The following is a 57,250-nucleotide window of genomic DNA, read 5'->3' on the forward strand; positions in this document are numbered from 1 at the left end:
ACGTTCGATGGCTCCGAGGACTCGATCACCGTAACCGACGTCCAGATCACGCCGTCGGCGACGGACGACGGGAACAGCAGCCAGCCCGACGTGACGATCCGCGCGGAGGTCGACGGCGAACGCATCGAGGACGAAGATCGGGAGGAGGATCGGTTTCAGGTCGCCGGTAATCCGGTCATGCTCGGCAACGAGATTCAGCTCGATATGGGGACGTACACCACGACCGGGACGGTGTCCGATCTCGGACCGGACGGGGAGACGCTCTCGGACGCCGAAGAGACCTCGACCACGCGGGCGGCGGTCGAACTCGCGAACGTCCGCCCGTCCGTCGCGGACGGATTGGAAGAGGGCATGACCGAGACGATGCGCGGCGAGACCGTCGCGACCGTCGAGGACGTCGAGAGCGAGCCGGCCTCCGTCGTCCTGCAGAGTGAGGACGGCGACATTCACGAGCGCGAGCACCCACAGAACCGGGACGTGACGATCGTCGTCGAGTTGCAGACGGCGGAATCCGAGACCGGCATCGAGTTCCGGGGTGAGCGACTCGGCGTCGGCTCGTCCATCATCCTCACCTTCGACGGGCTGACCATCCAGGGCGAGGTGTCTGAGATTGAATAACGAGACGGCGGCGCTCGAGTCCGCGCGGGATCGTTCGGTCGTCTTGGGAGTGGTGAGGAGGGGGAGTAGTTGGGTTCGATCGGCGGTCGGGGGATCCGTGTTCGTACAGGTGGGTTCGGGTTGGGTCTCGAGTATTCGTCGATCCGACGGCGAGTCAATCGGTGGGGGCCGACTCGAGCGCGCGCGTGAGGACTCTCGAGTGCTTTCGGTGGTTGCGGGGAGCACGCTGGTCTCGAGCGGGGTCGCTTTCGGAGCTCGGATCAGGCAGTGGCAGGGTGAGTCGCGGCTCGTCGGTGTTGGTGCGAAGGGTCGAGACGTGGTGGAGTCGTCGTTCGCCTACCGGTGGCTTACGTCGGAACCCGAGCCGGAGGTGATCGTCATCGACCTCCGCGAGACGCGGGCCCTCGGGCCGCTGATTCGAGGGGTGGATCGCGGCGTGAGCGAACTCGAAGCGCGGAGTCGGACGTCGACCGTCGTCGATGGCTCGAGGCGGGTTGGGTCGGCTGTTCGGGCGCGACCGATTCGGGCGGTGAGTGCGGTCGTACTGGTTGCGACGGTCGTTTCGTCGGTGCTGGTCGTGAGTGTCGGCTCGATCTCGACACCGTTGCTTCTCGGCAAGTTGCTGGTCGCCGGGCTGGCCGCCATCGGGCTTCGGTCGCGGGCGAGTTTGGGGGAATTGCTCGAGACTCGAGTCGGACGAGGGATTGCGGCGGCGTTCGAGCCGCCGGAGCCGCCGGAGCGCGGTGAGGACGGGTCAGGGTGAGGGAGATAGTCGGCGACGATTTGGGAGTAGTCCAATCCTCGAGATGGAACTCTCGAAGAGACGCACACCTCGAAAGCCCCCGACACGCTCGAGTCGGGGGGCTTGCTGCGCTCCTCACTCCTTGCAGTCGTTCCGGTGCTTGCTGCGCCCGCCTTCCTCGAGCAACGGGAGAGCACGCTCTCCCGAGTATCGCGAACGCGTCGCGTTCGCTCAACGCGTCGGCCCTTTTCAGTCCCACCCAACCGCGCGGTGGCCGGGAGCGGGCCGTCTCCGTCGCCGAGACGGGTCGGGCGACGATCCCGGTGCGTTTCGACGAGGGACGCGAAATCCGGCTTCGGGACGGGTGGCAATCGACGAGAACGAAGACGATGCGCTACTCGTTTGGTTGGGTCAGTAAGAGCGCGTCATCGAACTCTTCGTATACCACGTCTCTTCGAGTTGCTGAATGCTCTAGTAGAGCTGAAGATGTGGTGGTGAAGGTGCGTAGAGGCGTTGTGTCTTCGAGACTGATCACGGGACGTTCGACAGTTGTTCTTCGAGTTCCTCGGTTGTCGTCCACGAGAAGCACTGGTTCAGTGATTCGAGGTGGACGAGAGAATCGGTTATTACGCCGCTATACGACGGCGTGTGACCGCCGAACTCGGTTTCCAGATACGATTCGAGATCCTGCGTCGAGATGTTCAATCCGTGGTCACGAGCGTGTTCAGCGATCGCAGCAAGTTCCTCGTCGAGGTCATCAGCATGGTATGCCAGTTCGACGACCCGAGCAAGTACCGTGTCTTCTGTTGTGAGCAGGGACTCGTCGCTGTAGTGTTCCTCCTGCGCCCGGGGGAACAGATACGTGCGTTCGAGTAGCCTCGGGCGTTCAACGCGTCCAAACTCGGCGACTGCTCCACCAGTGTCGTGTTCAAGAATTAGCGGGATCGAATCCGCGTAAAGGGCGTGGAGGAAGAATTTCACTTTGAGATCCGGGATGTCATCTGATACGTCGAGATCGGGCTGTGTAGCGAGTAGGTACGCGTAGGCGTCGTGCCGACGGTTCAGCACGTCAAGCGTTTCATCGAGACGGTACTTGAACGGTGAGTCGTAACTACCGAGAACGAAATACGTCGAGTGCGGTCCAAAGAGGTGTTCGTGCCGTTCTCGCATATACGAGAGGAGTCGTTCGCTATCGACTGGATCGAGTTCCAACCCGTAGAGGACATCGTCCAAGATGAAGTCCGTGAGCTCTTCAGCGTTCTCCGGTATCTTCTCCATACTAACCAATATGGATATACGGTCTGATAACCATACTGGTCAGACTTAGGGAAGTCAGTCCTATGTACTTATGTGATCCGACATCGTACATCCAGGTAACATGGCCGACATCTCCGCGCACTCCAAAGCCGATCGGGAGGAAAACCCCTTAGAGCGGCAGCGAGAGTTGATGGAGTTACTGTCGCAGGAAACCCGCCACAGCATCATTCAGGCGCTCTTGGGGCACCCCGAGGCTCTCGCGTCAGCGGGTGAAATCAACCATTTCGTTCCGAGTAAATCGAAAAAGACCGTGGAAGAGCAGCTGGGCGTGCTCGTTGAAGCGGGCATCCTCGAAGTCTACGAGTATCCTCCAAACAGGGACCGGCGCGGCTTGCCGTGGAAATTCTACGGCTTTACCGAGTACGGTGTCGGCATCCTCGGGGATTTCAACTATCTCGAGGGCGTCCCAATGGCGCGAGCCGTGCACCAGAAAACGCGAACGCCCGAGAAAATTGAGCGGCACGAAACGGCCCCTCGACCGCCCCTCCCAGAATCAGTCCGGACGGCGTTTCGGCTCGATGAAGAAGCGGAGTAACGGAGATTGCCTGCAGCGGGGAGGAATCTTTACGATCAGTTCGCGAACTTATTCACAAGATATTCTCCACCGTAATTTTGGTAGACGACTTCTCGAATGTCGCGGCTACCGAGACAGTACCGCTGTTCGAGGACGTGCAGCTGAAACAATCCATCTTGGACGAGATGTACAACAACCGGACAGGAGTCGAACGAACCAACGACAGGATTGCGGTCTCGGACACGTCCGCGCCCGAGGCTGCGTCCACGCACGAACAGAAACGTTCCTTGCGCTGTGTCTGCGGCTCGTCGTTGCAATCACCACTACGAGCGAGGAAAGAACCGGGCTGTGAGATGGATTCTATGACACGCTCTCAGTAAGGGAGCTCGAGGTGTGGGACGGCACAGAGGATCACCCGGCGACGAGCGCGGAGCGCTACTCACGCTGACCCATCGCGAAAGCGTTCGATTGACACCGTGGAGATCTCGTCGTAGTCGTCGTCACCGCCGACCAGAAGGGTTCCGTTCACGTGCTCTGCGGTTGCCAGCGCGAACGAATCGCCCAGCGCCGGATTGTATTGCAGGACGTGTTCGGATGCATCGGTCCAGACCGGTTCAACGTCGACCGGCTCGAGACCGAGCTCGAAGAGCCAATCGAGATAATCGCCGGCGACATCGCGGTCGTACGTGCGAGCGAGGATATACCGAGCCTCGGAACAATTAACCCAGTTAACGTATCCATCGATGTCGTCGACTCCGACTGCATCGAGATACTCCGCGACCGCCGATGCTCCCGGTTCGTCGGCAGCGTGTGCGACCAGCGGCTCGGCGTCGAACACGACGCGATCGGGGCCCGTCATTTCGACGGGAAGCGATCGTCTCGATCCGATCGGTCCCGTTCGCGCTTCTCCCGGAGCAGTTCGGTCGCAGGAACATCCGTAGACGCCTCGCTCCGAGCGGCGAATCCCTGCATCTCGCTCGCCGAGCGGACCCGTTCGACGATTACATCGCCGTCTTCGGTCTCGCGGAACAGCACCTTCCCCGGCGCGTCGATCTCGAGTTTCTCTCGAAACCGCTTCGGAATCGTCGCCTGCCCGTGCTTCGAGACCGCAACGACTTCCTTCTCAGAGTCTGACGATGATTCAGACTTACTCATCGTTCATAGCTACGGGTTGATCCTAGGTAAACGTTTTTCCGTCTTATAGGATCACGCTTCGCCAGCGCGCGAGATCGGTGTCCGGAGACAGCTGTCGTCTTCGGGAGCAGCACCAGACTGGTCCACGCTTTAGACTGTCGACCGACTGCTCGAGGAATAGACCGACGGCTACGCGACCCGGTTTTCGTCCGCTTCGCGAGGCGTTTCGGGGTCAGTATCGAGAGGGAAACCTCTCTCGAGGGTGGCTATGTGACTCCGTCCACGGTCACCCGAGGACGTCAGCCGTCTCCGGGGGCTGCTCGTTCGTGGCAGTCGTCTCGCCGGGGATCGCCGCATCGTCGGGCACGATTAGTCGGCGCTCGGTGTACTCGAGCCCGTTCTTTCGCTCGGTTCGCTTGCGGACCGCGAGTCGGTGCTTCGAGAGGTCGAGCACCGCGTCGATCGTGCGGGAGACCAGCTTCTTCGCGTAGCTCTCGCTGGTCCCCGGCTCCCGGCGTCGGATCCAGTGTTTGAGGTCGCTCGCCTTGACGTACTCCCGGACGCCCTTGCAGCCCGCGTTCCAGGGATCGTCGCCGACGCTCGAGTCGGTCCGCGCCTTCCACAGTTTCGCGGCTAGTCTGGTGGGGAGCGCGTTCGTGGTCGACTGCAGCATGTCGTCGTCCATCCGGGCGAGCTGCTGGATCGGGAGCAGGTCGCCGTAGGCCAGCGAGACGTCGCTTCGGTCGAGTGGGTCCGTGTGTTCGGGGAGTCTGACGTAGGTTCGGCCGTCGTCCTTCGTGATCCGCTCTATGTGCTCGGCTCGGACCTCGAGTTCGTGTTCGTCGACGGTGTCGGCCCGGAGGTGGGCTCCCTTCTCGAGTTCGCGCGCCTGGAGCTCGCGGAGGCGGCGCTTGTTGGCGTTCGCTTTCTTCAGGGCCGCTTTGGTTTGCTTGGTTGTGGTTTTGGTGTCTGTCTGGAGGTCCTCGAGCGCCGTTTGGTGGTCCTCGAGTCGGGTGTCAGTTTGCTCGAGGTGGTGGGCGTAGTTCTCGAGGCGTTTCTGCTGGTTGTCGAGGCGTTCGTCGTGATCGTCGATACGTGCCTCGAGCGTCGCGATCCGCTCGTCCTTTCGCCGGAGTTCGTCCTCGAGTTCCTCGATACGGTCGGTGAGGGTGGCAAGCCGGGACTCGAGCGACTCAGTCATCGTTCTCACCGTCGGTCTCCTCGGTGTCGGACTGATCTTCGGATACCCGTTCCCGGTCATCCTCGGATGGCCGTTCCTGCTCGTCGCGCTGGTCGGGTTCGAATTTGTTCGGCGGCGGTCCGGAGAACGTCGTCACGCCGCTGGCTGTATCGGCGTCGGTCTCGTCCGGATGATAATGGATCGCCGCGTCGGGTCCGAGCAGGAGCAAGCCGATCTGGCTCGCTTCCGCCCTGATCTCCCGGCACCGTCGACGGGCCTGGTGGCGCGTCTCGTCCGGTACTCGTTCGCCGTCTATCTCGGCTCGGTGGAGGCGCGCGTGTAGCGATCGGGTGAGCGTGTCGAGGGCCTCGAGATAGGTTTCGATAGGGTGGGTGGGGTCTTGTGGGAGCGATGCATCCTGTCGGTCGGGGCTTTCATTACCCCGCGAATCGTCGTTCGACATGGCTTCCGTAGGCTAGTTACGGGAGCTTCTCGCGGACTCGGTGTCTCCAGCACCGATCCGCTGCTTTCGAAACTCGTGAGAGTCAAATCCGCGTTTAGCTTCCCTGAACAGAGATGTGTATTCCAGTTACTTAATTGGCTAGTATATATGGATCAACTATGGGCCATATGTCTCAGATAGCATTTGATTCGGTGCAGTTAATCATTGAACAGGTAATCTCCAGGGTATGCGAGCCCGTGTATCGTGGATGAACGAGGTCGACGACGCAATTTTGGAGTATTTGCGAGAACTTGAAACCGATACGAGTCACCGAATTTCGCTTCCACCTACCGTCGTCTGGTACAATCTTGTCGATGAACTCGAGGTATTAGATCGAAGTCAGAATACGGTTTCTCGGCGCATGAACGTCCTTTCGGACGCCGAATTGCTCGAGAAAGTCGACGAGAAACGGGGCTACTACAGAATTACTGATCGGGGGTTTGCGTATCTTGAGGGTGAACTAGATACAAAGAAGCTTGAATTTGAGGATTAAGTGAGTTAGAATACTGATCAGAAGTTGCTGTGAGTATAACTGTACAGTTCGATAACGGTAAGTTCGCCGACTTACTCATTGAGGGCGATGAAGACAGTCCGGTTAAGTACCTTGCAACGAACAAGATCAACACGCCCTCAGCCCACACTATTAGGAGCGATTCTGCCAGTGGCGAATCGAGACGTTCTTCGGAGGACTCAAAGCAGGATCTCGGCCTTGGAGACAACAAGGTGCGTGACTCTGACGGTGCCAGTTGTCACCAACACATTCTGATGTTGACTTACAGCCTTCTTCGCTTTGGTCCCGAATCGTGCGTCTCGAAAGCTTGTCGCTTCGAGCACAGCTGAACACGGACATCTACCATATGTTTTCGTGTGTGAGGAGACCAGCCAGACCATGATCTCAATAGACTGATGGAGGAAATTGACCACTTACTTCTCCATTCTGAAGGGTATTTATGAATATGTAGAGCCGAGTTCGTTAGTCAGTGTTACAAGATCCACTCTACAATAATTTCCCAACAATATTTCTGATTTTATTCTTCTTGATTAGTGGGATGTAGTCAATGACCATCAACACCTCGTTGGCGCTGACTGCTCCAAATTTAATGAGCAGCATAAAATATATGATAGCACCTATAGGAGGAATTAAAATTAGGGAAAGGATGCCGTCTGTAATAGTCCAAGAAAGGTAGTAGATCACTATCCCTGAGATACAGGCACTCGCTCCGACCGGTATGAGTCGAATATCCTCGATTGGGTCAAATCCAATCCTCCGAGCAGTCAAGATGTGCAGTCCTAGCATTGACCCGTATCCAATACTCGTTGCTATTGCTGCACCAGTAATTCCATAAATTGGAATTAAAATACAATTCAACAAGACATTCAACACAGCGGCTGCCCCAGTTGCTAAAACGAGTAAATGTATCGTCCCCTTCCCTTGTCCAATGGCGAAGATCGGTCGAGCAATCGCAAAACCCAGTGTACCTGGAAGTAACAGAATCAGAGCCGTTACAGCTACCACAAATTCACTACCGAAATAGACTGTTATGAAATCTTCGGCAAGAAATGCCAATCCTATAGACATTATCAACGTGACTATCAGCGCGTATCGAACAACTTGAGATGCCAATGTCGAAATATCATCCTCACGATTTTGAGATGATATTCTTGATGTTGACTGAACGAGTATAGATTGCATAGCTATTGGAATAATCCACAGAATTTCCACAGTAAAAAGAGCAGATTTGTAATATCCCGTTTGTTGGCTATCAGTGAGGATACGAAGAAAGAGTATATCTACATGATATAAAGATGACGTCAGGAGTATTAATAGAATACTCATCATATTGAACGATACTAGTTCACGGACGGGTAGTTCTGTATATGTCCACTGAAATATCGTTTGAAGAGATAATTGAGTAGATAAGATCAATAAACCAATTAAAGATATTGTTATACTTGCTATGACATGGCCAATGAGAACACCTGTTACTCCCCAACCCAACCATAGGAGAAAAAGACTAACACAACCAAACAATATCTTATGAAGAACCAATAGCGGCTCGCTGTACCTCTCTAGTTCTAGTCCCCTGAGAGCGGACTGGCAGATCGAATGTACCTGTTTAAAGATTAATAAAACGCCAATGATTAGAAAATATAGTTCGAACTGATGCCCAAGCACACTATCTACAACACCACTACTAATCGCTAAAACGAAGATTAGCAGAGAAGAGATAGCAAGTCCGATAGCAACCTTGACATAATAACTGAAAACTTTTTCCGGCCAATTTGGTCCTCTATCGCGTTCAGCAATATATTTCCGTAACCCATCTGAGATACCCGCATTAATTAAGATCATTGAAATGCCAATTACCGAAAGAAGAAATGCGTAATCGCCGTATCCTCCACTCCCAAGATATCTAACAAGTAATGGTGTAATGATAAATGCCAGGATATTAATAAGAATCTTGGATGAGATTACCGATAGGAAAGCACTCAGGAGATTGCGGACCATTCTAAGAGTCTAAATACTTTCAGCTCTGAGGAATATATCTCCTTTCCGTTCTCCAATCTTCCGGATATCGTATCCTGAGTCTGTAAGAAAACTCAGAACACTTTCCTTCTCATCCCCAAATTCCGATATCTTATCAGGATGAATTTCGATATATATTAATCGGACCTGCTGATTCTTTAGTACTCTCTTTAACCCTCTGAGAACACGCATTTCTGCACCTTCAACATCAATCTTGAGCACTGTCGGTGGCTTTAGTTTTGTTTCTCCTATTAATTCATCGCCGGTGTAGGCAGGTACTGATATTGCAGATCGGCCCGATTCAGTGAGGGAATGCTGTCCTGCACCTGCTGCGTTTGAGTCAGATGTGAGTCCTATTTCGCCTGTTTTTTCGTCTAGTGCACATTCCCTGATTTCACCATCTATACTATTTTCCATCATATTCACTCTCAGGGGATTTATATTACGTGGATGGGGCTCGAAAGCAATCACTTTCCCTCTCTCTAATTTCTGCCCAACAAAGCATGAGTACGTTCCGACATTTGCACCAACATCGTAGAAAATATCGTCACTGTTTATTGATGATAATAAATCGACTATGATCTCTTCTTCTCCTGCAAGTGAATGGGCTCGTTTATATTCATTAGGTGACCTAACATGAAACTTAGCAGTAACCCCGTTGACTTCCCGGGTGACAACATCTGTTACCGTGAGCAGAACCATCCAATAAATACGCGAGAGAGTGTTGTGGAGTTTAGTTGACTTTAACTTTGATTTACAGATATCATCATATACCGATTTTCCCCTATGAAATATTCGAGTGAATCTGTCTCTAATGTTCATTGAAAGCCTATTCATGTCGTGAGACTATAATTGATGCGATCTCCATCAAATCCGCGTAGATACAGTCCATAAGTCACCAGACAGTTCACGGTATCATCTCTCTGTTAAATTATGATATCCAACCGCTTGCTAGCAGAGGAGGCAGACCCTTTCTGGATCCTGCAGAGTTGGCGGTGCTGTTTCGTTAGGCGTGAAAAGCGAGGCGGTACGGTTTTATAGTGATTTATGGCAAAAATCAACCACCTCAGCGGGTGTAGCGACTGGATCGATTTGAATTTTGTGGAGCGAGAACGGACACCACGTCAGCTGATGGAGCTCGGCATTCGACTCCATCTTGCTGGACTCTCACTTTCGAATACCGTTCGAGACTTAGAGAACTTCGGTGGCGAACGCAGCCGCAAGGCAGTCCACGATTGGGTTCACAAATGCGATCTACAGACGGCAGTTGACGAAACCACCATGTGCGGCTGTATTCGACGACTACGACCGCGCTGACAGAACGATTTCTGCGGAAACTCACTGAGAATACATGACCTCAACGATACCGTGTTTCTCGTCGATGGAGCGAAACATCTCGAGACCGCACTCCGCCGATCTGGACTCCGATTTCGATATGAAAAACATGGAAATCGGAACAGTGTTAAACGTGTTTTTCGTGAGAAAAAACGTCGTACCTCTTCATTCCCAAACTGTTTTAGTCACGCCCAATTACCTACAGCAGAATCGTGGCTCCAAGCCTTCGCCGTCTGGCACAATGCTACAAACTATACACAACCGAGTTGGCAACCACAACTTATATGCCAGGATGTGGTCTACCATAGATAGGAAACGCTCCCTCTTAATCATAAAACCTATATGAGTAATAATGTGCAAAATAAGCGTAATCATACCTGCATATAACAGAGCCGATGTCTTATCTCGTACAATCGATAGTGTTCTTGGGCAGACATTTGATGATTTCGAAGTGATCGTTGTAGACGATGGATCTGAGGACAAAACACCACAAGTTGCTCAAAGCTACGATTCTCCCAAACTGACATATGAGAGGTTCAACGAAAATAAGGGAGCAAATGCAGCAAGGAATCGGGGCATTGAGTTGGCTGTAGGGGACTATATTTCATTCCTAGACTCCGACGACGAATTTTTACCCAATAATCTCAAACAAACATATGAGGCAATCAAAAAGACTGCAGATGATTGTGCTGGTGTGTTCACAGCTGCTCGGAAATACCGTAACGGGGAACTCATATACGAAACATCTGTGGGAAATACAATTATCACTTTGGAAGATATTTCTGAAGGGAACGTCATAGGTGGTTTTTCTAGGTTCATGTGCAAATCTTCTATATTTGAAGGGTTCCGACTGGATGAATCAGTTGAGGCAGGTCAGGCCTATAACTTCCATTTGCGAATTCTGAAACAAGGGTATGTTATGAAAGGAATCGACAATATACTTGTTAACCACTATTTCTCAGACAATAGCATAACAAATGACGTGGGAAAATTAGAGAAAGGGCACGAGCATATAATTAATGCTCACAGTGATATCGTCTCAAAAAAGCGAATAGCCGAACAGCACTATTACCGAGCGTTACGACTTTCAGAACAAGGGGATATGTCTTCGGCTTCATCGGAATTGAAACATGCTATCAAAGCAGACCCAACTGGTTGGAAATATTATCTCCATTATATCCCATCGTTGCTTGGTAAAAGAACATTCGACGTGTTTTTAAATGTAAAAGATTCCACTAAGAATGTTAGGGGAAGATGATGATGGTAGGGAACACACCATCCAATAATTGTAGCCGGAATAACATTATCCGAGATTATATATCATTCGAGCTTTTGTTTGTTCTTTTTTTATTTGCGGGAGTTTATAAACAAGATCCTCTTTTCAGATGGGTCCCTCTCGATTTGACAGTACTTCTAGGATTAGCCTGTTCATTTGTAGGTATTTACATCATATATAGAACTTGGGATAATGTGACTTCCCGAACAAGACTTGTTCCTGCCTTTTTATTTACATTATTTTTATTCTATTATTTTGCAGGTATCTTCTGGACTCCTAGTCCAGATCAAGGTCTGAGAAAGGCCCTACGCGTGTTGATATTTTCTTATTGGCCATTTTTATTATCACTCCTTCTAATATCCCAAGACAGGCATCGAACGAAGAGATTTATATTTCTAACATTCTTAATGACGTTGGGGGTAAGTAGTGAGTACTTTCTCACCACAGTTGTGAGGAATATGACAACTGAGGCGGTTTTTGGAGGTGCAACCTATCAGCATATTGGCCGTATGACCGGTTTGGGAACTGTGATTAGTGCAGGATACCTCATATTCTCTAAAAAGAGGATTTCTAAGATATTTTATGGACTTCTCATGACCATCATGTTCTGGTTAGCATTAATAAGTGGATCACGTGCACCGGTTGTTGCTATTGTTATTGCGATTAGTGTTCCAATTTATTATGGGGTGAATTTTGGAGAGGAATCGAAAGTATATATTAGACCCTATGCAATTATTGGTGTAATTTTATCCACTCTTGCTGTCTTAGTGTTACCTCTTTTACTTTTTTTAGGGATTAGCCCCACCACTATCGAACGTTTCATGGCTCTCACTGGATCCGACCCTGGGAGGTCAGCTAGCGCTAGGGTTGAATGGTATATTCAGTCTGTACAGGCATGGATGGAAGCTCCCTTATTCGGACACGGAACCAGTGGTTGGGCATCAGCTATCGGAATGGACGATCCCGGCGGTTATCCACATAATATTTTACTTGAATTGATGGTCGAAGTGGGAACAATTGGTACGGCGTTTCTTATTACTTGTACCCTCTACATGTATAATATGATGAAAAAAACGGGAATCGGTCAATTACAAATCTTCTCGCTAATGATCATTTGTTATGCACTTATAAATGCACTCTTGTCTGGTGATCTTACAACAAATAGACTGCTTTTCGCCGCTCTTGGTCTACTATTAGTGCCGAACAAAGGGTAGGATTCAGATTATAATAGTAATCGTGATAGCCATTATCTCATTGTCCGTTTTGTAACTGTAAATAGGTGATGCAGCTATAGCTCGGTATGAATTTGAATATTTGTTACTAATGGATATTCTCCCACCAATCACCGATTTCCGCTACAGTTCCGAACCACGCCCCCTCGTCGTCAAGATGTGCCAGTATCGTCTCGTACGTCTCCCGCCAGTCATCGTTTCGGATGTAGCTCGGATGCCACGAGAGCGTGAGGACGCCGCCAACCCGTTTTACCCGCCGGGCGAGCAACTTCAGGTACTCAACCGCCGTGTCGCGATCAAGTCCGAGGCCTGTGCCGGGTCGAAAGAGGGCAACATCTTGTGCGATCAGCGGTACCTCGATGATATCCGACTGCTGTTTTGCCTCCCAATCGTACAAGTGCCAGGGCCGGGACGTCCCAAACCGAAACCCGACATTACCGTTAAACCCGAGTGTGGAATCGTATCTGAACCCGGCCGCGCTCTGGACCGTCGGCGTTCGAGACAGGTCATAGTGGAGGTAGTGGTGTCGAACGCTCTCAATCGGTGCACCGATTACAGATTCGGCCTGCCGTTTCTGGTCTCGGAGTTCCCGTGCGTCGTCGACAGTGTTCCACGTCGGGTGGAGGCCGACCTCCCACCCTCGCTCGTGAATATCGCGCATCATCTCCCCGACGGTTGAGGCGTGACCGTCAAACACGACTTCGTCGGTATAGATATATGAATTGTCGGTGAAGTGAGGGCGGTTAGTATCGTTCGGCATGAAAAAGAACGTCGACGTTGCACCGACTGTGGCCTCCATCTCCAACCAGCGTTCGTAACAGTGCAGCGGGTCGGTTCCGGAGGAAACGGATCTGGCCGAGTCTCTGACAAGTTTCGCACCATTTCTGGCGAGATCGCTGACGTACTTCCGCGAAGAGCGCCCGTTCCGGGCGGTTACCGTTCGTCGGAGGTTGCGATAGGCCTGTCTAGGAGCATACTTCGTCACGTGATCGACGTCGTGAGTCAGACAGACGGCGAATGACTTGCCGCTTGGCCACTTGGAGACGGCGCGTTCGTTGGTCTCGTAATCGAGTACTGGCTCGTAGAGTTTACCGAGTTTGTTCAGCCGATTGAACGGAAAGAATTGTCGCCGGTGATCCGAGCCGATTTCGCCCGGTGTGTCGTCGAGTTCGTACACGCCACGTAATAGCTCGTCGTCCTGGAGGGGAAGTCGCTCGGTAGTCATGCCGACCTCACGCTCGATAACCGAGCATCTCGAGACGGTCGTTCACGACGTCGCTGTCCACCGATTCTGCCTCGAGGGGCGTATCAGCGGTTATCTCTCGTCGCTCGCCGTTCTCTATTACGTGCCACGGGACCTTGACGACTGGCGGAACGAATGAGCCGTGTGCATGGCCGTATCCGCGAACCGGAATTGGCGGGACGCGGTCCCCGATCATTGTCCCGTGATCAGCCGTAATCACCGACCTCCCAGGAAGCTGTTCCAACAGATCTCGGACGTGCCGGAGTACTAGTTCCAAGTTTTCCGTGTATGCCTCCCAGACGTTTTGCTGTGTCACTCCATCGTACCCTTGCAGGCCGTACTGGAGAATCCACCAGACGTTGGGCGCGTCCTGTTCGGGATTCTCCTGATCGCGATTGTATCCGGTGTGGTCGATCCGATCTCCCTTAGGTCCGATGAACGGGTAGTGGGGCTGCATGAAATGAACGACGTACCGCTTGTTCGGGTGCTCGTCAAAGATATCGGTAGTCGTGTCGACGACATCTTCAGGCAGGACGGTGTCGTGCTTGTCGTTCCATTTCGACTCGACGAGGTTCTTCTGAAGGAAGAACGTGCCGCTCTCCAGTCTTGTGGCGAACGGGTTCGCAGTGATATATACCGTGTCGTAGTGCTGAAACCCACTGAAGTTCCGCGACATGAAGTCCCAGCTTTCGGTCGCGTTCGAGATCTTGTATCGTGGTAACTCTCCGTCAGTGAGAATATCTGGGACGTTTTTGTTAGACATCATTTCCTCGTACGCATCATATCGACATGCGTCGAGGATGATCAGATTGTCCCAGTCCTCTTCCATGAAACGAGATCGCTTGTCGCGCCACGCTCGCCTATAGTACTTGCTGTTGAGTTCGGTCGCAACTCGTCTGGCCTCACCCACTGCCAACCGGGGGTTTCGGATCACCCGCAAAAGATTGTCGAGCGTGTATCGCTGTTGGGAACTCATTTGATAAACTATAGTCCCGGCCGATACGTGAATCTGTCTATCTCGTAGTCATGATTAGAAAGTGAGTGTGAATTAATATACATTCTATGTCACAAACCAACTCGACCGAATTTGTTATTTGATGTAGAATCTCTCCTCTCTCAACTGAAATAACTAAATGGTCACCTGTCAATAGTGGTTTTCCTGAAAGATCTAATCCAAACCCCCCCCCCAAATATTTAATATTCATGGAACGCATTGTGATTGTTAGTTATCCATATCATCCTTCTATTCGGTTACCCAGTTTTAGTCTCAATTGTCCTGAGGCATGAGTAACTTATATAGGGGCCACTACCTGTAGGTAGCGTAGAAGATACGTTATGGATAGTCTTCATCTGACGACCGTACATACGCCTACCGATACCCGAATTTTCGACAAAGAAGCCACCAGTCTGGCGGATGCGGGATACGACATAGGGATACTCGCGCACGACGCTCCTGCCGACAAACGAAACGGAGTTCAATTCTTCGACCTTGGTTTGCCTTCTACCCGTCCCGAACGCTGGAAAAGCATTCCAGAGGTTGCACAAAAAGCAAAGTCTCTTGAGGCATCTATTTACCACTTCCATGATCCAGAGCTGATTCCAATCGGACTCTACTTATCAGAAGTAACGAACAGTACGGTTATTTATGATGTCCATGAAGATTATGGACATAAAGTCGCGGGGAGGGAGTGGATTCCAAACCGCGTTACACCCCTACTCTCGTATGGTGTCCCCCTAGCCGAACAGTTTGCAGCTAGTCGATTCGATGCGATCGTGACAGCAACAGAGCGGATCGAATCGATGTTTGTCGAAGCAAATGATAACGTCTCTACAATACATAACTTTCCTAGGACGGAGAACTTTCCCTCTGCCGGAGAGTCTAAAAGCCGAACCGCAGAACACGTTCTTTGCTACGTCGGTGGCTTAAGCGAATTACGTGGGATACACAGGATGCTCGAGGTACTCGATAGACTTTGTAATCGTGGATTGGATATTGAGTTGTGGGCGGTTGGTTCTTGGAATACAGATGCCGACAAGCGTCGTGCAAAAAGGTTCATTTCTGACAAAGGCCTAAAAGATAGAGTCGACTTTCCAGGATACTTGGATTACGATGTGATGTTCCGATATCTCACCGGTGCAGACCTTGGATTGGCGTTATTGGATGTCAATCAGTTTGAAACGGCAATACCGACAAAACAGTTTGATTATCTGTACTCTGGATTACCTGTCGTCGCAACACCTCTTGATGCAGTTATCCGGTTTATACCGGATAAATATCGGTACATCGTTCCACAGGACGATACACGGGCTGCAGCGGACGCTGTCGAGACGGTACTTGAATCCGAGTACAATACGACCGAAATGCAATCGCTCGTCGAGGAAAAATACAGTTGGGAATCCGAAGCCGAATCGCTCGTCGCCCTGTACGAAGACTTACGTTGACAGCTTTCTCAGCACTCGAGTGATCTGCTTTGCCGCCGTTCCATCGCCGTACGGCCGCGCATCGGACGACGACTGGGGCGGATTCGTTAGGGCGCGCTCGATCGCGTCCGCGTTTGCGCCGACGAGGACATTCCCGCCCGCATCGACTGTCTCTGGCCACTCAGTCTCTTCACGGAGGGTGACACAGGGAACGTCGAGGAAAAACGCCTCTTTCTGAATTCCACCGGAATCGGTTACGATGATCTCCGCGTCGGCTTGCAGCGTAATGAAATCGAGATAGCCAACTGGATCAATAAGTGTTAGTTCGTCTTCAGCCGTCTCCAAGAGATCGTATCTCTCGAGTCGATCGAGCGTCCGCGGATGAGCCGGGAGGACGACACGACGAGGGTCAGCTGCCAGGCTGGCGATAATCGTTTCGAGTCGCTCACGGTTGTCTGTGTTTCGAGGCCGATGAACCGTCGCGAGGAGATATTCTTCGTCTTCGAGGGCAAGATCCTCTAGAATTGTCGACTGTCCCGTGGCTTTCTCACGAGCGCTGAGCAGGGCATCGTACATCACGTCACCGACGTTGTGGACGTTCTCGGTGATTCCCTCCGACTCGAGGTGACCTACGGCGCGTTCACTCGGCGTGAACAGGATATCTGAAACATGGTCGGTCAGGATGCGATTCACTTCCTCGGGCATCTCGCGATTGAAACTTCGGAGACCTGCTTCGACGTGTGCGAGCTGAGTATCCATCTTCGAAGCGACGAGTGCCGCAGCGAGCGTCGAATTCGTATCCCCGTAACAGAGTACCACGTCGGGATCATAGTCGTCGACGAGGTCCTCGAGGTCGGTCATCATCTGGGCGGTTTGCTTTGCATGACTCTTCGAGCCAATTCCGAGGTTGAAATCCGGTTCCGGGATACCGAGCTCCTCGAAGAACACGTCGGAAAGCTCTTCGTCGTAGTGCTGTCCAGTATGGACGAGTAGTTCATCGTGTTGGGTGCGGAGTTCACGCGAGACTACGAAGGCTTTGACGAATTGGGGTCGAGCCCCGACAACAGAAAGTACGTTCATAGCCGTATTCGATCCTGAAAATACGTAATTTTGGTGGTCTGAATGTGCGTAGTCGATTGTACCCGACGGAGGCATAATTGGACCGGAAGATTATCGTAGTCAAAAACAGTGCTAGCGAACGGGTTATACCGGAGCGTAATATGGACGAGACAACCACGGTTGGATACGAATACACCGACGACTCGCAGGAGCCACGTCTCGGAGAGGATGCAACAGTCAGAGCAGGGACGATTATCTATGACGATGTCGTAATCGGAGATCGGTTTTCGACGGGCCACTACGCCTTAGTCCGGGAACTAACCGAGATCGGCGACGACGTACTAGTCGGAACCAATACCGTTATCGATGGTCGGTCAATCATCGGTTCGAACGTCAGTCTGCAAACCGGCGTCTACGTTCCATCGAAGACGACGATCGGCGACCAGGTGTTTATTGGACCACATGCCGTACTAACGAACGATCCGCACCCGATTCGACAGGAGGTTGAACTAGCAGGGCCGACGATCGAATCGCACGTCTCAATCGGAGCAAATGCGACGGTTATGCCGGACATGACAATTGGTGAGGGATCGTTCGTCGCCGCCGGTGCAATCGTCACCGACGACGTCCCACCGGAAACCCTCGCGATCGGGGCGCCGGCCGAGCATCAACCGTTACCCGAAGCGCTCCAACGGAGGAACGACATTTGACAATTTCAATCGCAAATCCAACGATCAGTGACGAGGCAAAGACCCGTGTCGAATCGGTTCTCGATAGCGGAATGCTCGCGGACGGACCGGAAGTCCGAAAGTTCGAGCGAGAATTTGCGGACTACTGCGGTGTCGAACACGGTGTCGGGACGGCAAACGGAACGACCGCTCTCCACGCCGCCCTCGAGGCACTCGACATCGGAGAGGGAGATACTGTCTTGACGACGCCGTTTTCGTTCATCGCGACAGCAAACGCGATTCGACTCGCAGGTGCTGAACCGGTGTTCGCCGATATCGACCCGGAAACGTACAACATTGACCCAGAAGCAGCCCGGAAAATAGCAACCGAACAGGATATCGATGCGATCGTACCGGTCCACCTCTACGGGCTTCCGGCCGAAATGGACTCCCTATGTAAACTCGCTACCGAACTCGACGTCCCGATTATCGAGGATGCCGCCCAAGCGCACGGAGCGACTTATAACGGTGACTGCGTCGGATCGTTCGGCGATGTCGCCTGCTTTTCATTCTATCCGACGAAGAATATGACGACGGGGGAAGGCGGGATGATCGTCACTGACCGCGAGGACGTCGACACGTCGCTCCGCCAATTTGTGAACCACGGTCGGACGGAGACGTACGAACACGCGACGGTCGGACACAATTTTCGGATGACGAGCATCGCAGCTGCGATCGGTCGAGTACAACTCGAGCGACTTCCGAACTTCATCGAGAAACGCCAGGCAAATGCCGTACGACTGACCGACGGACTCGAATCAACATCGCTAACGATGCCAACCGAACCCGACCACACGACACACGCCTACCATCAGTATACGGTTCGAAGTGACAATCGGGACGATCTCAAGACCCATTTGTCGGAGCACGGTATCGGTTCGGGGATATACTATCCGACGTGCATTCACAATCAGAAGGCATACAACGAGGTTGAGACGACGGCTCCGCATGCAGAGACTGCCGCGGATACCGTTCTTTCACTTCCGATTCACCCGACTGTCTCAACTGAGAATGTCGACCACATGATTGACGTGATTATAGACTATGACTCGTAAGAAAATGGATGTCGGTGTTGTCGGTGTTGGCTCGATGGGCCAGCACCATGCACGGGTGTATAGCGAGATACCAGATGTGAACCTCGTCGGAATCTCTGACCTCGATGAGAAACGAGCGAAGACGGTTGCGAACCAACATGGCGCTGAGGTGATGGACAGCGACGCCCTATTAGACACCGCCGATGCTGTTTCTATCGTTGTCCCGACACAACACCATTACGAGATGGTGACGACGTGTCTTGAGGCAGAGGTCGCAACGTTCGTCGAGAAGCCGATACTGGGTAATCTCGATCGCGCTAATAAACTTCTCTCACAGGTGGAAAACGCAGACGTTCCCGTTCAAGTAGGGCATATCGAGCGGTTTAACCCTGCAGTGACTACACTCGAAGAGATCATTGAGGACTTATCGGTCGTCAGTATTCGAGCACAACGCCTTGGACCAGGACCGGATCGAGATATCAAAGACAGCGCGGTGCTGGATCTGATGATACACGATATCGATATTGCGCTATCGCTGTTCGATGAGACTCCTGCTTCAGTAGGGGCAACCGGCGTTGACGAAAACCGACACGCAGCAGCACTCCTCGAATTCGAGGGAGACAAAATGGCCTCGCTTACGGCGAGCCGAAAGACACAGCAAAAGGTCCGTACCCTCGAAATCACGGCAGAAGAATGCTTCATCGAACTCGACTATCTGAATCAGTCGATCGAGATCCACCGAAACTCAGTGCCGGAATACATCGAGAAAAACGGCGATGTTCGATTCAAACACGAAAGTATCGTCGAGCGACCGACGGTCTCGAACGGCGAGCCGCTGCGCAAGGAACTCGAGTCGTTCGTTGAAACAGCGGAGACTCAGTCAACACCGGAGGTAACGGTCCAGGACGGGGTCGATGCACTCGAAGTAGCTCTCGAAGTCGAACGTGCAGCCAAAGCGACGATGACAGAGGCCACAGCAGATGACTGACAGCGAAGGATCACAGGCCGAAGTCGAAGCGCTATACGGATCCTACGCTGATGAGAATACCCAACGGGAAGCCTTCTCGAGTGGTAACGTTCCAGTCGCCGTCTACGGACTCGGGAAGATGGGGCTACCACTGGCATCGGTATTTGCAGAAACATCTGGAAACGTGATCGGGGCAGATATCGACCCTGACGTGGTAGCGACGATCCAAGACGGGGGCTGTCATATCAAGCGCGAACCCGGACTCGAAGCGCTCGTTGACGAACTCGTTTCGGCAGGTGGACTTCGAGCGACGACCGATCCCCGAAGTGCGGCGCAAGAAGCGTCCGTTCACGTCGTCATCGTACCGACTCCGATTACCGAGGAGAAAGAGCCGGACTTGGCCATCCTTGATACCGTCGTCTCGGATATCGCAACGGGACTCGATGAAGGCGACCTCGTCTTAGTAGAGTGTACGGTACCGCCAAAAACGACGAAACATCGCGTTTTCAAGCGTCTCAAATCGGAATCAGATCTCTCACGAGGTGAATTCGGAGTTGCGTTTTGTCCCGAGCGGACATCGTCAGGTCGTGCATTGGAGGATATTCGGGGCGCATATCCGAAAGTCGTCGGCGGCGTCGACACTGAAAGCACCCGAGCGGCATCTGTCGTCTACAGCCAAATAAACGCTGAAGGAGTACTCACGGTCTCGGACTCCACGACTGCCGAAGCGGTGAAAGTGTTCGAAGGACTGTACCGAGATGTAAATATCGCGCTGGCGAACGAACTCGGACGATTCACTGACGAATTAGGAATTGACGTTCGAGAGGCGATTGACACTGCAAATACGCAGCCGTTCTGTGATATTCACGAACCCGGACCAGGTGTCGGCGGTCACTGTATTCCGTACTACCCGTATTTCCTGATCAAGCCGTTCGAAACGCCGTCGCCGCTCCTTTCTACGGCTCGAGAAGTCAACGATTCGATGCCGGAGTTTACCGTTTCGAATGTTCGTGAAGGGTTAGAAAAGGAAGGAATTCCGGTCGAAGGTTCGACAGTAGCGATTCTCGGATTGACGTACCGACCGGGGGTCGAAGAGACTCGAGCCTCCCCATCAATCCCGATTTCACGGGAACTCTCGGAGCTCGGAGCAGATGTTTATGGAGTCGATCCGCTACTCGAAACGTTCGAAGCGTTCGACGCACAACCGATAGCGCTCGAAGAACTCTACGAGCTCAACGCAGATGCTGTCGTGCTCGTTACGCCGCACGAGGAATTTGAAACGATTCGATGGAAAGAATTAGACTCAGGCGAGAACAGCCCTTCAGTCGTCATCGATGGGCGAGCAACACTCAAAGATGCGGAGATTGAGGCACGGTGCTATACGATAGGAACAGGAGAAAGCAACTAAATACAGGTAGATATGAATCTATGCGGACGGATTTCGAATTGTATTCAGGTATTCTTCTCCGATAGTGTCCCAACGGAAGTGATCACCGACATATGCTCGGCCTGAGGATGCAAATTTCGACCTTTCATCTTGATTTTCTCGTAGTTGTTTGACTGCAGAAACCAGTTCATCACTATTTGCAGGTTCAATGGCGATTCCCGCGTTCGCTTCCATGAGAACTCGTTCGGCTTCGCCCTGAACACCAAGAATTATCGGGAGTTCTGCTGCCATTGACTCTAAGAGCTTCGAGGGAAGTGCGGTTTTGAATATTTCACGCGGCCGCAGGTGAACGAGCGCGATGTCGGATTCACGAAGTATGTCTGGTACGTCCTCCTTCGGACGCCGTCCAGTGAATACGACGTTATCGTAGTCGGCAGCTTCTTGTTCTAGTGTTTTCCGTTCTGCCCCATCACCTACTAGTAGAAACTGTACGTTCTCTAGTTGAGGAGCAGCACCGAGTACAACAGACAATCCATGGGCACGGCCAATCGTACCGACATACGAGACGGTGAAGGTATCGTCAGCTTCATCTAATTCTAGCGTTTTGCTCCCATCTGTCTGGTAGAATCCGAGATCAATTCCATTCGGATGATACGCAATTTTCGATCGGTCGACACCGCACTCTACGATCGGCTCAATTAATGCTCTTGACACCACAATCAGATGATCCGAACGACGGTAAAGGAATACCACTGTCCGGTCAAGTAACCAGATCACGATTCGATTGTCGAAGTCGCTGACGGCCAGAATTGATTCAGGCCACAGATCGCGAACTTCGAAAACGAACGTGGCACGGCGGACTCGGGCAATGACCCAGCCGGAAATACCTGTGAGTGGTTGTGGAGACGTCGCAATTACAATTGACGGAGATGTATATCGAATTCCGACGATCATTGAGATTAACATGAACCAGACGAACTTCAAACTACGACGAATTAGGTTCCCGCTTGGTGAGGTGATTGTTTTGGTATAGATGACATCAACACCGTCTTTCTGCTCATGTTGCAGCCACTTGTTGTCGTAGCCGTCGTAAATCTCCCCTTCCGGATAATCGGGCGCAGACGTTAGGACGGTTACGGAGGCCTCATCGGACCAGCGCTTGGACAGTTCATCCCATCTCGTCTGACAGGCCCCCGTTTCCGGTGGGAAATACTGTGTCACAAGGAGGATCGAATCAGTATCATCCGTCATTTTGGTATCCACGTACGCGTAGGGATCAGGTATATAGTTAATATCTGGTGTTTGTATCCGAGGGAGAGAAGCCCATGCCATTGGTTAAAGACGTGATCAAAATGGTTATAGCAGACATGTAAATATTATTTATAGTTCGAACCAATATACTACACTAATATATAATTTTATTTAACCTCAAAACCAACAGAATTATGAGTTGGCAATATCTCCCTGCGTTATATGCAGAACAAATATTAGGATAGAATCCAAGAATAGATAGTAATGAAAGCGACTCGTTTAGAGGACTGTTTTGAGGATCCTTCCAGAATATCATCTGAATTTGGTCATATGAAGATGTATACTGGAATGCTATCAAAATATTATTATAAAAGGTTTGATTACGCTCTTCGGCAGGCTCAACTCAAGCCGTCTGATAGTGTTTTAATAATTGGGGGTGGGACAGGAGTATTTGCGCTTACGGTCGCCCCGCTTGTTAACAATCTTCAGTTTACAGATGTACCACGAGAAAATCCTCCTTTTGCAACCGCGAAAAAACTCTTTCAACACTCCGGGATCAATGATTCCGCAGTAGATTTCTTATCCGCTGATGCGACTGAACTACCCTATGGTAAATGTGAATTTGATGTAGTGTTTGCGCTTGATGTATTGGAACATATCCCGAATGAAGATGCAGCAATAAGCGAGATTGGACGAGTAACGAAGACCGATGGGAAAGCGATAGTGTCTGCACCTATTGAGGTGGGGGTGCCGCTACTTGTTCGCGAAACGTATCGGTTCTTGGATGGTGGTAGGCGACACACTAAATCACTTAATGAACTTGTCAGCGGTGTCGTCGGGTCGCCGAATATTGATGAGTCTGGTCGGCACCGGGGATACGATTATCGAGAGACTGTAAGCAAACTGGAAGACTTGTTTAATGGCGTGTGGGTAGATTATTGTCCAGTACCAATAGCCAAGTGGCTTAATCCAACAGCAATTATTACGGCAAATCACACGGTGATTGATGCCGACAACTCTCCGAAGGATAGATTCCACTGCGACCGACGATAGAGTAGCTGACGGTCCTAGCAGTCTCAAAACAGTTTACACCCTCCAAACGATCTCCCGCATATCCTCGAGCACCCCCCAAACCTGCCTTACAACGATCTTCAGATCGAACCACGGCGACTGCTTCCGAATGTACTCCAAATCATACCGCAACTTCGCCTCCGGATCCGTACTCTTCGCCCCATTGACCTGCGCCAACCCGGTCAACCCAGGCTTCACGAACCATCTTTTCCGCCACGCTGGCGCGTCCTCCTCGAGCAACACCTCCTCTTCCGTCCACGCCGCGCGCGGCCCGACGACGCTCATGTCGCCGACGAAGATCGACCACAGCTGGGGTAGCTCGTCGAGGTGCGTCCGCCGCAACACCCGCCCCACACGAGTAATCCGATCATTCTCCCCGTCCGAAGACGGGACCGCGGACTCGCCCTCGGGGACCATCGTCCGGAACTTGTAGACGGGGAAGGTGTCGCCGAAGCCGGCCGTGCGGTCCTGGCTGTACAGCGCGGGCCCGGGACTGTCGACTTTGATCGCGAGAGCAATCAACACAAACACCGGCGCGAACACCAACAGCCCCATGGCCCCGAACGTGACGTCGAACAGCCGCTTGAACAGGTGATCCAGCGGATCCCAGGGCTCGAGGTCCACGTCGACGATCCCCTCTAAGTCGTCCTCGGCGACGAGCACGCTGTCGGCGTACTCCCGGTGGATCTTCACGTCGATCCCGTGTGTGTGACAGACGTCGAGCGCGCCGAAGAACTCCGCCCGATCGGGCTCGCGAAACGCCAGCACGACCGTGTCGACGTCGTACTGCAGCAGGACGGTCTCGAGGCGCGACAACCCACCCAGACGATCCAGCGCGCTCGCGTCGCCCGCAGCGCCGTCCTCCACCGCGCCAGCGCCGGTCGCGATCCCGCCGTCGGCGACGGTCCGGACGGAAACCGAGCCGTCGCTCGTGTCGAGCACGGACGGATACAGATACCCGAGCACCGGCACGTCGATCGCCGGGGTGATTCGTTCCATCTGCTCTAAGTCGTCGCCGACCACGAGCGTCCGGCCCGGATCGTCGGCCGGACTGCGGTGGATCCAGACGAACCACGCGGGGATTGCGACCATGAGCGTCCCGACGGTCATCACCAGCGTCGCCCGCGGCAGTCGGTGCGACCACTTGAAGTAGCCCAGCGTCGCGAGCGCGAGCCCGCCGACGAGTACGCGCCGTTGGGCGAAAAACACGGTATCCAGCACCCGCCGCGGCTGGGGTTTGTACAGCGGGACGAGACTCCCGCCGACCGCGAGCACGCTCAGGGCGAGCGCCCAGTAGAGCGACCTCCCGGAGAGGGTGGTCACCTCGAGCCGGTTGAACAGCGGCACGTGCGTCGTAAACAGCGCCTGAGAGAGCTGGTGGTTCGCGACGAGCACCGCGCCGACGGTCAGCAGTACGACGCCCACGACGCTCACCGTGCGGTACTTCCATCCCGTGAACATTCATTCCCTGACACGACCGGGGGTTACATAGTGCATTTTATGATATTTCATGTATGTCCGCTCTCGTAACGTTAATTATACGCACAAAGATGCATTCAAATTACGAGGCGTGTCATGACGAGTGAGAGCGAACGATCCTCGAGAACCCGCCGAAAATCGCCGAAACCGCCGAAATACGCCAGCATCCAGCCGAAAACTAACTGAACGTACACGGACTCCGTTGCCCGCCGAAGTGCGCGGCGTCCGTTCCGAATCGGTCGAACGGACGGAACCGACCCCGAAGAACTGTTCGTTCTCCCGGGCCGAACGGTCACGTGAACCGAGTAGTCGATTACCCGACCTGAACCGTCTCGCCGTTCTCGACCGCCTCCGGCGCCACCTCGACCGTCTCGTCGCCCACCGCGTACTCGCCCGCGTAGGGGACCGTCACCTCGAGCGAGCCGTCCTCGCCCGCGGTCACCGCACGCTCGTAGGAGATCGTCTCGCCCGAGACCTCGACCTCGGTTGCGACGACCACCGTCTCGCCGGCCGGCGCGGTGGACGTGATCGTCGCCCCGGGAACGACGGCGAAGGCCCTCGCGTCCTCGCCGACGTAGATCGTCTGGTAGTGCGTGAGCGGCTCGGTTTCCTCCCCACCCGTCCCGAGGTCGTCGTGGAGCTGTGTTTGCGTCGTCGTCTCCGCGAACTCGCCGTCCAGGTCGGTCGTCACGACGTAGCCGACGTCGTTCTCCGCGAACTCCTCGTACCACCCGTCCGGATCGTCGCCGAGCACGAACGGCTCGAAGTTCGCCAGTGCGTAGGCGTAGCGCTCCGACTCCCCGTTGACGAAGTAGTTGTACAGCCGGTTGTCCCCCCACTCGCTGAAGACGAAGGTTTCCGGGTACTCTCGATCTGCCGCCTCGGCGTGGTCGTCGATGGCCGCCGTGGCTTCGAACTGCGCGTCGCTGTGGGTCGTCTCCGCGAGCATCGACGGGATGAAAAAGAGACTTATTCCGCAGATCAGGAGGACGATCCACACCAGCGTGACGAGCGTCTTAGCGTCCCCCGGAACGACCAGACTCGGCCGGCGTTCGCCGCCGTCCGCAACGGTACCTCGAGCCGCTTCTGACCCACTCTCGACATCGCCCTCCCCGCGCTCTCGGAACGGCACCGGATCCCGGGCGAGTCGGGTCCAGGACAGCAGCCAGACGAGCCCCATCCCGCTGAGCACCGAGAGCGGAATCGCCAACTGCGCCGCGAAGCGTCCCTGAATCGCCGCCAGCGCGAGCCAGAAGCCGACGTAAACGGCGAGCAACAGCCAGCCGGGTTCGTAGCGGCGGGCGGCGACCCAACAGGCCCAGCCCAGGACGATGATCCCGAGGTAGAAACCGAGGCCGAACTGCGTCAGCGGCCCGAGGACGACCGCGTTCTCGACGGCGAGAAGCGACGTCGTCTCCTGGGCTCCCTCCCTGAAGAACAGATCGCCGGCGCGCTCGGCCATCCGCGTCCACTCCTCGGGACGCACGCGACGGAGCGCGAAGAGACCGGCTCCGGCCAACAGCACTTGAAAGCCGACCAGCCCCCCAACGTGCCACTCGAGGCGTCGCCACAGCTCCCCGAGACAGGCGACAGCCACGACCCCCCCGACGACGAGCAGCGGGACGACCGCGGTGAACTGTTCGTGCCAGCCCAGTCGGAAGTGGAACACGGCGCCGAGCGCCGCGCCGAGGACCAACCCGACGAAGATCGGCGCAGTCGTCGCCGCGGGCGAGAGCCCGGCTCGAGCATCGACGGCGACCTTCAGCCCGACGTACGCCGCGAGGGGAACGAGCATCAGGATCGAGCCGCCCCAGGCGAACATCGACAGCGTGACAGCGACCCCCAGTACGACGGCGGCGAGCCACGTCCACGGGCTCCGCAGGTGTCCGACGACCGCCGCCCGCGGCGTCGACTCGAGCGCCCGCCGCCGGAGGTCGACGGCCAACCAGGCCAGCGCCAGCAGCGTCACGCCCAGGTAGAGATACTGGTGAACCCGGTGTTCGAGGAAGCCGATCTGCGTGTAGACGGCGTGGACTGGCGTGAGCGCGAGGAGGATGACCGACGCGAGTCCGATGCGAACGTCGTCGCTGACGACGACGGCGAGCCAGTAGACGACGACGCCGAGGAGCACCGTCCCGACGACGGGGAGCCACGCGGCGACCATATCCGCGGCCCACTGATCGCCGCCGAGCAACTCGGCGAAAAACCAGTGCGTCGAGTGCGTCAGCGGCCGTCGTTCAGCCGCGCCCTCGGGAAGGCTCGTGACCACGCTCGTATCGGTGATCCCCGACGAGTCCGCGAGCAGCGTCTCCGTCCAGTAGCGATAGTAGTACGGATCGTTCGCGGGCGAGACCACCTCGTCGCCGCGAAACACCGATCCGTAGGTCCAGAGTCGCGTCACGAGCAGCAATCCCAGCACCCCGACGAGCCCCACGGCGGCGCGCGGGTCGAGCGCGATCGGACTCGAGAACCCCGACGCCGACCGCGACCGATCCGCGGAAACGTCCCTGCCCTCGAGTCCCGCCCGCACGCCCTCGCGACTCGAGACCCGGTACTCGCCGTCGGCCTTCGTCACGATGTCGCGTGAGACGAGTTCGCCGAACGTCCCCGAATCCAGCGGCAGGTCGTCGAAGGTCCAGCCGTCGTGATCGGCGTCGACCGCGAGGACGGTCTCGAGCGCCTGCGCTCCGCCGTCGCGGTCCTCGCGGAAGGTCGCTGCCGCCTCGGCTACCGCAGCAGGATCCGGTTCGTCGGGCATTACGCCGATTCCTCCATGTGCACCCTGATAAAGACTGGGCGCGTACTGCGCTCGGATCGATCACTAATCGAACGATACCCCTCGTCACCGTACCGAACGCGCCTCATCGACGACTCTCGAGTACGCGTCTCGAGCCCGATCAGACTGTCTGCCGTAAGTCATCTCCGGTGGGACCGCGACCGTCTTGCGGACCCACCGGTACATCGGTACAGCAAACCGTATCAGTCGGTCGTCGACTGCGACGCCTGTTCGGTTTCCGTCCCCGGATCGGCGAGCCGGCCCGATTCGTCCCGGAGTCGCCCCTCCGCGCGGTCCCGGTCATCGGGATAGCCGACGTCGACGCGCCAGCCTTCCATGCGGATCGCGTCGATAGTGCGGCCGGACTGGATCAGCAGGTCGACCGCATCCGAGAGCTCGTACTCCCCGCGGTCGGAGGGCTGGACGAGGTGACAGGCGTGGAAGATCGCCGGCGTGAACGTGTAGAACCCGGTCATAACCAGATTCGACGGCGGCTCCTCGGGCTTCTCGACGACCTCGATAATCTCGCCGTACTCGTTCGTGTCGAGCACCCCGTACCGGGACGCTTCCTCGTAAGGCACCTGCTCGACCAGAAACGCCGCGTCGGCGCGATCTTCCTGCTGTCGGTTCCTGACGTCCGCGAGGTTCCCTCGGAAGACGTTGTCCCCGAGCATGAGCATGAAGTCGTCGTCGATGAGCGATTCGACCTGCAAGATCGCGTGGGCGAGTCCCCGCTGTTCGCGCTGGTGGGCGTAGGTGATCGGCACATCCCTGTACTCGTCGCCGTACCGGTTGATGATCTTCTCCTTCAGATAGCCGACGACGACGATCAGTTCGTCCGCGCCGGCCTCGAGCAGATTGTCGAACACGTCCTCGATAATCGGCCGCCCGTCGACCTCGACGAGGGACTTCGGTTTGTCCTCCGTCAGCGGTCGAAGTCGGGTCCCCTTTCCTGCCGATAAGACAACAGCTTGCATGTGGGACCGCCAGTTCGAAGATCGGTAAATAGCTGTCCCCTGAACTCGTCGGCTGGGCACGAAAGCCACCGAGACGGGCCGTCTGCGGGCCGCTGGGGCTGCTGCTCGAGACGCCAGCGCCCTCGCTCGCGGACACGATTCGCGTCCGTCTCACGCTCGCCGTCGGTTGAAGCGCGTCGCTGTGGTCGGCGTTTCACCGCTCGAGTGATCGCACATCACTCGGCGCGCATCGACTAGTGGCTTCGGTGTACTAGTAGCCGAGAGTTGCTAGTGGTTCGCGTCTACTAGTAACGGATCGAATCTGCTAGTGCTTGCGTCTACTAGTGGCGGGTCGAAGCGCAACGAGAACAATCGGGGAGGGTCCCACGGATCAACTGGAAGCCGCGTCCCGACCTCACGCCCGTGCGGAGTCCGTCGCCGCCATCTCCTTTAGGAGTCGCAACTCTTCGTCCTCGGAGATGTTCTCGGCGGAGAGACAGGCGTGGACGACCTTATGTGCGAGTTCGGGATCGGACAGGGCACTGGGTTCCGACGCAGAATCGTCTTCGAGCCGCTGTTCCAGCGACTCGAGTCGCTGGGTGACCGCCTCGAGTTGCTCGGTGAGTTCGGTGACCGACTCGCCATCGATCCCACTCGAAACGCTAGCGTCCGACGTCGCGGGGTCCGCCGCCGCGCGAGTGAACGCGTGGGATTCCGCGCCGGTATCGCCCTGTGACTCTGGCCCGCGGCCGGCATCGGAATCCCCGCTCCCGTTGCGCTCGGCTCCGGGTTCGGTCCGTTCGACGCCGGCCGCGTCTGCAGGCTCGGCTCGGTCGACGCCGCCCGCGCCCGCGGGGTCGGCTCGATCGATCCCGCTCGCGTCGGCGGGCTGAACTCGATCGACACCACTCCCGCTCGCCGGTTCGGCTTGCTCGGCGGCGTTTCCGTTCGTGGACGGGCGTCGTTCGACCGGCGTTTCGTCGTCGGGAGCCGCTCGGTCGACGTCGCTCGTCGCGCTCGAGTCGGCCCCGGACGACTCCTCGAGGTCGGTCCCTTCGTCGTCGGTCCTGGGGCCATCGACTGCCGCCCGCTCTGCGTTGAGGTCCGACTCGGGTTTCGGACCGTCCTGGGGGGTCTCCTCGACGGCGTCGTCGTCGAACCAGTCGCCGTCGTCGAACAGCGCCTCGACGAACTCGTGGCGGTCGGCCCAGTGGAACTCGTCGATCGCGTTCACTCGCTGGCTGATCGTCGCGCTGCTGACGCCGAGGGTCTCCGCGAGCGCCGCCTGCGTCGCGTCGGGTCGTCTGTAGATCTCCACGAGCGTCTCGCGTTGTTTCTCCGTCACATCGTCCGGTTCCAGCGACAGTTCGAGATCCGTGTCGGATCGGCTATCGTGTTCAGTCATGGCTGATTCCGCCTCGTCTGATTCGGGTGGGTCGCTCGCTGTGGCCGACGAGTCGGGCGTCCGGTCCGTCTGGCGCTCGTCGGTCTCGGCATCGCCACTCGAGTCGTCGCTGCTGTCCTCGGATGCCCCCGGATCGCCGTACTCCTCGAGGACCTGGTCGACGATGGCGACGGTGGCACCGCTAACGTCGTCCGCGATCGCCTCCATCGATGCCGTCGGCCGTGACTCCGCGACGTCGAGGATCTTCTTGTGAATGACCGCTCGTGGGACGCTCGTACTCCGCTCACCTGTGTCCCCAGTTGATAGTGGTGAATGACTCATGTGTAAACTCTCCGAAGCGACGGTTCACGCCAACAGTCCTCGACCCGGCCGATATAATTTTTTCAGCAACACAATACATACACAAATCCGTACCGCTCTATTGGGGCATTTCCGCGCGGTATGCCGAATGTTACTTGGTAACGCCAGAACATCTGGGTGCCAGTCCCCGAGCGGATCTCGCTGGCGGCCTGAGCACCGATCTCGATCAGTTAACCGAGCGTAATCCGTCGCTGGGCGACCAGCCGGCAGAATCGGGTCAGGGGCGACCGCGACTGACTACCGGTACCGACTGAACGCGACGCCCGCCAGCGCGACGAGGGCGACGATCGCTCCGAGACCGACCCAGCCGCCGAAGCCGTCGGCCAGTCCGTCGTCGTCGTCAGTCTGGTCGTGGCTCTGTTGGTCGGCCACGTCGTCGTTCAGTTGCAAGACCGCGACGACCTGGCCGTGCGAACCGCCGGGCTCGTAGGTCCAACTCCCCTCCGTCGCGTCGTAGGATTCGGCGTCCCCGACCGGATGGATGTCCGTCTCCCAGGCCTCGTGGGTCTGTTGGACGTAGCCGACGACCTCGATATCGTCCGCGTGTGCGCCCTCGAGTTCGACCTCGCCGTACTCGACCGTCTCGTCCTCCGGCAGGCCGTGCCACTCGAGGCAGTGTGAATCCATGTAGCCGTCGCCGTGTGGCAGCTCCGGATTCGTCCCGAACTGATCGCTGTCGAGCGGCCGGGCGTAGTTGTCGGTCAGCGGGTACTCGACGACGAACGGATCGGCATCGGCGTGCCACTCCAGCGAGTCGCCGGTCTGAATCGTCGCCGTCGTGTTCGGGACGCTCTCGCCGACGATCGGCTCGCCGGCTTCGTTGAGCAGCAGTACGCAGATCTTCCCCGACCCTTGACCCAGATTCGGGTCCCGATACTCGTCGCGCGGATTGAGGTAGCTCACCCAGCTCCCGTCGCCAGCGCTCTCCTCGAAGAAGAGGTCCCCTTCCTCGGGGGCGGGTTCGACGTAGGCGTCCTCGCTCACGTTATCCTGAATCGTCGCCTCGGTCTCGAGCGCCGGGTCCGCTCCGCCGCTGCCGTCACCGATCGCGAGGCCGGTGAGTGCGGCGACCGCGAGCACGGTACCGACGACGAGCACGCCGGCGACGAACGCGGGCCGACCGAGGGCGCTGCGCGTCAGTGCCACGGGTATCCCCTCGAGACGGCCGGGTCGGTCTCGAGCGGGGAGAGCGCGGCCGTCGTGGGCTCCCGTACGGCTGGTGTCGGTCTCGCCTCGCAGCCGTCACCGGCCTCGAGATCGCCACTGCCCGGTGGGGGCGCACCGTCTCTGGGGTCGGCGGATCGATCGGTCGGAGTGAAAAGCGTCACCATCAGGTTGCAACACAGCGTCAATCATCCTATATATGAGCAGCGTACAGCGGCTAGTCGCGTGCTTCCTCGCCGGTCCGGGTTCCGACGATCACCCCCGTCGAGTTCGTCGCGTCCGCGACAGTGATAACTCATAACTAATAGAAAATTATCGAACTATGGCTTCCTCATTAACAATATACCGAAGTCTACCACGGGAGCACATGAGTTGGCTGGTCCTGCCGATCGTCGTCGTACTCTTATCGGTACTTACGGTGGTAGCCGTGGCATCGAACTATCGGAACGTGGCAGGACGACTGTCAGAACTGCCCGGCGTCGACGGCGGTGGCGGCGTCCAGGCCGGCGTTATCGCGGGCCTCTACGCGGTCGTCCTCTGGAGCGTGGTTCTCTCCGGCGGGCTGCTGTTCGTCGGCGGCGACGCCGGTTCGAACGATGCCGAATCCTATCAGGGCCCCGGCGCTGACGGAGCGGAACCCGACGAGACCGACGAGTCGGAGGCCTACTCCGAAGCGGAACTGCTCGTGGTGTTCGAGACGATCGCCTCACACTGGGGTGTCGACGTGATCTCGACGGAGGTGGTCGACGACGAGTTCGTCGTGGAGTACTCCGATACCACCGAGACGGAAGCGGAATTCACCAACGAGGTGGGGACGCTCGTCGGCGCGTACATCGATATCGTCAACGGCGGGCTCGAGGCAGAGCGGATGGACGCTACCGTCGTCGACGAGGACGGCAGCGAGCAGGCGTACTGGCAGATGGAATCCGAGTGGGCGGAGGCGTACACCGACGGAGAACTCACCGAGGAGGACATTCTCGACCGGGTGCTGCCGACGGTCGAATCCGCGTAGCGTGGTGGGGCACGCGTAATCGTCACGTGGTGCGCCCGATGGGCTCTTGGTGTTTTCAATCGGCTTTTGGTGTGCTTGATCCGCTCCTCACGTCTGTTCGGCGGAGCGTCGAAACGATTCGATCCGTCGTTGCGGGTGCGCCGATTCGGGAGCGATCACCGAGTCGCGGACGGACTCCGAAGCCGACGCTTCGAAAGGTTATTTGTCGGGAGGCTGGACGACGAACGTGACGAGTTAGTTCCAACCCGTCGTTTACCCGTATGCTCTCACAGCACGCTTTGGATCGCTCCGTCGGCGTAACAGAACTCCTCCGAGACTCCCTCCCGGAGTGGATCGTCCCGCTTTTCGAGCTCGCGGCCCTGTTCGGTGACGAACTCGTCGTCGTCGGCGTGTTACTGGTCTTTGTTACCGCCGACGTCTACCGATCCGTCCAGCGGGGAGCAGATCGATTCGTCTCGGATCGCGTCGCGTTCATTTCGGCCGTCGTCCTCGGCGGACTGGCGCTGACGCTCGTGGTGAAGTCGATCCTCGAATTCCCGCGGCCGCCCGCATCGTTGCAGGCGGTCCCGCGCGAGGGAAACGGGTTTCCGAGCGGGCACACGATGGCAGCCACCGTTCTCTGGGGTGCACTCGCCCGCTGGGGCGTACGACTCACTCGCCGCCGGCGGTTCGGCCTGGCTGCCATACTGGTGGGACTCGTCGGCTTCTCCCGACTCGCACTCGGCGTCCACTATCTCGTCGACGTGGTCGCGTCGGTCGGGTTGGGGATCGGATACCTCGCTCTCGCTGCCGCGATACCCCACCACGACCCGAAGACGGCGTTCGCCGGCGCGGCGGTGCTCGGCGGCGCGGCGGTGCTTTCGACGGGCGGCGACGCCGACGGCTGGCTGGCGTTCGTTGGCTGCGTGGGCGGGGCCGTCGGCTGGTGGCTCACGACTCTTCCATCGGTTCGGGCGGCCTGGCAATCGGTCACGCAGTAAGTTCCGCGCCGTCGATCGACTCCGTCCGGCATCCGAACTGCTGTACGGAACGCGACGACCAGATCGTCGCGCTGGCCGCGACTGGGGGCTCTCGAGCAGCGTGTCGGCGGACCCGAAGCGCCCACCAGCGAAAGAGGACGACCGTCGGCGGAATGGGGCGGAATCAGTGACGGAACGCGGAGCGAACAGGAGCGACGGCCGGGCGATCGTCGTCGGTCACCGAACCGGAATCGGCATTCGAGAGGACCACGTCTGAGTCGGCGGCGAACGGACCGTGGTGACGACGGGGCGCTATCGGCAACCCGACGGTTCGCTTTGCAGATGCTGAAAGTCACCGCGAGTAACCGGTCCAAAACGGTCGGACGAGTCGCCTCGATCCGCAGCGAAATCGCGTTCACACCGATCGCGTACTGTGGTTTCAAAGTGTTACCGCAGTGGACTTCCACCGGAATCGATCGACGGCCGACCCAGCGCCAAAACGCTCCCGCGTCGGGCGGAAGGGACCGACAATAGATCTCTAGCCGGCTTCTTATTCGGGGCAACCAACAGATAACAAAGACCATCTTCGGGATAGACTGGTTTGCGTCGCAGACATTCAGCGACGAAAGACCCTCACAGGTCGTTTCAAAGCTGATGCGACAATAACCATGAACAGACGATCACAGCTTACGACAGTATTCGTCGCCCTGATGGTCGCCATCTCGATGGTCGGGATGGCCGGCACCGTGGGCGCGAACGGAGGTATGGATTCGGATCAGACAGTCCACACGATGGAGAACGGGGAAGACGTCTACCTCGTCTTCGGTGCGGACCTCGGTGAACAATCGCTCGAGGAGTATATCGAAGCCCACGTCTCTGACGAACCCGGAGTCGCCACAGCCGAACAGGAGAGCGACTCCGAAGTGATTCAGTACCAAGACGTCGGCCAGATCAACATCAATGAGCAAAGCGAAGCCGTCGCCATCGCGATGGACGGCGCCGAGGCCACGGCCATCCAGGAAGTGAACCAGCAGAACCAGAACACCCAGATGGGTGACGCGTCCGCGGAGAACTACGCGGGTGGCAGTCACGAGACGACGATCGAAGAAGTCGGCGACGTCTACGTGATCATGGGCAACGACAACGGTCAGGAGTTCAACGGCTGGGGCGCCGTTGGCGACGACGGCGAGACGACCGTCAGCCAGACGGCTGAAGCCTCCGTCAGCCAGGCCCAAGCAGTCAACCAGGCGAACATCGTCCAGAACAACACCGCCTTCGCGTTCGCGGAGAACGGCAGCGAGGCGACCGCGGTGCAGATGACCGAGCAGTCCAACATCAACCTCCAGGAAGGCTACGCAAGCGCGACGAACGTCTACGGCGCCGACCTCGAGGGCGATAAGGACCTCCACGACGAGCACAAGAAGTACAACGGCGACAGCACGGCTCCGAGCGCGGACCAGGACGCTGACGCCTCCGTCGAACAGGTCCAAGAGATCGAGCAGGTAAACAGCTACGAGATGGGCAGTGCGATCGCGATCGCAGTCGGTGAGGACTCCTCCGCAACGGCCGTCCAGATCACCGACCAGACCAACCTGAACGAACAGCTCGGCACCGCCGAAGCCATGAACGTCCTGATGGACTCCGCCGGGATGCACGTCGCGACCGCGAGCGCCGACGGCGCCACCGAGGTCGTGACCCAGGACGCCGACGAAGAGTACAGTGACACCGAACTGAAAGGCGATGAGGCCAGCGACGTCGGCCAGACCGCCGAAGCGAACGTCACGCAGTACCAGAGCGTCGAGCAGGTGAACATCAACATCGACAGTTCGGCTCAGGCGATCGCCACGGACGGCAGCACGGCCGAAGCCGTTCAGCTGACCTTCCAGCAGAACGTCAACGCGCAGATCGGCTCCGCCGAAGCGCTGAACGTCTTCCTGGAAGACGACGACATCGACTACGACGACGCAAAGGACCAGTACGAGGGTGCCATCAAGACCTCGACGACGACCGCGATGGTCAACGGTGACGGCCTCGCAGACGCCAACAGTACGACCTTCGACTACGACGGCGACAACGACCAGCTCAACGACGTCGAGCAGTACTCGAGCGCCGACGTCGAACAGAACCAGGAGGTCGCACAGGTGAACCTCCAGTCGAACAACGCGCTCGCAGTCGCCGAAGACGCCGGTGACGCCTTCGCGTTCCAGATGACGATGCAGGAGAACGAGAACGTCCAGTTCACGTCCGCTGAATCCGCGTCTGTCGCCGAAGGCGCAGTCGGCGACGACGCCGACGAGGACGCGAAGGACCACGACGATGAGGACCAGAAGGCTGACGACGATGACGAGAAGAAGACCGACGACGATGACAAGTCCACCATCGAACCGAGCGAGTCCGACTCCGACTCGGACGACGAACAGAAGAAAGAGGACGACTCCGTGCCCGGCTTCGGTGTCGTCGTCGCACTCGTCGCAGTGCTCGCCGCCGCGATGTTCGCTCGATTCGAACACTGAGCACCGCTCACGAGGAACTACCTCCGGTCGGAATTGACCGCGAGATTCGGCGATTCAATTTCAGCGATTCATTTTCTCCGGGTTCACTGCCACCGAGAGCGGTGCCACGGGTGTGGCAACGGTTCGAGTACGAGCTGTCAGCGGACGCTCGGTACGAATATAGTTCAGCGACAGACGACGGTGTACGCGACCGCTCACTCGAGCGTCTCGTCCGACGCCGACGAATCGATACCGTCGCCCCCGCCGCGGTGTTCCGCGAGCGCTTCGTCGATCGTCAACTCGCCAGCGGCGACCCGACGCGCCAGGAGCTCGTCGATCGCTCGATTCTCCTCGCTCCGCTCGCGCGACCGATCCTTGATCACCTGGAGCTCGCCCGCGGTCGGCTCGATCTCGCGCGTGTCGACCACCTCGCCCTCGAGGCGCGCGATGTTCACCGCCGCGAGCACGTCGCCCATCCCCCTCGAGCCAGTTCCGAGATACGGCGTCGTCCCCGTCTCGTCGACGAGTTCGACCGTCACGTCCTCGAGATCGTTGACGAGTGTCGCGCTCTCGAGGCGGGAGCCGTCGCCGATTCGAACGACGGGCGAGGTCGCCTCGTCGGCTTCGCGCTGAATCACGTCCACGGCGTCGGAGATCGGAACCTGAAAAGCTGCGACGATCATCTCTCCCGCGAGGATGGCGATACCGGGTTTCCGTCCCGGGTCGACGCCGATGATGGTTCGGCCCCCGTCCCCGCGGACCGCAGTCAGCGCCTGATCGACGGTTCGCCGGGGATCGTCCGGGTCGGCGACGATCGTCGTCACGCCCGCGAAGGCGTCGGCGTTGTCGGCGCCGGTGACGACGACCGTCGTGTGCTCGGGCAGCTCGGCGTCGGGTTCGACGGTCGTGAACTCGGAGCCGCGATCCCGCAGTTCGTTGACGACGCCGTGGTACACCTCGAAATCTGACGTGGCGACGACGATCACGTGTCGGTGTTGGTCTCGAGCGTGAATAAACGTACGCGACCTGCCCGGTCGATACTCCAGACTGGCGAACCGGAATGCGGTGGCGCGCGCTGCGCCGGGGTGAGTGATTACCGAACCGCGGCCTGACATCCTCCTACCGCTAAAGCCGTGGGGTTCCCCCACTGGGGGTTGAACCCACGGAAACGGAGAGGTTCACAGGTTCGTCGTCATGGTGGACGATGACCTGCGTTTCGGGCCGTACCAGTACGGCCCCCGCCTCGGACAGCGGTTTCGAGAACTTGCCCAAGGCTCGTTTGCCGATATTGAGCGCACCGTTCTTGTCGGCGTTGTCGTCCAACCCACACTCGGGACACTCGAAGCGACCCTGCGTCTCTCGGACGCCCTCGCAGGCGCACCGATTGCACGTCTTCGATGTGTCGTATTCTTCGACCAACTGTACGTCGATACCCGCGTCGTGGGCTTTGTACTCAATGTAGTTGAGCAGGCGGGCGAACGGCATCTTATGGGTCTTGTCATTGACGTACCGCCCCTTGTCGTTGTCCTTACGAATCCCACCGAGGTCGCCCACGACGATAACCGCGTTCCGCTCCTCGGCATCCTCTACGATTTGGCGAGCAATCTTATGGAGACGGTCATCCACCTTCCGCGCTTCCGCGTCACCGATGCGCTCGACCACCTGCTGTCCCTGTCGGGGTTTGGCTTTCCCGATGGACTTCCGCAACTGCTTGTAGTGTTCGCGGATACGACGGACTTCCTCGCCGTAGAAGGTGGTTTTGCGGTCGGAGAGGAACGCGCAGCTAGCGACCCACCGTGCGCCCATGTCGATAGCCAGTACGTCGTCGTACTCGTCTTGGACGGTCACAGACCGCTTGACGACGAGATGGACGTACCAGTCACCGTCACGGCGAACCAGTTCACTGTCCCGAACGTCACCCCCATGGACGAGTTGTTCGTCCTTCTGCGGGACGTGGGCAGGACACCAGATGGAGTTTCCCCGTCCGCGCTCGGGGTCGTAGACGGGGGCTTTGACCCACCACGACGAGAGAACGGTGTCCTCGTCGTAGGCTACGTCGAACACGTCATTTCGAAGGACGACGGGTTGTTCGGTGTCGGGGTTTGGGTCTTTCTGCCGTTGTACCTTCGACGCTTGCTGGTCGGTCGCAGAGTAGAGGTCGGCGTCTCCGCCGTGAACAGCGGTCTGGAATGCCTCGTACTCACGGGCGAGTAGGTCGGCTTTCCTGTTGGTCAGCGAGTGGAGTTTGACCCGCACCGTGGTTGAGACGTTCCGGTGCATAGCTATTCACCTGCTTGTGCGTCGATGTACTCCTCAATGACCTCGCTGGACACGTCGCCTGCGCTTGAGACAAAGTACGAGCGCGTCCACAACGAGGGAAGGCCGAAATTGAACTCGTCGCGGAGGTGGCGCGAGGAGTAGCCCTTGATCTGTTGCATTATCTTGTTCGGGGCGAGCGTCGGGTCGCCCGTGATTAACAGGTGGACGTGGTCGGGACGAATCGCTAACTCTAAGATTTCGAGGTCGAGTTCGTCGGCCTTGTCCTCAATGAGTTCTTCGAGACGGTCGCGTACCTCGTCCTCAAGTACCGATTTGCGGTATTTCGGGCACCAGATGAAGTGGTACTGGAGTTTGTGGACGGTGGTACGTTCCCTGTCGAACCCTCGAGGCATCGTCAGTATATGGAATTCACCCACCTAAAGATATTACGCAAACATCTAACTCCAGCCGTGGCTACGAGCGTGGATAGATTTCCAGTTGTCGGCTTCATCCCACCCCTAAAGGGGTGGGCTTTCGCCTCGCTACCGCTGTAACGCTGCGCGAGGGATGAGCGAACGACCACGGGGAGTGAGCGAATCGGCTGGGGAGGGCGTGGCAACCCTAGTTGCCACAAGTCGCAAAAAACTCGGCTCACCTTCGTTTTCTCTCGAGTTCTAGTTGCCCATTCGTAGACGAACGTATCGGATCTGTTCTCGAGAGGGATTTCTGGAGGGAGAGTGTTCTGCTATCGCTGGCAACGACGATTGCCACGCCCTCCCCAGCCGATTCGTTCGCTCGCCCTGCTCGCTCACTCATCCCTCGCGCAAATCGTCATCCGCCCTCGCTATCGCTCGGTCGGCTGATGGCGCGCGCCACCGCACGTGGTTTGATCGGTCCGAAGCGGGATGGAAACCACCAACACTGCGTACAGTGTCCCGGTCCGCGACACCTTCCCACTCGTAGATCGATAACCGGAGACGATTAGCGAGTCGCTCGAGTCCGCTCAAAACCCGCCTTCAGATCGTGATTCGGCCGGCCACCGACGTATTCCGGGGGCTTTTTGCACGCCTCCTGCCAACTCGAACCGTGAACGACGAGGCGATCCCGACCGGCTGTGCCCCGGTCGACGAGTTACTCGGTGGGGGATTCGAACGCGGGACCGTCACGCAGGTGTACGGCCCGCCGGCCGCAGGAAAGACGAACCTCGCGCTCTCGGCGGCCGTCGAGACGGCCGCGGACGACGGCACCGCCGTCTACATCGATACCGAAGGCGTCTCGGTCGACCGCTTTCAGCAGTTGCTCTCCGCGCGCGTCGACGAGGACGACGTGGAGGCCGTCGCCTCCCGAATCGTCGTCGAGGACGCCCTGGACTTCGAGGAGCAGTCCGAGGCCGTCCGCGACGCCCAGGAGTTCGCCGAGCGCGCCGACCTGATCGTCCTCGACAGCGCGACCGGCTTCTACCGACTCGAGCGAACCGGCGACAGCGACGACGGCGAGGCGCTCCGCGGTGTCGCCCGACAGGTGACCCACCTGCTCTCGCTCGCGCGCAAGCACGACCTCGCGGTCGTCCTGACGAACCAGGTGTTCGCGGACCCCGAGGCCGACCGCACGCGCGCGCTCGGCGGCAACACCTTAGAGCACTGGACCGGCGTCGTCCTGCGCCTCGAGCGATTCCGCGGCGGCAACCGGCGAGCCACGCTCGAGAAACACCGCTCGAAGGCGGTGGGCGAGTCCGTCCAGTTCCGGATCACGGATTCGGGACTCGAGGGCGGCGACGACTCGAGTCGCTTGTAGGACGGCACACCCGCTGGCACGTTCGATAGCCGGTAGCAAAAGATCGTAAAGTCAAGCAGCCGAAGCGTCTATAGCTCGTTCAGCTTTCGGAGCAGCTGGCCGCGGTACTCCTCGTCGCTGGTGACGCCTTTGATCTCCAAGACGTTACGCTCGAGTTTGTCGATGGCGACGCGGAAGGCGTTCTCCGCGCCGTAGCCCTCGCCGGTGCCGGCGACCTGGCCCTTGTTGGTTCGCAGCCGGATCTGACACTGGACGAGGTGCGTGCCGCGGAGTTTCTCGTTGTGCTCGTGGAACCGGACGTGGGCGTGCATCACCTGCATGTCGGCGTACTTGTCGGCGACCTCCTCGATGCTCTGGACGATCGACTCTCGTGTGATGGTGTCGAGCATCGAGATGTTGGTGATCTGGACGTCCATGTGCTCCTCCTCGGTGAACGTGAGCGCGCGCAGGACGTCGGTCTTGGTGATGACGCCGATGACCACGCGGTCGTCGTCCTCGGGGGTGACCATCAGCCCGGCGTAGTCCTTCTCGAGCATCGTTTCGACGGCTTCCTTGGCCGTCACGTCGAGCGTCGTGGTCTCGACGGGGCTGTTCATGATGTCGTAGACGGGGACGTCGAGCAGGCGCTGGGAGTCACCGACGCGGTCGCCCGTCGTCGTCGTGTGGTTCTCTCGGATGACGAAGTCCGCGATGTCGTGGGTGGTCACGACGCCGGTGAGAAACCCGTTCTCGTTGAGGACGGGCAGCCGAGAGATGCCGTTCTCTCGCAGGTAGTTGATCGCCTTGCCGATCCCGTCGTCCTCCTGTAAGGTGACCGGATCGTCGGTGTAGATGTCCTCGACGGAAAGAGCGTCTAGGTTCTCGAGGACGGCCTCGAGGATGGCGTCGTCGGTGATGACGCCCCAGAGGTCGCCGTGTTCGAACACGGGCGCGACCTTCGAGTTGCTCTCGATCAGCAGGCGTGCGGCCTCCCGGACGTTCTCCTCGCGGTCGATCTTGGGTGCCGGATCGTTCCGGCTCGGTTTAATGAGTGCCGCCACCTTCGCGTCGTCTTCGACGTGCGATTGGAGGACCTCTCGTTCGCTGATGACGCCCTCGTACGCCCCGTCGTCAGTGACGATAATTCCCTTGGGGTTGCCGTTCTCGAACGTAGAACGAACCTTCCCCATACGCTGCCCGACGTCGACTTCGATGTACTCCCTGGTGGCGATATCAGCGATATTCATCGTTCTGTTCGTGTATACTGTCGCCGGGCTTTTGAACATACCGCACGTTCCGTCCGGGTGGAAACCGGACCGCTCGTCGAAGCGGTGGCGTTCGGAGACGGTGAAAACAGGGCCGATTGTTTTAGCTCTCGCACGCGTAGGAACACGCAATGGTACCCGATATCGGCGTGCTCGGTCGGTACACCTACCTCGCGACGGAACTGGTCTGGGGAAGCGTCGCCCTCGTGTTACTCCACCGAGCGAACGCGCTCCGGAAGGCCGCCGTTACGATCCTTGCACTGTATCCAATCGCGTACCTCTGGGACCGCTACACCCTCGCCGTCGGCGTCTTCGACATCAAGCTCCGGACAGGGATCGATATCGCCGGGATCCCGCTCGAGGAACACCTCTTCATGGCGGTCGTCCCCGGACTCGTCATCGGCTTCCACGAAACCATCTTCGGCGGCGAGTAATCGTCACCTACGGCGAGGACTCGAGTGTCAGTCGCTGCAATGAACCACGACTGTCTTATTCCGGTCCCGCTACCGTACGGACGATGGAAGACCGGCGTCCGTCGACCGATCCGAACGACAGCGATCCCACCGATAGAGCCCTGATTCGGGGGATCCTGCGATTTTTCGTCGTCGTCGCGCTGATCGGCGCGCTCGCGTTCGGCGCCGTGCTGTTCGCACCGACGGTTATCGACGATATCGGCGCCGTCGACGAGTTCGAGAGCCCCAACGGCGTCGATATCGGCTCGCAGCCGTCGCCCAGTTCCGATCCGCCGCCGGCCGGCGAGCGCGATCCGAACGTCACGGACCCGGACGACCCCGGTAATTCGACGTACGATGCGGACGTCGAGACGATCGATTCGGAGACCGTCGAGGACTTCGTCCACGCGGAGGTCAACGAGCGGAGAGCCGAACACGGGCTCGAGCCCCTCGAGTGGGACGGCACGGTCGCCTCCGTCTCCCGCGCCCACAGCTACGACATGGCCGAACGCGACTACTTCGACCACACCAATCCCGACGGCGAACAGCCGATGGGCCGATTCAACGATGTCGACGACTACTGCCGGGGGTACGGCGAGAACATCGCCCTGACCTACATCGACCGGCCAGTTCAGAACCCCGACACGAACGAGACCGACCGCCACGGGACCGCGGAGGAACTCGCGAACGGGCTCGTCGATCAATGGATGAACTCCACGCCGCACCGACAGGCGATCCTCGAGGAAGACGGCGTGCCCGACTGGGACCGAGCCGGCGTCGGCGTCTACCTGACTGAGGACGGCGAGGCCTACGCGTCGCACAACTTCTGTCGCGAGTACTGACCGACTGGTTCCGTCTCGAGTCTGGTTGTGCGACCGGCCGGTCTGGGTCGACACTCACCCGACCCGGAATCTGTGCCGGATTGACAGAGCTTTGAGGCTGGATCCCCGGGTTCCAGTATGGACGTTCCCGAGACGGCGAAGTCAGTCTATCGAACGGCAACCGACCGCGACATCTCCTTTCTCGCGGCCGGCTTCGCCTACTACGCATTCGTCTCGCTGATCCCGCTGGTGATCCTCGCGCTCGTCGTCGGCTCGTTTCTCGGCGGAGAAGACGCCGCCGAACGGCTGATTCTGGTCGCCGGCGACTTCCTCCCCGAGGCGGGCGAGGACCTCGTGCTCGAGGCGCTGACGACCGAATCCGGCCGCGCGGAGGCGACGGTCGTCGCCCTCGGCGTCGCCTCGTGGGGGGCGCTCAAGGTCTTCCGCGGGCTCAGTCGCGCTTTCGACACCGTCTACGATCAGACCGGCGAGGACACGCTCGTCGACCAACTCAGAGACGGCGCCACCGTGATCCTCGCCGGCGCGGGGGCGCTAGCGCTCATGATCGGTATCGGAACGGCGATCGGGCTCGCAAGCGACGTCGTCCCGTTCGCCGGCCTGCTGAGTTGGGTCGCGTTGCTGGTCGGACTCGTCCTCGTCTTCTTCCCGATCTACTACGTGTTGCCGCCGATTCCGGTCGACGCGCTCGAGATCCTTCCCGGGGCCGTCTTCGCCGCCGTCGGCTGGACGATCCTCCAGGCCGGCTTCCAGCTGTACGCGGCCAACGCCGGACAGTATCAGGCCTACGGTGCGGTCGGCGCCGTCCTCCTCTTCGTCACCTGGCTCTACTTCGCCGGCATACTCATTCTGTTCGGCGCGGTGCTCAACGTCGTCCTCTCGGAATCCCGCCTCGTCGAGTAGGTGGCCGAAAACGCGACACTGGACGTCGGGTACGAGCTCGAGTCCGTGTGGGGAACAGTTATGGTTCCGGCACGGACAGACCAGCACGATGAGCGACGAACAGTCACGGCGGAGCGCCACCGCTGACTCGAGTGCCGACGCGGACGAGTCGGCCGACGATGCGGACGGCGACGCCCTCGAGCCGAGTGGCGGTCCCCAGCGCGTGGTCTCCGATGAGAGCGTCGACGACATCCTCGACTCGCTCGGCGAGACGAAAGCGAACGCAACGGGCTCGATCGAGTCCCCCGCCACGACCGAGGACAAAGGATCCACGACGGTCGAGTTCGACGAGGACGAGGTGCCGGCAGCCGAGGACGCAGCGACCGACACCGACTCGAGTGTCGAAGCCGACACGGAGCCGGATACAGACGGTACCGAAACGGAAGCAGACACCGAAGTAAATTCGGACGATGCCGAAACGGACGTTGACGGCGCTAAAACGGACACCGACACCACCGCTTCGGTCGACGCGGCGACCTCTTCCCTCCAGGCTGAGGCGGCCCGCGTGGCCGACGAAAACGAGTCGATCGATGAGCTGGCCGCCCGCATCGAAACCGGTAGCGTCACCGGCGCGGACGTTCGGGCAGCCGAAGCGGGTGACGGGCGCGAGTCGACGCCCGACGTCGACGAAATCGAGCTTTCGATGGACGACCTCGAGGCCACGCGGGCCCAGTCGAAAACCGGCGGCCCGAGCACGGCTTCCGGATCCGACCTCGGTGACGACGCCGGCCCGCTCGCGGGTTCGATTCCGCGCGACGAGGGTGACTCGAGCGACGACGGGGAGGACGAAGCGGAATCTCCAGGACTGCTCGGCCGGCTCAAGCGGCTCTTCGGCGGATAACGGCGCGAACGACTCCTCGTCGGATAACGACACGAACGACTCCTCGTCGGATAACGACACGAACGACTCCTCGTCGGATAACGACACGAACGACTCCTCGTCGGATAACGACACGAACGACTCCTCGGCAGATAACGGCGCAAACGGATCGTTTCGGAGCACCCCCCAGTTTTCTCGAGTTCGACGTCGCCTCAGCCGACGAGCGTGATCAGCACGAACAGCGTCAGGATCGAAACGAGCGTCGTCGCGAAGACGTTCAGCGAGGCGAACTCCGTGTCGCCACCGAGTTCGGACGCGAAGACGTACGTCGAGACGGCCGTCGGCGTCCCGAGCATCACGACCGACGCGGTGAACGTCGCCGAGTCGACCGGGAGCGTCGAGAAGACGAGCCACGCGAGCGCGGGCATGCAGACGATCTTCAGCGCGACGATGGAGCCCGTCGCGCCAAGATCGACTGTTGGGAGGTCCAACTGAAGCGTCGCGCCGACACAGAGTAAGGCCAGCGGGAGCGCGAGCGAGCCGACGGTGTCGAGCCCGATGGCGACGGTGCCGGGAACCGCGAGTCCGAGCGAACCGACCGAGAGACCGCAGAACAGGGCACCTAGCACGGGATTTCTCACCAGCCCGCGCAGTTCGTCGCCGATCGCCGCGTCGGCCTCGTTGAGCGTCGAGAGGAGGACGATCGTCAGCGGGACCTGTACCAGCGACAAGACCCCGAGGATCACGCTCGCGACCGCGGTGACTGCCGACCCGAAGGTGGCCGCGACCAACGGGAGCCCGAGGTAGCCGAGGTTCGAGTGATAGGACTGGATGATCGCCACGCTGCGCTGTCCGGTCGACTCCCGGTTGCGGTGGACGAGCCACGCGAGCCCGGCCGTCGCGAACAGCACGACCAACAGCCCGCCGATCAGCATCGGCGAGAGCAGATCGCCGACCGACTGATCGTACGTCGAGACGAAGATCAGTGCCGGCAGGGCGACGTAGTAGGCGACGGCGTTCAGCGACGCGGTCCGGTCCGCGTCGAGGACACCGGAGGCTCGCAGCCCCGTTCCGCACAGGAGCACGACGAGCAATGCCAGGAGCCGGCCGAGGACTTCCACAGGGGTCTCGAGTCGGCTCCCCCTTTTCTACCGTTCGGTTGCGGGTGAGGGTGTGACAGCGTGACAGGACGCGAGGCGCGGATCGAACGGTTCGTCTATCGATACGTCTCCCCAGCGAGCGCCAGGTCGCAAGCCCTTTGAACGAATTCGATAATGGACAGGTACTGCCGTGAGTCCGATTCCGAACCCGCTGCGTTTGACGATCCTCTCCATCGGTCTCGCGCTCGCACGCCTCGGGCTGATCGACCGAGAGCGCGCCGTCCAGACGACCGTCCTCGCGTGGCCACGCATCGTCACCGGGATCGCGCGGATGTCCAAGAGCGCCGTCGATGTCGCGCTGGTCGGCGTCGCGGTCGGCACCTCGGCCGTCGCCGGCGTCGGCTTCGCGGGGCCGTTTTGGGGGCTCGCGTTCGCCATCGGTGGGGGCGTCGCCGGCGGCACCATCGCGCTCGTCTCGCAGCGATTCGGAGCCGACGCCTCCGACGAGTTGGGGCTGGCCGTTCGCTCGAGTACGCTACTGGTCGTCGTGGTCAGCCTCCCGGTTGCGGCGTGTTTCTGGCTGTACTCCCACGAGTTCATCTCGCTGCTCAGCAGCAACGAGTCGGCGATCGACTACGGCGCGACGTACTTACAGGTCGTCGCGCTCGGCATCCCCTTCGCTGGGCTCAACCTCGTCGGGAGTCGAACCCTCGTCGGCGCGGACGACTCCTACATCGCGATGCAGATCCGCGCCGGCGGCGCGATCATCAACATCGGGCTGAGCGCCCTGTTCATCTTCGGACTTGGGTTGGAGGTCGCTGGCGCCGCGCTCGGAACGGTGCTCGCGAACGTCGCCGTCACCGCGACGTTCGCGGTCGGCATCGGTGCGGGCCGACTCCCGATTATCGGCGCGCTGCCGATACAGGTCGATCCGCTTGGCTCGTACCTTGATCCCGGGACGCTTCGGGATATCGTCACCATCGGACTCCCCGTCGGCGGTCGGAACCTCGTCTGGACCGTCGCCGAGTTCCCGATGCTCGGCATCCTCGATATCTTCGGCGAGAACACCGTCGCCGCCTTCGTCATCGCCCGGCGCATCTGGGGCATCATGAACGCGCCCGGCTGGGGCTTCGGGCTGGCCTCCTCGAGTCTGGTTGGCCAGGCGCTCGGGCAGAACGACGAACAGACGGCCAAGGCCTACGGCCGCGACATCATCCGGTTCGCCGTGGCGACCTACCTCGTGAGCGCGGTGCTCATCGCGCTGTTCGCCGAACGGATCGTCGTGCTCTTCGCGAGCGATCCGACGAGCCCCGAAATTCCGATCGCGGTTACGCTCGTCTACGCCTCCTGCATCGCGGTCGTCTTTCAGGGGGTCGCGGGTGCCGCCGCAGGACCACTCGATGCCAGCGGCGACACGAAAGTCCCGTTCGCCAGCCAGTTCGTCGGGATGTTCCTCGTCTCGATCCCGCTGGCGTATCTCGGTGCGACGACCGGGCTCGGTTACTGGGGCCTGTATCTCGCGTTCGTCGCGGAGACGAGCGTGCCCGCCGCGATCAACTACTGGCGATTCCGCACGGACAAGTGGAAGGCGATCAGCGAGACCTACCGGCCGGACGTGGCCGTTGCGGACGATTGAGGGCTGGAGCTCGAGACAGCACACGCGCGGAGTGGCGGTCTCGAGGGCTCCACCGAAGGATGGTCCGATACGGACTCTCTCGTGCGTTCGCGTTCGTACACGTAGCGAGACATGGCGAGAGGACCGTCCGCCTTTGTGAGGAGTGCTCCGAATGCGTCTCGATCGAGTTATCATTCGGCGTGGCCGTACACCCGTCCGCCGAAGTGTGATCGATCCGGCAGTGGCAAACGTTAACACCGCACACGACATACGGTAGTCTAGCCGACAAGAGATCGGTGCCCATGCCAGACCATTCAGCACACCCTCAGTCCGTCACGCTATCGCTGCCACTCGAGGAACGGTGGACGCTCCATCACGTCCTCCTCGACCGCATCGAACGAGAGCTCATGGCGGCCGATCCGACGACCATCGATCCGCCGCCAGTCGAGGTGTTTCAGGCGTTCGAGACGCTCGACGCGGGCCACGCTCGCTTTACGATCGCACAGCTCGACGCGATTCAGACGATCCTCGCGGAGTATCACCACTCCCCATCGTGGTGGGAACTCGAGCGGCCGCGGCTCGAAGCACTCCTTCACCGCGTCTCGAGTGCTATCGACGAGCGCGAACCGACGCTTTCGGCTGACTGAGGGGACCTCGAGCGGTGTCGTCGACGCGCGGCATGCTCTCGAGTTCGAACCGATCTACTACCCCGATACGCCACCATTACCGAATTCGGATGCGTCGGCTCAGTCGGGTACCGTCGCGATACAACCTTCGCGTTCCGCGGGCGCTACCGCGCCACGCTTCGCTCGCGGATTTGCTCGAGAGAAAAATACTGGGTGGGGCAGATTTGAACCTCGTCAAGACGTTCCGGGTCGCTCACTCCGTTCGCTTCCCGGTCGTCGGCACTTTGTGCCGACTGCTCGAGGGATCTTTGATCCCTCGTTGGCTGTGACTTGCCTGGTTCAAATTGCCCGTAACAATTTCTGACGGAACGACGACTCGCTCCGTGTGGCGCAAACGCCACGCTTCGCTCGTCGGTATTGTTCCGTCAGAAATGGGTTGGGGCAGATTTGAACTGCCGGCCTCCTCCATGTCAAGGAGGTGTCATAACCAGACTAGACCACCAACCCGCCTGGTTTCGCTTGCGTGGCCTCCGTCGCCACCTTGTCTGCACTCATTGATTGCCCACCACCGTAATTGAAGGTTTCGAATCGACCGCCGTACGCGACTCGCCCTCACGCCCCCGCCGATACGCTTAAGTTGATGTACTGATTTGGGCATTGTAAGACAACTACGTACATTGGTGTTCACTATGCAGGAGTATGTCGAACGGGTAACTGACGGGGAGGATCTCACACAGAACGACGCTCGAGCGGCCTCCACGGCCGTCTTCGAGGAGGCCACCGAGGCACAGATCGGCGCGCTGCTCGCCGCGCTGCGAGCGAAAGGCGAGACGGAGGCCGAAATCGCGGGCTTCGCCGAGGGCATGCGCGAGGCGGCGCGAACGATCTCCCCCGATCGGGAGCCGCTGGTCGACACCTGCGGCACGGGCGGCGACGACTACGACACGATCAACGTCTCGACGACGAGCGCGATCGTCACCGCCGGCGCCGGCGTTCCGGTCGCCAAACACGGCAACTACTCCGTCTCCTCCTCTTCTGGGAGCGCGGACGTCCTCGAGGTCGCGGGGGTCAACGTCGAGGCCGAACCGCCGGCCGTCGAGGACGCCATCGAACGCGACGGGATCGGCTTTATGCTCGCGCCCGTCTTCCACCCCGCGATGAAGGCCGTCATCGGCCCGCGCAAGGAACTCGGGATGCGAACGGTGTTCAACGTGCTCGGACCGCTGACGAACCCCGCCGGCGCGGACGCACAGGTCGTCGGCGTCTACGACCCCGAACTCGTCCCGGTCCTCGCGGACGCCCTCGCGCGGATGGACGTCGACCGCGCGCTGGTCGTCCACGGCGCGGGCACCGACGAAATCGCGATCCACGGGGAGACCGTCGCCGCGGAAGTAACTGGCTCCGACGTGGAGTCTTACACCCTCGAGCCGTCCGATCTCGGTCTCGAGCAACACGATATCGAGGCCATCTCGGGTGGCTCGCCGGAAGCGAACGCCGACGACATGCGCGGTATCGTCGAGGGGACGGTGACGGGTGCCAAACGGGACGTCATCCTCGCGAACGCCGGCGCGGCGATCTACGTCGCCGGCGAGACCGACTCGCTCGAGGCGGGTGCCGACGCCGCGCGCGAGGCCATCGACTCTGGGTCGGCGGCGACGAAATTCGAGCAACTCCGTTCTGGAACCGCAGAGCAGGTACAGCGATGACTCGCGTGAAGATCTGCGGCCTGACCAGCGAGACCGACCTCGAGACGGCCGTCGACGCCGGAGCCGACGCCCTCGGGATCATCTGTGACGTGTCCGTCGATACGCCCCGAGAGGTCTCCATCGAGCGAGCCAAAGCGCTCGTCGCCGCGGCGCCGCCGTTCGTGACGACCGTGCTCGTGACGATGCCGTCCGGACCGAACCGGGCGATCGAACTGGTCGAGGAGATCGAACCCGATGCGATCCAGTACTACGGCAGTATTCGACCGGGAGATCTGGCGTACCTGCGCGCGAAGATCGACGCGCAACTCCTGCTCGCGGTCGACGCCGACGACGCCGAGACGGCCGCAGCCTACGACGACGTAGTCGACGGACTCATCGTCGACACGCCGGGGGAGGACGGCGGCGGCGGCACCGGTGAAACCCACGACTGGGACCAGACTCGAATGGCCGCCGTCGACCTCGAGTCCCCGCTGATCCTCGCGGGCGGACTCACCCCCGACAACGTCGGCGATGCGGTACGGACGGTCGAACCGTTCGCCGTCGACGTCGCCAGCGGGGTCGAAGCAGAGGGCGGCGTCAAGGACCCCGACGCCGTTCGCTCGTTTATCGACCGAGCCACGAACGCCCGCCGACCGGCGGAGCTCTGACCAGCCGATTTCAGTATGAGTAACCCAGACCCCCCATCCGACGTGACGCCGACGTTCGACATCGACCGCGAGACCTTCCGCGAGCACGTAGGCGACCGCGACGACCGACCGGTGGTCGTCCGCGCCGTCGCGACGCTCGACGTCGAGACGACGCCGCTCGAAGCCTACGCCGCGCTCACCGGCCGGTCGTCCTCGAGCGATCGAGAGCGGTCACCGTACGCCTTCCTGCTCGAGAGCGCGGAGAAGACCGCCTCGAGCGATCCGGACGGCGCGTTCCGGCCGAGTTCGGCGCAGACGGATCGCCACGCGCGCTACTCCTACGTCGGCTACGATCCGGACGCCGTCGTCACGGTCGAACCCGAGGGGACGACCGTCGAGGCGCTCCGGGACGACGTGCCGCTCGACCTTGTCGAGACGACCGACGACGGCGACACCGTCGACGCCCTCCGCGCGGCGATGCCCGACGTTCGGTTCGCGAACGCGCCCGACCACGACCGCCAGCACCTGACCGGCGGGCTCGTCGGCTTCCTGGCCTACGACGCGGTCTACGAGCTCTGGCTCGAGGAGGTCGGTCTCGAACGGCCCGAGTCGCGATTCCCGGACGCGCAGTTCGTTCTGACGACGAAGACGCTCGCGTTCGACGAGCGCGACGGGACGGTCTCGCTGGTCTGTACGCCGATCCTCGAGGCCGACGACGACCCGGACGCGGTCTACGACGCGCTCCTCGAGGAGGCCGCGGCGGTCGCGGCTACGCTGCGCGGGGCCGAGCCGCCTGAGACGGGCGGATTCGTCAAGACCGACGAGGTCGCGGGCGCCAAAGACGTCTACGAGGAGAGCGTCGAGCGAGCCAAAGAGCACGTCTTAGACGGCGACATCTACCAGGGCGTCGTCTCCCGCACGCGAGAGCTGTACGGCGACGTCGATCCGCTCGGTTTCTACGAGGCGATGCGCGACGTGAACCCCTCGCCGTACATGTACCTGCTCGAGCACGACGATCTGACCGTCGTCGGCGCGAGCCCCGAGACGCTGGTCTCCGTTCGCGGCCCCGAGATCATGTCGAACCCGATCGCCGGCACCTGCGATCGAGGCACCGGTCCCGTCGAGGACCGACGACTCGCGGGCGAGATGCTGGCCGACGAGAAGGAACGCGCCGAGCACACGATGCTGGTCGATCTGGCCCGCAACGACGTGCGCCGGGTCGCCGACGCCGGTTCGGTCCGCGTTGACGAGTTCATGAACGTCCTCAAGTACAGCCACGTCCAGCACATCGAGTCGACGGTGACGGGCGACCTCGCGAGCGACGCCGACGCCTTCGACGCGACGCGCGCCTCCTTCCCCGCCGGTACCCTCTCCGGCGCGCCGAAGATCCGAGCGATGGAGATCATCGACGACCTCGAGACCGAACCCCGCGGCCTCTACGGCGGCGGCGTCGGCTACTACTCGTGGTGTGGCGACACGGACTTCGCGATCGTGATTCGGACCGCGACGGTGGAAGAAGGCGCGGCGCGTAGCGCCGCGGATGAGCGAGCGGGAAGGGACGGTCCGCAAGCAGAAGGTGATCGAGATCGAATTACCGTGCGCGCGGGCGCCGGACTCGTCGCGGACAGCGATCCAGAATCCGAGTACGAGGAGACCGAGAAGAAGATGGGCGGCGTGCTCGCCGCCCTCGAGAAGATCGAAGAGCCGAACGAGGCCGACGAGGAGAGCGCCGCAGACGGCACCCTCGAGAGCCCGGAGGTGAGCCGATGAGCGCGACGGGCGACGAACGCGCGGCGGACGCGAACGGCGACGGCGAGACGGAGCCGTTGACGGTGCTGTTCGTCGACAATTACGACTCCTTTACGTACAATCTCGTGGAGTACGTCAGCCAGCAGGCCGGCACCGAGACCGAGGTATTGAAAAATACCGCGTCGCTCGAGGACGTGCGCGCGGTCGACCCGGATGCGATCGTCATCAGCCCCGGCCCGGGGCACCCAAAGAACGACCGTGACGTCGGCGTCACGATGCAGGTTCTCCGCGAGGTGAGTCCGGAGGTGCCGACGCTCGGCGTCTGTCTCGGTCTCGAGGCCGCCGTCTACGAGTACGGCGGCACTGTCGGCCGGGCCCCCGACCCGATCCACGGGAAGGCCTCGGCCGTCGACCACGACGGTGCGGGCGTCTTCGCGGGCCTCGAGCAGGGGTTCCGCGCGGGGCGGTATCACTCGCTGGTTGCGACAGCGGTCCCGGACTGCTTCGAGGTATCGGCCACAGCAGAACACGGTACTGAGACGCTCGTCATGGGCGTCCGACACCGCGAACATCCGATCGAAGCCGTACAGTTCCACCCGGAGAGCGTGCTCACGGCGCTCGGTCACGACGTGATCGAAAACTTCCTCGAGTCGGTTGCGGACGACTGAACTGTCCTGCAGTGCGACGGGATTCGTCGCTGTCTCTTCGTCAGTAGTAGCGCACGCGCTGCTGTAACGCGTGCTAGCTGTGAGTTCGAGTTCGCACCGGGCCGCTCCCAGTGGACGGATATTCACGTCACGGGTCAGTAGCCGAGAAGACGGCTCTCGGTCGAATTAAAAGAACGGGATGAACGACAGGTCCGTCACGCCGGCCGTATAGAGGCCGGCGAGGACGACGGCGGAGACGATTCCGACTCGGATTGCCAGTTTGATCGCGATGCGGATCGCAATGATGGCGACCGCGACGGCAGCAAGTCCCGCGAGTACGAGCAGGACCATCGATGATGGTTCGACCATATCGACTCCCCGTACTACAGGGACGTAATCTTTCTGGATATCGTGACAACATTCGAATCGTGACTACCATCGACGGGAGAACGCTAACGGGGCCGGCAACGACCGCTCTGAAACTGAAAATCACCGGACGCAGGAGTGGGTTATCCCACTCACGGCTACTTTCAGTTCGGTCTGAAAATCGTTAAGAGCGTCGGCGTTGTAGTCCCAGACAGCACCGATTACGGTCGTTTCGAACGCCGTGGTCGGATACGAAACCATAGCGTACAGAGACATCTATACAACTTCAGTTGTTCTAATACAAGAAAATCAGGACAACAACACCCAGTTTTAAGATGTATCGATGACTACCGAACCTTCGTCACGAACGATGAAATGCAGGACCCGGACCCACGACAGAATCGCCACCCCGCGGCGCGGTCGCCACGAGGTGACCCGCGCATGAGCGAATCGGAGCTCTCCGCGGAAGAACTAACGCTCCCGATCAAGCGCACCGACGGCGACACGCTCGAGGCGCGCATGACCGACAACGCCTATCACAACATCCTCCCCGCACGCTACCTGCGGAAAGATGCTAACGGCGAACTCACCGAGACCCAGGAGGATCTCTTCGAGCGCGTCGGCACGAACATCGCGCTGGCCGAAGCCGTCTACGAGGCCCAGAAACGCGACCTCGAGATCACGGTCACGCCCGACCAGCTCAAGCCCGACCACCCGCGCCGAGACGAACTCGCCGAAGAAGTGTTCGGCGAGGGCGTCACCGCGGACGACGATGCGGAAACCGTCCTCACCGAGCGCAACGTCAACAAGTTCGCCTACGATACCGTCGTCCCCGAACTCCCCGACGAAGTGCGCACGCACGTCGAGGACGTCGCGGAGACGTTCATCGAAGGGATGTCGGAACTCTCCTTTATGCCGAACTCGCCGACGCTGATGAACGCCGGCGACGAACTCCAGCAGCTCTCCGCCTGTTTCGTTATGTCGCCCGACGACGACCTTTCGGACATCCACGAGACCGCCAAGAAGGCCGCGGAGGTCTTCCAGTCCGGCGGCGGCGTCGGCTACGGCTTCTGGCAGCTTCGCCCCTTCGGCGACTCCGTCGGCTCGACCGGCGGCATCGCCTCCGGGCCGATCACCTTTATGCGGACCTACGACCAGCTTTGCGAGACCATCGCGCAGGGCGGGACCCGACGCGGCGCCCAGATGGGCATTATGCGCGTCTCCCACCCGGACGTCATCGAGTTCATCCACGCGAAGAACAAGGACGTCTCGCTGGCGCACACGCTCCGGCTGAACGACCCGGACGACTACACCTACACCACCTTCTCCGAAGCGCTCGAAGAAGCGCGCAGCCTCATCGACGAGGACGGCCGCGTCCCCAAACACCTGCGCAACGCCGTCGAGGGCCATCTCTCTAACTTCAACATCTCCGTCGGCGTCACCGACGACTTCATGGCGGCCGTCCAGAACGGCGAGGAGTTCACGTTCACCAACCCGCGGACCGAAGAGCCCCACATCGCCACCGAGGAGACCAAGGAGATGTACGGTCGCTACGACCTCGGTGAGCACGTCGAGGTCGGCGAACCGCTCTCGATCCCCGCCGAACTCATCTTCGAACGCATCGTCGAGGGCGCCCACGAGAACGGCGAGCCGGGCGTCATCTATCTCGAGCGAGTGAACAAACAGCACTCCTTCGACGTCGAGAAGCAGGAAGATCACCAGATTCTGGCGACGAACCCCTGCGGCGAACAGCCGCTCGAGGAGTACGAAGCCTGCAACCTGGGCCACATCAACCTCTCGACGCTCGCCGACCAGGAGGCGCCCGACTGGCGCGTCTGGAGCGAGCAACACGGAGACGAGTACGACACCCAGGCCGAAGCCGTCGATGCCTTCCTCGAGGAGGCCATCGACTACGCCGAGTTCGACGAGCGAATCGAGTACGGCACGCGATTCCTCGAGAACGTCGTCACGATGTCCGACTTCCCGGTCGAGGAGATCGAGGAGAAGGTCCGTGACATGCGCAAGATCGGCCTCGGCGTCATGGGGCTGGCACAGCTGTACATCCAGCTGGGCATCAAGTACGGCAGCGACGAGGGCAACGAAGTCGCTCGCCAGCTGATGACCCACATCAACCACGGCGCGAAGGCGACGAGCCACGATCTCGCGACCGAACGCGACTCGTTCAACGACTGGGACGACTCGAAGTACGCCGACCCGACGGCGTACCGCGAGTGGTTCGAACACCAGACCGGCGAGGACGCCGACGACTGGGAAGACGGCTTCCCTATCCGCAACCACAACGTGACGACCATCGCGCCGACCGGCACGACCTCGATGGTCGGCAACACGACGGGCGGCTGCGAGCCGATCTACAACGTCGCGTATTACAAGAACGTCACCGACGACGTCCAGGGCGACGAGATGTTGGTCGAGTTCGACGACTACTTCCTGCGCACCTTAGAGGAGAACGGCATCGACGTCGACGCCGTCAAGGAGGAGGCCCAGGAGCAGATGGCCACGAATCAGTTCGAGGGCGTCGAAGGGCTCTCGACGGTTCCCGACGCCATCGGCGAACTGTTCGTCATCACGAGCGATCTCTCCGCGAAACAACACGCCGCCGTCCAGTGTGCCGCACAGGCCGGCGTCGACTCCGCCATCTCGAAGACGGTCAACGCGCCGAACGACTCCACGCTCGAGGACGCAAAGGAAGTCTTCGAGTGGGTCTACGAGAACGGCGGCAAGGGCGTCACCTACTACCGCGACGGCACCCGCTCGAAGCAGGTGCTGACCACGCGCGCCGACAACGCCGACTTCGCCGACGAGACCGAAGCCGCACAGGCCCTCGTCGAACAAATCGACGAGATCTTCGGCGGACTCGAGCAGTTCCTCGAGAGCGACGAAGTCCGAGACGTCCTCGAGGAGGACGTCGGCGGCTTGCTCGAGGACGAGCAGGTTACGGTCGACTTTACCGAGAAGCGCGAGCGACCCGACGCGCTGCAGGGCGTGAGCCAGCGCATCGACACCGGCTACGGCAAGGTCTACGTGACGATCAACGAGGATCCCGAGACCGGTCAGCCGTTCGAACTGTTCGCGAACATCGGCCACTCCGGCGGCTTTACGAACTCCTTCACCGAGGCGCTCGCGAAGGTCATCTCGACCTCGCTGCGCTCCGGCGTCGACCCCGAGGAGATCGTCGACGAACTCTGCGGGACTCGAAGCCCCAAGGTGGCCTGGGACAAAGGCGAGCAGATCCAGTCGATTCCGGACGCTATCGGCACCGCGATGCGGCGCTATCTCGACAACGAGATCGACAAGCCGTATCCCAAACAGCAGACCCTCGAGGAGTCCGCCGACGCGGACACCGAAGTCGAGTACGACGGTCCGCAGACCGACGGCGGCGCTGCCGCCGCACAGGGCGGCGCTGAGGCCGACGACGACGCCACGCAGGACCTCATCGACGCCGGCGAGTCGCCGGAGTGTCCCGACTGCGGCTCGATGTCGCTGTACTTCTCCGAAGGCTGCAAGACCTGCGAGAGCTGTGGCTGGTCGGAGTGTTGAGCCGGTAACAACGGTATTCTCGGCTCAGTAACGGTTCGAACGACGCACGAACGATCTTCTTTGACGCCACCGAACCAGCGACAGCAGCGACTCGAGTCCGTCGTAACTGGTCCGCAGAACAATCGTCCGCCGATCAACTAGCCGATCGACTCAACGTCGTCACGGCCGTCGTTCGGTGCCACAGCAGGCCAACCAGTCCGGCACCCGAAAGAACCAGTCCGCCGGCGACCGCGAACGCGAGACCGAAGCTCGAGGCGGCGAGCCAACCGCCCGCGAGGCTTCCGAGCCCGCCGGCGAAGGCCATGAGCGCGCTGTAGACGCCGAGGGCCTCGCCGCGGACCCCCGCGGGCGCGAGTTGCGTGACGATCGTTCCCGTCGTCACGGCGATGACGGCCCAGGAGACCCCGATCAGGGCGAAGACGGCCGCGGTCCCGACGAGACCGATCGTCGTCGCGCCGAAGACGATGCCCACGAGGGCGACGAGCGGGAGCCCGACCGCTCGGCCGAGGAGCCCGGCGATCTGGACGAGTTCGGCGTCGTGTCTCGTCGCGAGACGACCGACGCGGTCGAAGAAGACCGCCGAGGCGATACTCGAGACCAGATAGAGCGCGAAGATGCCGTCGGAGCCGTAGCCGGCGTCGCCCAGAAACGCGGGAAGCGGGGCGAAAAAGACCGCAGAGCCGGCGAAGATGAGGACGATCGCGCCGAAGTAGAGGGTGAGATCGGGCGTGAACCGACGGGCCAGTCGGCTGGGGTGGAGGTCCCG

General features: G+C 59.4%; 51 protein-coding genes, 1 tRNA gene and 3 pseudogenes (2 of these 55 cut by a window edge). 30 read left to right on the plus strand and 25 right to left on the minus strand.

The genetic code is table 11. The annotated features are described in order from the left end of the window. Together ACSFC5_RS08020 and ACSFC5_RS08025 are read left to right on the plus strand one after the other, a co-directional pair. A protein-coding gene (locus ACSFC5_RS08020) for a DUF4330 family protein (protein ID WP_440764693.1) crosses the window boundary here: on the plus strand, nt 1-618 show its 3' portion. 210 nt of this gene lie to the left of the window's left edge; only the last 618 of its 828 coding nucleotides appear in the window; its start codon lies off the left edge, out of view; it ends in the stop codon at nt 616-618. 109 nt (nt 619-727) lie between these two features. Then, nucleotides 728-1,381, plus strand: a complete 654-nt coding sequence (locus ACSFC5_RS08025; protein WP_440764694.1) for a hypothetical protein — start codon at nt 728-730, stop codon at nt 1,379-1,381. Between the two features lie 510 nt (nt 1,382-1,891). Here ACSFC5_RS08025 and ACSFC5_RS08030 read toward each other — a convergent pair. Continuing rightward, nucleotides 1,892-2,638 (minus strand): DUF8170 family protein, encoded by a 747-nt coding sequence (locus tag ACSFC5_RS08030; RefSeq protein WP_440764695.1) that lies wholly within the window; start codon nt 2,636-2,638, stop codon nt 1,892-1,894. A gap of 100 nt (nt 2,639-2,738) precedes the next feature. On the opposite strand from ACSFC5_RS08030, the gene ACSFC5_RS08035 reads away from it, so the two are divergent. Together ACSFC5_RS08035 and ACSFC5_RS08040 are read left to right on the plus strand one after the other, a co-directional pair. Further along, the gene (locus ACSFC5_RS08035; RefSeq protein WP_440764696.1) at nt 2,739-3,212 is read left to right on the plus strand and encodes a winged helix-turn-helix domain-containing protein; all 474 of its coding nucleotides are present in this window, start codon (nt 2,739-2,741) and stop codon (nt 3,210-3,212) included. 128 nt (nt 3,213-3,340) lie between these two features. Next, nucleotides 3,341-3,557 (plus strand): annotated as a pseudogene (locus ACSFC5_RS08040) (IS5/IS1182 family transposase); the annotation flags it as partial. A gap of 73 nt (nt 3,558-3,630) precedes the next feature. On the opposite strand, the gene ACSFC5_RS08045 reads toward ACSFC5_RS08040, so the two are convergent. From ACSFC5_RS08045 to ACSFC5_RS08060, 4 genes are all read right to left on the minus strand, one after another. Continuing rightward, nucleotides 3,631-4,050, minus strand: coding sequence for a PIN domain-containing protein (locus ACSFC5_RS08045; RefSeq protein ID WP_440764697.1), 420 nt, complete (start codon nt 4,048-4,050; stop codon nt 3,631-3,633). Beyond that, on the minus strand, nt 4,047-4,346 hold the full coding sequence (locus ACSFC5_RS08050) for an AbrB/MazE/SpoVT family DNA-binding domain-containing protein (RefSeq protein ID WP_440764698.1): 300 nt from the start codon (nt 4,344-4,346) through the stop codon (nt 4,047-4,049). Before ACSFC5_RS08050 ends, ACSFC5_RS08045 begins: the two co-directional genes overlap by 4 nt. A 265-nt stretch (nt 4,347-4,611) precedes the next feature. Next, the gene (locus ACSFC5_RS08055) at nt 4,612-5,526 is read right to left on the minus strand and encodes a DUF8008 family protein (RefSeq protein ID WP_440764699.1); all 915 of its coding nucleotides are present in this window, start codon (nt 5,524-5,526) and stop codon (nt 4,612-4,614) included. After that, nucleotides 5,519-5,968 carry a hypothetical protein gene (locus ACSFC5_RS08060; RefSeq protein WP_440764700.1) on the minus strand — a complete coding sequence of 150 codons (450 nt, stop codon included), beginning with the start codon at nt 5,966-5,968 and terminating at the stop codon, nt 5,519-5,521. The genes ACSFC5_RS08055 and ACSFC5_RS08060 overlap by 8 nt, the downstream gene beginning before the upstream one ends. Before the next feature lie 226 nt (nt 5,969-6,194). Between ACSFC5_RS08060 and ACSFC5_RS08065 the strand changes: the two genes are divergently transcribed. Further along, nucleotides 6,195-6,500 (plus strand): winged helix-turn-helix domain-containing protein, encoded by a 306-nt coding sequence (locus ACSFC5_RS08065; protein WP_502262340.1) that lies wholly within the window; start codon nt 6,195-6,197, stop codon nt 6,498-6,500. Between the two features lie 86 nt (nt 6,501-6,586). Beyond that, a pseudogene (locus tag ACSFC5_RS08070) lies at nt 6,587-6,961 on the plus strand (IS701 family transposase); the annotation flags it as partial. Between the two features lie 43 nt (nt 6,962-7,004). Here ACSFC5_RS08070 and ACSFC5_RS08075 read toward each other — a convergent pair. Together ACSFC5_RS08075 and ACSFC5_RS08080 are read right to left on the minus strand one after the other, a co-directional pair. Next, nucleotides 7,005-8,516: an oligosaccharide flippase family protein gene (locus tag ACSFC5_RS08075; RefSeq protein WP_440764702.1), complete on the minus strand. Its 1,512-nt coding sequence runs from the start codon at nt 8,514-8,516 to the stop codon at nt 7,005-7,007. 9 nt (nt 8,517-8,525) lie between these two features. Next, nucleotides 8,526-9,356, minus strand: a complete 831-nt coding sequence (locus ACSFC5_RS08080; RefSeq protein ID WP_440764703.1) for an FkbM family methyltransferase — start codon at nt 9,354-9,356, stop codon at nt 8,526-8,528. Nucleotides 9,357-9,581: 225 nt separating this feature from the next. On the opposite strand from ACSFC5_RS08080, the pseudogene ACSFC5_RS08085 reads away from it, so the two are divergent. From ACSFC5_RS08085 to ACSFC5_RS08095, 3 genes and pseudogenes are all read left to right on the plus strand, one after another. Beyond that, nucleotides 9,582-10,181: pseudogene (locus ACSFC5_RS08085) on the plus strand (transposase domain-containing protein). Between the two features lie 40 nt (nt 10,182-10,221). Then, nucleotides 10,222-11,127 carry a glycosyltransferase family 2 protein gene (locus tag ACSFC5_RS08090; RefSeq protein ID WP_440764704.1) on the plus strand — a complete coding sequence of 302 codons (906 nt, stop codon included), beginning with the start codon at nt 10,222-10,224 and terminating at the stop codon, nt 11,125-11,127. Nucleotides 11,128-11,603: 476 nt separating this feature from the next. Beyond that, complete coding sequence (locus tag ACSFC5_RS08095; protein WP_440764705.1) at nt 11,604-12,359, plus strand: O-antigen ligase family protein; 756 nt, start codon at nt 11,604-11,606, stop codon at nt 12,357-12,359. A gap of 106 nt (nt 12,360-12,465) precedes the next feature. Here the strand turns inward: ACSFC5_RS08095 and ACSFC5_RS08100 are convergent, their stop codons facing one another. Beyond that, nucleotides 12,466-13,176, minus strand: coding sequence for a polysaccharide deacetylase family protein (locus ACSFC5_RS08100; RefSeq protein ID WP_440764706.1), 711 nt, complete (start codon nt 13,174-13,176; stop codon nt 12,466-12,468). 433 nt (nt 13,177-13,609) lie between these two features. Beyond that, nucleotides 13,610-14,449 carry a hypothetical protein gene (locus tag ACSFC5_RS08105; RefSeq protein WP_440764707.1) on the minus strand — a complete coding sequence of 280 codons (840 nt, stop codon included), beginning with the start codon at nt 14,447-14,449 and terminating at the stop codon, nt 13,610-13,612. Between the two features lie 506 nt (nt 14,450-14,955). Here ACSFC5_RS08105 and ACSFC5_RS08110 point away from each other — a divergent pair. Continuing rightward, nucleotides 14,956-16,062, plus strand: coding sequence for a glycosyltransferase family 4 protein (locus tag ACSFC5_RS08110; protein ID WP_440764708.1), 1,107 nt, complete (start codon nt 14,956-14,958; stop codon nt 16,060-16,062). Here ACSFC5_RS08110 and wecB read toward each other — a convergent pair. Next, nucleotides 16,054-17,121: a non-hydrolyzing UDP-N-acetylglucosamine 2-epimerase gene (gene wecB, locus ACSFC5_RS08115; RefSeq protein ID WP_440764709.1), complete on the minus strand. Its 1,068-nt coding sequence runs from the start codon at nt 17,119-17,121 to the stop codon at nt 16,054-16,056. The two genes, ACSFC5_RS08110 and wecB, sit on opposite strands and share 9 nt — an antisense overlap. Nucleotides 17,122-17,261: 140 nt before the next feature. On the opposite strand from wecB, the gene ACSFC5_RS08120 reads away from it, so the two are divergent. From ACSFC5_RS08120 to ACSFC5_RS08135, 4 genes are read left to right on the plus strand one after another with little or no spacing between them, the layout of a single operon-like run. Beyond that, complete coding sequence (locus ACSFC5_RS08120) at nt 17,262-17,810, plus strand: acyltransferase (RefSeq protein WP_440765033.1); 549 nt, start codon at nt 17,262-17,264, stop codon at nt 17,808-17,810. Then, on the plus strand, nt 17,807-18,883 hold the full coding sequence (locus ACSFC5_RS08125) for a DegT/DnrJ/EryC1/StrS family aminotransferase (RefSeq protein ID WP_440764710.1): 1,077 nt from the start codon (nt 17,807-17,809) through the stop codon (nt 18,881-18,883). The genes ACSFC5_RS08120 and ACSFC5_RS08125 overlap by 4 nt, the downstream gene beginning before the upstream one ends. After that, a complete protein-coding gene (locus ACSFC5_RS08130) occupies nt 18,873-19,850 on the plus strand; it encodes a Gfo/Idh/MocA family oxidoreductase (RefSeq protein WP_440764711.1) in 978 nt (325 codons plus the stop codon). Before ACSFC5_RS08125 ends, ACSFC5_RS08130 begins: the two co-directional genes overlap by 11 nt. Continuing rightward, entirely contained in the window at nt 19,843-21,237 is a 1,395-nt protein-coding gene (locus tag ACSFC5_RS08135; RefSeq protein WP_440764712.1) for a nucleotide sugar dehydrogenase, read from the plus strand. Before ACSFC5_RS08130 ends, ACSFC5_RS08135 begins: the two co-directional genes overlap by 8 nt. An 18-nt stretch (nt 21,238-21,255) precedes the next feature. Here ACSFC5_RS08135 and ACSFC5_RS08140 read toward each other — a convergent pair whose 3' ends face one another. Continuing rightward, nucleotides 21,256-22,467: a glycosyltransferase family 4 protein gene (locus ACSFC5_RS08140; RefSeq protein ID WP_440764713.1), complete on the minus strand. Its 1,212-nt coding sequence runs from the start codon at nt 22,465-22,467 to the stop codon at nt 21,256-21,258. Between the two features lie 264 nt (nt 22,468-22,731). On the opposite strand from ACSFC5_RS08140, the gene ACSFC5_RS08145 reads away from it, so the two are divergent. Next, complete coding sequence (locus ACSFC5_RS08145; RefSeq protein ID WP_440764714.1) at nt 22,732-23,520, plus strand: class I SAM-dependent methyltransferase; 789 nt, start codon at nt 22,732-22,734, stop codon at nt 23,518-23,520. Nucleotides 23,521-23,553: 33 nt separating this feature from the next. On the opposite strand, the gene ACSFC5_RS08150 is transcribed toward ACSFC5_RS08145, so the two are convergent. The 6 genes from ACSFC5_RS08150 to ACSFC5_RS08175 form a co-directional block, all read right to left on the minus strand. Continuing rightward, entirely contained in the window at nt 23,554-24,999 is a 1,446-nt protein-coding gene (locus ACSFC5_RS08150; protein ID WP_440764715.1) for a sugar transferase, read from the minus strand. 331 nt (nt 25,000-25,330) lie between these two features. Next, entirely contained in the window at nt 25,331-27,775 is a 2,445-nt protein-coding gene (locus tag ACSFC5_RS08155) for an MFS transporter (protein ID WP_440764716.1), read from the minus strand. Nucleotides 27,776-27,996: 221 nt separating this feature from the next. Beyond that, nucleotides 27,997-28,770, minus strand: coding sequence for a UTP--glucose-1-phosphate uridylyltransferase AglF (aglF, locus tag ACSFC5_RS08160; protein WP_440764717.1), 774 nt, complete (start codon nt 28,768-28,770; stop codon nt 27,997-27,999). Between the two features lie 394 nt (nt 28,771-29,164). Continuing rightward, nucleotides 29,165-30,475 carry a winged helix-turn-helix transcriptional regulator gene (locus ACSFC5_RS08165; RefSeq protein ID WP_440764718.1) on the minus strand — a complete coding sequence of 437 codons (1,311 nt, stop codon included), beginning with the start codon at nt 30,473-30,475 and terminating at the stop codon, nt 29,165-29,167. 276 nt (nt 30,476-30,751) lie between these two features. Further along, nucleotides 30,752-31,660 (minus strand): PGF-CTERM sorting domain-containing protein, encoded by a 909-nt coding sequence (locus ACSFC5_RS08170; RefSeq protein ID WP_440764719.1) that lies wholly within the window; start codon nt 31,658-31,660, stop codon nt 30,752-30,754. After that, a complete protein-coding gene (locus tag ACSFC5_RS08175) occupies nt 31,651-31,845 on the minus strand; it encodes a hypothetical protein (RefSeq protein ID WP_440764720.1) in 195 nt (64 codons plus the stop codon). The genes ACSFC5_RS08170 and ACSFC5_RS08175 overlap by 10 nt, the downstream gene beginning before the upstream one ends. A 281-nt stretch (nt 31,846-32,126) precedes the next feature. On the opposite strand from ACSFC5_RS08175, the gene ACSFC5_RS08180 reads away from it, so the two are divergent. The 3 genes from ACSFC5_RS08180 (at nt 32,127) to ACSFC5_RS08190 (ending at nt 36,162) form a co-directional block, all read left to right on the plus strand. Continuing rightward, nucleotides 32,127-32,690 (plus strand): DUF8159 domain-containing protein, encoded by a 564-nt coding sequence (locus ACSFC5_RS08180; RefSeq protein ID WP_440764721.1) that lies wholly within the window; start codon nt 32,127-32,129, stop codon nt 32,688-32,690. Between the two features lie 260 nt (nt 32,691-32,950). Further along, nucleotides 32,951-33,670 (plus strand): phosphatase PAP2 family protein, encoded by a 720-nt coding sequence (locus ACSFC5_RS08185; RefSeq protein ID WP_440764722.1) that lies wholly within the window; start codon nt 32,951-32,953, stop codon nt 33,668-33,670. Between the two features lie 647 nt (nt 33,671-34,317). Next, nucleotides 34,318-36,162: a PGF-CTERM sorting domain-containing protein gene (locus ACSFC5_RS08190; protein WP_440764723.1), complete on the plus strand. Its 1,845-nt coding sequence runs from the start codon at nt 34,318-34,320 to the stop codon at nt 36,160-36,162. 194 nt (nt 36,163-36,356) lie between these two features. Here the strand turns inward: ACSFC5_RS08190 and ACSFC5_RS08195 are convergent, their stop codons facing one another. The 3 genes from ACSFC5_RS08195 to tnpA all read right to left on the minus strand — a co-directional run bounded on the left by ACSFC5_RS08195 (nt 36,357) and on the right by tnpA (nt 38,813). Further along, a complete protein-coding gene (locus tag ACSFC5_RS08195; protein WP_440764724.1) occupies nt 36,357-37,127 on the minus strand; it encodes a hypothetical protein in 771 nt (256 codons plus the stop codon). A 139-nt stretch (nt 37,128-37,266) separates the two neighbouring features. Then, nucleotides 37,267-38,421 (minus strand): RNA-guided endonuclease InsQ/TnpB family protein, encoded by a 1,155-nt coding sequence (locus ACSFC5_RS08200; protein ID WP_440764725.1) that lies wholly within the window; start codon nt 38,419-38,421, stop codon nt 37,267-37,269. A 2-nt stretch (nt 38,422-38,423) separates the two neighbouring features. Beyond that, nucleotides 38,424-38,813: an IS200/IS605 family transposase gene (gene tnpA / locus ACSFC5_RS08205; protein ID WP_440764726.1), complete on the minus strand. Its 390-nt coding sequence runs from the start codon at nt 38,811-38,813 to the stop codon at nt 38,424-38,426. 673 nt (nt 38,814-39,486) lie between these two features. On the opposite strand from tnpA, the gene radB reads away from it, so the two are divergent. Further along, nucleotides 39,487-40,194, plus strand: coding sequence for a DNA repair and recombination protein RadB (gene radB, locus ACSFC5_RS08210; RefSeq protein WP_440764727.1), 708 nt, complete (start codon nt 39,487-39,489; stop codon nt 40,192-40,194). 68 nt (nt 40,195-40,262) lie between these two features. Here the strand turns inward: radB and ACSFC5_RS08215 are convergent, their stop codons facing one another. Further along, complete coding sequence (locus ACSFC5_RS08215; protein WP_440764728.1) at nt 40,263-41,420, minus strand: CBS domain-containing protein; 1,158 nt, start codon at nt 41,418-41,420, stop codon at nt 40,263-40,265. A 149-nt stretch (nt 41,421-41,569) separates the two neighbouring features. On the opposite strand from ACSFC5_RS08215, the gene ACSFC5_RS08220 reads away from it, so the two are divergent. The 4 genes from ACSFC5_RS08220 to ACSFC5_RS08235 all read left to right on the plus strand — a co-directional run bounded on the left by ACSFC5_RS08220 (nt 41,570) and on the right by ACSFC5_RS08235 (nt 44,512). Beyond that, nucleotides 41,570-41,872 (plus strand): lycopene cyclase domain-containing protein, encoded by a 303-nt coding sequence (locus ACSFC5_RS08220; RefSeq protein WP_440764729.1) that lies wholly within the window; start codon nt 41,570-41,572, stop codon nt 41,870-41,872. 83 nt (nt 41,873-41,955) lie between these two features. Next, nucleotides 41,956-42,732, plus strand: coding sequence for a CAP domain-containing protein (locus tag ACSFC5_RS08225; protein WP_440764730.1), 777 nt, complete (start codon nt 41,956-41,958; stop codon nt 42,730-42,732). 117 nt (nt 42,733-42,849) lie between these two features. Beyond that, entirely contained in the window at nt 42,850-43,632 is a 783-nt protein-coding gene (locus ACSFC5_RS08230) for a YihY/virulence factor BrkB family protein (protein ID WP_440764731.1), read from the plus strand. A gap of 88 nt (nt 43,633-43,720) precedes the next feature. Further along, nucleotides 43,721-44,512 (plus strand): hypothetical protein, encoded by a 792-nt coding sequence (locus tag ACSFC5_RS08235; RefSeq protein WP_440764732.1) that lies wholly within the window; start codon nt 43,721-43,723, stop codon nt 44,510-44,512. Nucleotides 44,513-44,703: 191 nt separating this feature from the next. Here ACSFC5_RS08235 and ACSFC5_RS08240 read toward each other — a convergent pair whose 3' ends face one another. Continuing rightward, nucleotides 44,704-45,612, minus strand: a complete 909-nt coding sequence (locus ACSFC5_RS08240; RefSeq protein ID WP_440764733.1) for an AEC family transporter — start codon at nt 45,610-45,612, stop codon at nt 44,704-44,706. 169 nt (nt 45,613-45,781) lie between these two features. Between ACSFC5_RS08240 and ACSFC5_RS08245 the strand changes: the two genes are divergently transcribed. Further along, nucleotides 45,782-47,227: an MATE family efflux transporter gene (locus tag ACSFC5_RS08245; RefSeq protein ID WP_440764734.1), complete on the plus strand. Its 1,446-nt coding sequence runs from the start codon at nt 45,782-45,784 to the stop codon at nt 47,225-47,227. Between the two features lie 281 nt (nt 47,228-47,508). Next, a complete protein-coding gene (locus tag ACSFC5_RS08250) occupies nt 47,509-47,853 on the plus strand; it encodes a DUF7853 family protein (RefSeq protein WP_440764735.1) in 345 nt (114 codons plus the stop codon). A 411-nt stretch (nt 47,854-48,264) separates the two neighbouring features. On the opposite strand, the gene ACSFC5_RS08255 is transcribed toward ACSFC5_RS08250, so the two are convergent. Then, nucleotides 48,265-48,339: transfer RNA gene (locus tag ACSFC5_RS08255), tRNA-Val, on the minus strand. A gap of 182 nt (nt 48,340-48,521) precedes the next feature. Here ACSFC5_RS08255 and trpD point away from each other — a divergent pair. The 4 genes from trpD to trpG are packed head-to-tail and all read left to right on the plus strand — an operon-like array spanning nt 48,522 to nt 52,581. Then, a complete protein-coding gene (gene trpD, locus ACSFC5_RS08260) occupies nt 48,522-49,538 on the plus strand; it encodes an anthranilate phosphoribosyltransferase (RefSeq protein ID WP_440764736.1) in 1,017 nt (338 codons plus the stop codon). Then, nucleotides 49,535-50,185, plus strand: coding sequence for a phosphoribosylanthranilate isomerase (locus ACSFC5_RS08265; protein WP_440764737.1), 651 nt, complete (start codon nt 49,535-49,537; stop codon nt 50,183-50,185). Before trpD ends, ACSFC5_RS08265 begins: the two co-directional genes overlap by 4 nt. A 15-nt stretch (nt 50,186-50,200) precedes the next feature. Further along, nucleotides 50,201-51,934: an anthranilate synthase component I gene (gene trpE, locus ACSFC5_RS08270; protein ID WP_440764738.1), complete on the plus strand. Its 1,734-nt coding sequence runs from the start codon at nt 50,201-50,203 to the stop codon at nt 51,932-51,934. Continuing rightward, nucleotides 51,931-52,581, plus strand: a complete 651-nt coding sequence (gene trpG, locus ACSFC5_RS08275; protein ID WP_440764739.1) for an anthranilate synthase component II — start codon at nt 51,931-51,933, stop codon at nt 52,579-52,581. Before trpE ends, trpG begins: the two co-directional genes overlap by 4 nt. A 165-nt stretch (nt 52,582-52,746) precedes the next feature. On the opposite strand, the gene ACSFC5_RS08280 is transcribed toward trpG, so the two are convergent. Further along, entirely contained in the window at nt 52,747-52,929 is a 183-nt protein-coding gene (locus ACSFC5_RS08280) for a hypothetical protein (protein ID WP_090310201.1), read from the minus strand. A gap of 438 nt (nt 52,930-53,367) precedes the next feature. On the opposite strand from ACSFC5_RS08280, the gene ACSFC5_RS08285 reads away from it, so the two are divergent. Continuing rightward, nucleotides 53,368-56,484, plus strand: a complete 3,117-nt coding sequence (locus ACSFC5_RS08285) for an adenosylcobalamin-dependent ribonucleoside-diphosphate reductase (protein WP_440764740.1) — start codon at nt 53,368-53,370, stop codon at nt 56,482-56,484. Between the two features lie 133 nt (nt 56,485-56,617). Here ACSFC5_RS08285 and ACSFC5_RS08290 read toward each other — a convergent pair whose 3' ends face one another. Continuing rightward, on the minus strand, nt 56,618-57,250 hold the final stretch of the coding sequence (locus tag ACSFC5_RS08290; protein ID WP_440764741.1) for an MFS transporter. Its footprint extends 675 nt past the window's final position; 633 of the gene's 1,308 nt are visible here — the last part of the coding sequence; its start codon lies beyond the right edge, outside the window — the gene reads right to left on this strand; its stop codon occupies nt 56,618-56,620.

Source organism: Natronorubrum marinum (assembly GCF_052040125.1).
Taxonomy (GTDB): domain Archaea; phylum Halobacteriota; class Halobacteria; order Halobacteriales; family Natrialbaceae; genus Natronorubrum.

What these genes read in the sequence shown, in the direction of transcription:
- ACSFC5_RS08030 (WP_440764695.1), bottom strand. Translation starts at nt 2,638, where the DNA reads ATGGAGAAGATACCGGAGAACGCTGAAGAGCTCACGGACTTCATCTTG.
- ACSFC5_RS08035 (WP_440764696.1), top strand. Translation starts at nt 2,739, where the DNA reads ATGGCCGACATCTCCGCGCACTCCAAAGCCGATCGGGAGGAAAACCCC.
- ACSFC5_RS08045 (WP_440764697.1), bottom strand. Translation starts at nt 4,050, where the DNA reads ATGACGGGCCCCGATCGCGTCGTGTTCGACGCCGAGCCGCTGGTCGCA.
- ACSFC5_RS08050 (WP_440764698.1), bottom strand. Translation starts at nt 4,346, where the DNA reads ATGAGTAAGTCTGAATCATCGTCAGACTCTGAGAAGGAAGTCGTTGCG.
- ACSFC5_RS08055 (WP_440764699.1), bottom strand. Translation starts at nt 5,526, where the DNA reads ATGACTGAGTCGCTCGAGTCCCGGCTTGCCACCCTCACCGACCGTATC.
- ACSFC5_RS08060 (WP_440764700.1), bottom strand. Translation starts at nt 5,968, where the DNA reads ATGTCGAACGACGATTCGCGGGGTAATGAAAGCCCCGACCGACAGGAT.
- ACSFC5_RS08065 (WP_502262340.1), top strand. Translation starts at nt 6,195, where the DNA reads ATGCGAGCCCGTGTATCGTGGATGAACGAGGTCGACGACGCAATTTTG.
- ACSFC5_RS08075 (WP_440764702.1), bottom strand. Translation starts at nt 8,516, where the DNA reads ATGGTCCGCAATCTCCTGAGTGCTTTCCTATCGGTAATCTCATCCAAG.
- ACSFC5_RS08080 (WP_440764703.1), bottom strand. Translation starts at nt 9,356, where the DNA reads ATGAACATTAGAGACAGATTCACTCGAATATTTCATAGGGGAAAATCG.
- ACSFC5_RS08090 (WP_440764704.1), top strand. Translation starts at nt 10,222, where the DNA reads ATGTGCAAAATAAGCGTAATCATACCTGCATATAACAGAGCCGATGTC.
- ACSFC5_RS08095 (WP_440764705.1), top strand. Translation starts at nt 11,604, where the DNA reads ATGACAACTGAGGCGGTTTTTGGAGGTGCAACCTATCAGCATATTGGC.
- ACSFC5_RS08100 (WP_440764706.1), bottom strand. Translation starts at nt 13,176, where the DNA reads ATGGAGGCCACAGTCGGTGCAACGTCGACGTTCTTTTTCATGCCGAAC.
- ACSFC5_RS08105 (WP_440764707.1), bottom strand. Translation starts at nt 14,449, where the DNA reads ATGGAAGAGGACTGGGACAATCTGATCATCCTCGACGCATGTCGATAT.
- ACSFC5_RS08110 (WP_440764708.1), top strand. Translation starts at nt 14,956, where the DNA reads ATGGATAGTCTTCATCTGACGACCGTACATACGCCTACCGATACCCGA.
- wecB (WP_440764709.1), bottom strand. Translation starts at nt 17,121, where the DNA reads ATGAACGTACTTTCTGTTGTCGGGGCTCGACCCCAATTCGTCAAAGCC.
- ACSFC5_RS08120 (WP_440765033.1), top strand. Translation starts at nt 17,262, where the DNA reads ATGGACGAGACAACCACGGTTGGATACGAATACACCGACGACTCGCAG.
- ACSFC5_RS08130 (WP_440764711.1), top strand. Translation starts at nt 18,873, where the DNA reads ATGACTCGTAAGAAAATGGATGTCGGTGTTGTCGGTGTTGGCTCGATG.
- ACSFC5_RS08135 (WP_440764712.1), top strand. Translation starts at nt 19,843, where the DNA reads ATGACTGACAGCGAAGGATCACAGGCCGAAGTCGAAGCGCTATACGGA.
- ACSFC5_RS08140 (WP_440764713.1), bottom strand. Translation starts at nt 22,467, where the DNA reads ATGACGGATGATACTGATTCGATCCTCCTTGTGACACAGTATTTCCCA.
- ACSFC5_RS08145 (WP_440764714.1), top strand. Translation starts at nt 22,732, where the DNA reads ATGAAAGCGACTCGTTTAGAGGACTGTTTTGAGGATCCTTCCAGAATA.
- ACSFC5_RS08150 (WP_440764715.1), bottom strand. Translation starts at nt 24,999, where the DNA reads ATGTTCACGGGATGGAAGTACCGCACGGTGAGCGTCGTGGGCGTCGTA.
- ACSFC5_RS08155 (WP_440764716.1), bottom strand. Translation starts at nt 27,775, where the DNA reads ATGCCCGACGAACCGGATCCTGCTGCGGTAGCCGAGGCGGCAGCGACC.
- aglF (WP_440764717.1), bottom strand. Translation starts at nt 28,770, where the DNA reads ATGCAAGCTGTTGTCTTATCGGCAGGAAAGGGGACCCGACTTCGACCG.
- ACSFC5_RS08165 (WP_440764718.1), bottom strand. Translation starts at nt 30,475, where the DNA reads ATGAGTCATTCACCACTATCAACTGGGGACACAGGTGAGCGGAGTACG.
- ACSFC5_RS08175 (WP_440764720.1), bottom strand. Translation starts at nt 31,845, where the DNA reads ATGGTGACGCTTTTCACTCCGACCGATCGATCCGCCGACCCCAGAGAC.
- ACSFC5_RS08185 (WP_440764722.1), top strand. Translation starts at nt 32,951, where the DNA reads ATGCTCTCACAGCACGCTTTGGATCGCTCCGTCGGCGTAACAGAACTC.
- ACSFC5_RS08190 (WP_440764723.1), top strand. Translation starts at nt 34,318, where the DNA reads ATGAACAGACGATCACAGCTTACGACAGTATTCGTCGCCCTGATGGTC.
- ACSFC5_RS08200 (WP_440764725.1), bottom strand. Translation starts at nt 38,421, where the DNA reads ATGCACCGGAACGTCTCAACCACGGTGCGGGTCAAACTCCACTCGCTG.
- tnpA (WP_440764726.1), bottom strand. Translation starts at nt 38,813, where the DNA reads ATGCCTCGAGGGTTCGACAGGGAACGTACCACCGTCCACAAACTCCAG.
- ACSFC5_RS08215 (WP_440764728.1), bottom strand. Translation starts at nt 41,420, where the DNA reads ATGAATATCGCTGATATCGCCACCAGGGAGTACATCGAAGTCGACGTC.
- ACSFC5_RS08220 (WP_440764729.1), top strand. Translation starts at nt 41,570, where the DNA reads ATGGTACCCGATATCGGCGTGCTCGGTCGGTACACCTACCTCGCGACG.
- ACSFC5_RS08225 (WP_440764730.1), top strand. Translation starts at nt 41,956, where the DNA reads ATGGAAGACCGGCGTCCGTCGACCGATCCGAACGACAGCGATCCCACC.
- ACSFC5_RS08230 (WP_440764731.1), top strand. Translation starts at nt 42,850, where the DNA reads ATGGACGTTCCCGAGACGGCGAAGTCAGTCTATCGAACGGCAACCGAC.
- ACSFC5_RS08235 (WP_440764732.1), top strand. Translation starts at nt 43,721, where the DNA reads ATGAGCGACGAACAGTCACGGCGGAGCGCCACCGCTGACTCGAGTGCC.
- ACSFC5_RS08250 (WP_440764735.1), top strand. Translation starts at nt 47,509, where the DNA reads ATGCCAGACCATTCAGCACACCCTCAGTCCGTCACGCTATCGCTGCCA.
- trpD (WP_440764736.1), top strand. Translation starts at nt 48,522, where the DNA reads ATGCAGGAGTATGTCGAACGGGTAACTGACGGGGAGGATCTCACACAG.
- ACSFC5_RS08265 (WP_440764737.1), top strand. Translation starts at nt 49,535, where the DNA reads ATGACTCGCGTGAAGATCTGCGGCCTGACCAGCGAGACCGACCTCGAG.
- trpE (WP_440764738.1), top strand. Translation starts at nt 50,201, where the DNA reads ATGAGTAACCCAGACCCCCCATCCGACGTGACGCCGACGTTCGACATC.
- trpG (WP_440764739.1), top strand. Translation starts at nt 51,931, where the DNA reads ATGAGCGCGACGGGCGACGAACGCGCGGCGGACGCGAACGGCGACGGC.
- ACSFC5_RS08280 (WP_090310201.1), bottom strand. Translation starts at nt 52,929, where the DNA reads ATGGTCGAACCATCATCGATGGTCCTGCTCGTACTCGCGGGACTTGCT.
- ACSFC5_RS08285 (WP_440764740.1), top strand. Translation starts at nt 53,368, where the DNA reads ATGAGCGAATCGGAGCTCTCCGCGGAAGAACTAACGCTCCCGATCAAG.